The organism is Aquirufa avitistagni (assembly GCF_042715545.1).
GTDB lineage: Bacteria > Bacteroidota > Bacteroidia > Cytophagales > Spirosomataceae > Aquirufa > Aquirufa avitistagni.
In genome coordinates, this window is sequence record NZ_JBBKXZ010000004.1 from 3,355 (window position 1) to 61,025 (window position 57,671).

At 41.7% G+C, this 57,671-nt stretch carries 54 protein-coding genes, 1 rRNA gene and 1 other annotated feature (2 of these 56 only partly in view); of the genes, 38 read left to right on the forward strand and 17 right to left on the reverse strand.

Annotated features, from left to right (window positions below; genetic code table 11):
* Positions 1-1,262, forward strand: a sequence feature (mutual gap in cmsearch alignment for this rRNA model is longer than 100) (it extends 1,669 nt beyond the left edge of the window).
* 67 nt (positions 1,263-1,329) lie between these two features.
* Positions 1,330-1,441: ribosomal RNA gene (gene rrf / locus U0R10_RS10180) — 5S ribosomal RNA — on the forward strand.
* A 264-nt stretch (positions 1,442-1,705) separates the two neighbouring features.
* A complete protein-coding gene (locus tag U0R10_RS10185; protein WP_377983867.1) occupies positions 1,706-2,968 on the forward strand; it encodes a DNA recombination protein RmuC in 1,263 nt (420 codons plus the stop codon).
* A gap of 61 nt (positions 2,969-3,029) precedes the next feature.
* On the opposite strand, the gene U0R10_RS10190 is transcribed toward U0R10_RS10185, so the two are convergent.
* The 4 genes from U0R10_RS10190 to U0R10_RS10205 are packed head-to-tail and all read right to left on the reverse strand — an operon-like array spanning position 3,030 to position 7,897.
* On the reverse strand, positions 3,030-3,572 hold the full coding sequence (locus U0R10_RS10190; protein ID WP_377983868.1) for a hypothetical protein: 543 nt from the start codon (positions 3,570-3,572) through the stop codon (positions 3,030-3,032).
* 55 nt (positions 3,573-3,627) lie between these two features.
* A complete protein-coding gene (locus tag U0R10_RS10195) occupies positions 3,628-3,855 on the reverse strand; it encodes a zinc ribbon domain-containing protein YjdM (protein WP_377983869.1) in 228 nt (75 codons plus the stop codon).
* Between the two features lie 29 nt (positions 3,856-3,884).
* A complete protein-coding gene (locus U0R10_RS10200) occupies positions 3,885-5,744 on the reverse strand; it encodes a YgiQ family radical SAM protein (RefSeq protein ID WP_377983870.1) in 1,860 nt (619 codons plus the stop codon).
* A 32-nt stretch (positions 5,745-5,776) separates the two neighbouring features.
* On the reverse strand, positions 5,777-7,897 hold the full coding sequence (locus U0R10_RS10205) for a S9 family peptidase (protein WP_377983871.1): 2,121 nt from the start codon (positions 7,895-7,897) through the stop codon (positions 5,777-5,779).
* A gap of 106 nt (positions 7,898-8,003) precedes the next feature.
* On the opposite strand from U0R10_RS10205, the gene U0R10_RS10210 reads away from it, so the two are divergent.
* The 11 genes from U0R10_RS10210 (at position 8,004) to U0R10_RS10260 (ending at position 18,554) form a co-directional block, all read left to right on the forward strand.
* Positions 8,004-9,008: a glycosyltransferase family 2 protein gene (locus tag U0R10_RS10210; RefSeq protein ID WP_377983872.1), complete on the forward strand. Its 1,005-nt coding sequence runs from the start codon at positions 8,004-8,006 to the stop codon at positions 9,006-9,008.
* A gap of 48 nt (positions 9,009-9,056) precedes the next feature.
* Positions 9,057-9,809, forward strand: a complete 753-nt coding sequence (locus U0R10_RS10215; protein ID WP_377983873.1) for an EboA domain-containing protein — start codon at positions 9,057-9,059, stop codon at positions 9,807-9,809.
* A gap of 112 nt (positions 9,810-9,921) precedes the next feature.
* Complete coding sequence (locus U0R10_RS10220; protein ID WP_377984087.1) at positions 9,922-10,827, forward strand: TatD family hydrolase; 906 nt, start codon at positions 9,922-9,924, stop codon at positions 10,825-10,827.
* Positions 10,827-11,714 carry a UbiA-like protein EboC gene (gene eboC / locus U0R10_RS10225; protein WP_377983874.1) on the forward strand — a complete coding sequence of 296 codons (888 nt, stop codon included), beginning with the start codon at positions 10,827-10,829 and terminating at the stop codon, positions 11,712-11,714. The genes U0R10_RS10220 and eboC overlap by 1 nt, the downstream gene beginning before the upstream one ends.
* Before the next feature lie 9 nt (positions 11,715-11,723).
* Entirely contained in the window at positions 11,724-12,869 is a 1,146-nt protein-coding gene (locus U0R10_RS10230) for a 3-dehydroquinate synthase (RefSeq protein WP_377983875.1), read from the forward strand.
* Between the two features lies 1 nt (position 12,870).
* On the forward strand, positions 12,871-14,049 hold the full coding sequence (gene eboE, locus U0R10_RS10235; RefSeq protein WP_377983876.1) for a metabolite traffic protein EboE: 1,179 nt from the start codon (positions 12,871-12,873) through the stop codon (positions 14,047-14,049).
* Complete coding sequence (locus U0R10_RS10240; protein WP_377983877.1) at positions 14,034-15,398, forward strand: alkaline phosphatase family protein; 1,365 nt, start codon at positions 14,034-14,036, stop codon at positions 15,396-15,398. Before eboE ends, U0R10_RS10240 begins: the two co-directional genes overlap by 16 nt.
* A 32-nt stretch (positions 15,399-15,430) precedes the next feature.
* A complete protein-coding gene (locus U0R10_RS10245; protein WP_377983878.1) occupies positions 15,431-15,790 on the forward strand; it encodes a hypothetical protein in 360 nt (119 codons plus the stop codon).
* Positions 15,791-15,795: 5 nt separating this feature from the next.
* A complete protein-coding gene (locus U0R10_RS10250; protein ID WP_377983879.1) occupies positions 15,796-16,995 on the forward strand; it encodes a parallel beta-helix domain-containing protein in 1,200 nt (399 codons plus the stop codon).
* A gap of 2 nt (positions 16,996-16,997) precedes the next feature.
* Positions 16,998-18,008, forward strand: coding sequence for an SO2930 family diheme c-type cytochrome (locus tag U0R10_RS10255; protein WP_377983880.1), 1,011 nt, complete (start codon positions 16,998-17,000; stop codon positions 18,006-18,008).
* An 81-nt stretch (positions 18,009-18,089) separates the two neighbouring features.
* Positions 18,090-18,554, forward strand: coding sequence for a hypothetical protein (locus U0R10_RS10260; RefSeq protein WP_377983881.1), 465 nt, complete (start codon positions 18,090-18,092; stop codon positions 18,552-18,554).
* A gap of 28 nt (positions 18,555-18,582) precedes the next feature.
* Here U0R10_RS10260 and leuS read toward each other — a convergent pair whose 3' ends face one another.
* Positions 18,583-21,399 (reverse strand): leucine--tRNA ligase, encoded by a 2,817-nt coding sequence (gene leuS / locus U0R10_RS10265; protein WP_377983882.1) that lies wholly within the window; start codon positions 21,397-21,399, stop codon positions 18,583-18,585.
* A gap of 121 nt (positions 21,400-21,520) precedes the next feature.
* On the opposite strand from leuS, the gene U0R10_RS10270 reads away from it, so the two are divergent.
* On the forward strand, positions 21,521-22,474 hold the full coding sequence (locus U0R10_RS10270; RefSeq protein WP_377983883.1) for a sulfite exporter TauE/SafE family protein: 954 nt from the start codon (positions 21,521-21,523) through the stop codon (positions 22,472-22,474).
* Here the strand turns inward: U0R10_RS10270 and U0R10_RS10275 are convergent.
* Positions 22,471-24,525 (reverse strand): FG-GAP-like repeat-containing protein, encoded by a 2,055-nt coding sequence (locus U0R10_RS10275; RefSeq protein WP_377983884.1) that lies wholly within the window; start codon positions 24,523-24,525, stop codon positions 22,471-22,473. The genes U0R10_RS10270 and U0R10_RS10275 overlap by 4 nt on opposite strands.
* A 46-nt stretch (positions 24,526-24,571) precedes the next feature.
* Between U0R10_RS10275 and U0R10_RS10280 the strand changes: the two genes are divergently transcribed.
* From U0R10_RS10280 to purQ, 3 genes are all read left to right on the forward strand, one after another.
* Positions 24,572-25,867, forward strand: a complete 1,296-nt coding sequence (locus U0R10_RS10280; RefSeq protein WP_377983885.1) for a UDP-N-acetylmuramoyl-tripeptide--D-alanyl-D-alanine ligase — start codon at positions 24,572-24,574, stop codon at positions 25,865-25,867.
* 109 nt (positions 25,868-25,976) lie between these two features.
* Complete coding sequence (gene ahcY, locus U0R10_RS10285) at positions 25,977-27,293, forward strand: adenosylhomocysteinase (RefSeq protein ID WP_377983886.1); 1,317 nt, start codon at positions 25,977-25,979, stop codon at positions 27,291-27,293.
* A 117-nt stretch (positions 27,294-27,410) separates the two neighbouring features.
* Positions 27,411-28,097: a phosphoribosylformylglycinamidine synthase I gene (purQ, locus tag U0R10_RS10290; protein WP_377983887.1), complete on the forward strand. Its 687-nt coding sequence runs from the start codon at positions 27,411-27,413 to the stop codon at positions 28,095-28,097.
* Positions 28,098-28,149: 52 nt separating this feature from the next.
* On the opposite strand, the gene lolA1 is transcribed toward purQ, so the two are convergent.
* The 3 genes from lolA1 to U0R10_RS10305 form a co-directional block, all read right to left on the reverse strand.
* Entirely contained in the window at positions 28,150-28,752 is a 603-nt protein-coding gene (lolA1, locus tag U0R10_RS10295; RefSeq protein WP_377983888.1) for an outer membrane lipoprotein periplasmic chaperone LolA1, read from the reverse strand.
* Between the two features lie 2 nt (positions 28,753-28,754).
* Positions 28,755-31,217, reverse strand: coding sequence for an FtsK/SpoIIIE family DNA translocase (locus U0R10_RS10300; RefSeq protein ID WP_377983889.1), 2,463 nt, complete (start codon positions 31,215-31,217; stop codon positions 28,755-28,757).
* A 64-nt stretch (positions 31,218-31,281) separates the two neighbouring features.
* Positions 31,282-32,313 carry a quinone-dependent dihydroorotate dehydrogenase gene (locus tag U0R10_RS10305; protein WP_377984088.1) on the reverse strand — a complete coding sequence of 344 codons (1,032 nt, stop codon included), beginning with the start codon at positions 32,311-32,313 and terminating at the stop codon, positions 31,282-31,284.
* A 195-nt stretch (positions 32,314-32,508) separates the two neighbouring features.
* Between U0R10_RS10305 and U0R10_RS10310 the strand changes: the two genes are divergently transcribed.
* The 3 genes from U0R10_RS10310 to U0R10_RS10320 are packed head-to-tail and all read left to right on the forward strand — an operon-like array spanning position 32,509 to position 35,105.
* On the forward strand, positions 32,509-33,471 hold the full coding sequence (locus U0R10_RS10310) for an alpha-E domain-containing protein (RefSeq protein ID WP_377983890.1): 963 nt from the start codon (positions 32,509-32,511) through the stop codon (positions 33,469-33,471).
* A 57-nt stretch (positions 33,472-33,528) separates the two neighbouring features.
* The gene (locus tag U0R10_RS10315) at positions 33,529-34,254 is read left to right on the forward strand and encodes a proteasome-type protease (RefSeq protein ID WP_377983891.1); all 726 of its coding nucleotides are present in this window, start codon (positions 33,529-33,531) and stop codon (positions 34,252-34,254) included.
* The gene (locus U0R10_RS10320; protein WP_377983892.1) at positions 34,251-35,105 is read left to right on the forward strand and encodes a transglutaminase family protein; all 855 of its coding nucleotides are present in this window, start codon (positions 34,251-34,253) and stop codon (positions 35,103-35,105) included. The genes U0R10_RS10315 and U0R10_RS10320 overlap by 4 nt, the downstream gene beginning before the upstream one ends.
* On the opposite strand, the gene U0R10_RS10325 is transcribed toward U0R10_RS10320, so the two are convergent.
* Positions 35,102-35,833, reverse strand: coding sequence for an MlaE family ABC transporter permease (locus U0R10_RS10325; protein WP_377983893.1), 732 nt, complete (start codon positions 35,831-35,833; stop codon positions 35,102-35,104). The genes U0R10_RS10320 and U0R10_RS10325 overlap by 4 nt on opposite strands.
* A 30-nt stretch (positions 35,834-35,863) precedes the next feature.
* Here U0R10_RS10325 and U0R10_RS10330 point away from each other — a divergent pair, with 30 nt between their 5' ends.
* Genes U0R10_RS10330 through U0R10_RS10345 form a run of 4 tightly spaced genes read left to right on the forward strand, consistent with a single transcriptional unit; the run spans position 35,864 to position 38,603 of the window.
* A complete protein-coding gene (locus tag U0R10_RS10330) occupies positions 35,864-36,565 on the forward strand; it encodes an SDR family oxidoreductase (RefSeq protein ID WP_377983894.1) in 702 nt (233 codons plus the stop codon).
* Positions 36,562-36,990 carry a tRNA (adenosine(37)-N6)-threonylcarbamoyltransferase complex ATPase subunit type 1 TsaE gene (gene tsaE, locus U0R10_RS10335; protein ID WP_377983895.1) on the forward strand — a complete coding sequence of 143 codons (429 nt, stop codon included), beginning with the start codon at positions 36,562-36,564 and terminating at the stop codon, positions 36,988-36,990. Before U0R10_RS10330 ends, tsaE begins: the two co-directional genes overlap by 4 nt.
* Complete coding sequence (locus U0R10_RS10340; protein WP_377983896.1) at positions 36,977-38,194, forward strand: alanine dehydrogenase; 1,218 nt, start codon at positions 36,977-36,979, stop codon at positions 38,192-38,194. The genes tsaE and U0R10_RS10340 overlap by 14 nt, the downstream gene beginning before the upstream one ends.
* 4 nt (positions 38,195-38,198) lie before the next feature.
* Positions 38,199-38,603, forward strand: coding sequence for a hypothetical protein (locus U0R10_RS10345; protein WP_377983897.1), 405 nt, complete (start codon positions 38,199-38,201; stop codon positions 38,601-38,603).
* Here the strand turns inward: U0R10_RS10345 and xerD are convergent.
* Positions 38,600-39,508: a site-specific tyrosine recombinase XerD gene (gene xerD, locus U0R10_RS10350; protein WP_377984089.1), complete on the reverse strand. Its 909-nt coding sequence runs from the start codon at positions 39,506-39,508 to the stop codon at positions 38,600-38,602. The genes U0R10_RS10345 and xerD overlap by 4 nt on opposite strands.
* A gap of 71 nt (positions 39,509-39,579) precedes the next feature.
* On the opposite strand from xerD, the gene aroQ reads away from it, so the two are divergent.
* From aroQ to mog, 8 genes are read left to right on the forward strand one after another with little or no spacing between them, the layout of a single operon-like run.
* Positions 39,580-40,005: a type II 3-dehydroquinate dehydratase gene (gene aroQ, locus U0R10_RS10355; RefSeq protein WP_377983898.1), complete on the forward strand. Its 426-nt coding sequence runs from the start codon at positions 39,580-39,582 to the stop codon at positions 40,003-40,005.
* Between the two features lie 4 nt (positions 40,006-40,009).
* Positions 40,010-41,056 carry an aminotransferase class V-fold PLP-dependent enzyme gene (locus tag U0R10_RS10360; protein WP_377983899.1) on the forward strand — a complete coding sequence of 349 codons (1,047 nt, stop codon included), beginning with the start codon at positions 40,010-40,012 and terminating at the stop codon, positions 41,054-41,056.
* A complete protein-coding gene (locus U0R10_RS10365) occupies positions 41,053-41,625 on the forward strand; it encodes a MarC family protein (RefSeq protein ID WP_377983900.1) in 573 nt (190 codons plus the stop codon). Before U0R10_RS10360 ends, U0R10_RS10365 begins: the two co-directional genes overlap by 4 nt.
* Before the next feature lies 1 nt (position 41,626).
* Entirely contained in the window at positions 41,627-42,250 is a 624-nt protein-coding gene (locus tag U0R10_RS10370) for a ribonuclease H1 domain-containing protein (protein ID WP_377983901.1), read from the forward strand.
* Positions 42,237-42,941 carry a tRNA1(Val) (adenine(37)-N6)-methyltransferase gene (locus U0R10_RS10375; protein ID WP_377983902.1) on the forward strand — a complete coding sequence of 235 codons (705 nt, stop codon included), beginning with the start codon at positions 42,237-42,239 and terminating at the stop codon, positions 42,939-42,941. The genes U0R10_RS10370 and U0R10_RS10375 overlap by 14 nt, the downstream gene beginning before the upstream one ends.
* Positions 42,942-42,987: 46 nt before the next feature.
* Positions 42,988-43,941, forward strand: a complete 954-nt coding sequence (locus U0R10_RS10380; protein ID WP_377983903.1) for a glycosyltransferase family 2 protein — start codon at positions 42,988-42,990, stop codon at positions 43,939-43,941.
* 2 nt (positions 43,942-43,943) lie between these two features.
* Positions 43,944-44,714 carry a tRNA threonylcarbamoyladenosine dehydratase gene (locus U0R10_RS10385; protein ID WP_377983904.1) on the forward strand — a complete coding sequence of 257 codons (771 nt, stop codon included), beginning with the start codon at positions 43,944-43,946 and terminating at the stop codon, positions 44,712-44,714.
* Entirely contained in the window at positions 44,711-45,226 is a 516-nt protein-coding gene (mog, locus tag U0R10_RS10390) for a molybdopterin adenylyltransferase (RefSeq protein ID WP_377983905.1), read from the forward strand. The genes U0R10_RS10385 and mog overlap by 4 nt, the downstream gene beginning before the upstream one ends.
* 48 nt (positions 45,227-45,274) lie before the next feature.
* Here the strand turns inward: mog and U0R10_RS10395 are convergent, their stop codons facing one another.
* Together U0R10_RS10395 and folP are read right to left on the reverse strand one after the other, a co-directional pair.
* Entirely contained in the window at positions 45,275-46,108 is an 834-nt protein-coding gene (locus U0R10_RS10395; RefSeq protein WP_377983906.1) for an aminotransferase class IV, read from the reverse strand.
* The gene (gene folP, locus U0R10_RS10400) at positions 46,086-46,955 is read right to left on the reverse strand and encodes a dihydropteroate synthase (RefSeq protein WP_377983907.1); all 870 of its coding nucleotides are present in this window, start codon (positions 46,953-46,955) and stop codon (positions 46,086-46,088) included. Before folP ends, U0R10_RS10395 begins: the two co-directional genes overlap by 23 nt.
* 75 nt (positions 46,956-47,030) lie before the next feature.
* Here folP and U0R10_RS10405 point away from each other — a divergent pair, with 75 nt between their 5' ends.
* The 3 genes from U0R10_RS10405 to U0R10_RS10415 are packed head-to-tail and all read left to right on the forward strand — an operon-like array spanning position 47,031 to position 49,235.
* A complete protein-coding gene (locus U0R10_RS10405) occupies positions 47,031-47,612 on the forward strand; it encodes a DUF1599 domain-containing protein (RefSeq protein WP_377983908.1) in 582 nt (193 codons plus the stop codon).
* Between the two features lie 5 nt (positions 47,613-47,617).
* Positions 47,618-48,709, forward strand: coding sequence for a BT_3928 family protein (locus tag U0R10_RS10410; RefSeq protein WP_377983909.1), 1,092 nt, complete (start codon positions 47,618-47,620; stop codon positions 48,707-48,709).
* A 7-nt stretch (positions 48,710-48,716) separates the two neighbouring features.
* Positions 48,717-49,235, forward strand: a complete 519-nt coding sequence (locus tag U0R10_RS10415) for a shikimate kinase (protein WP_377983910.1) — start codon at positions 48,717-48,719, stop codon at positions 49,233-49,235.
* Here the strand turns inward: U0R10_RS10415 and U0R10_RS10420 are convergent.
* Positions 49,232-50,800 carry an OmpP1/FadL family transporter gene (locus U0R10_RS10420; RefSeq protein WP_377983911.1) on the reverse strand — a complete coding sequence of 523 codons (1,569 nt, stop codon included), beginning with the start codon at positions 50,798-50,800 and terminating at the stop codon, positions 49,232-49,234. The genes U0R10_RS10415 and U0R10_RS10420 overlap by 4 nt on opposite strands.
* A 7-nt stretch (positions 50,801-50,807) precedes the next feature.
* On the reverse strand, positions 50,808-51,767 hold the full coding sequence (locus tag U0R10_RS10425) for a hypothetical protein (protein WP_377983912.1): 960 nt from the start codon (positions 51,765-51,767) through the stop codon (positions 50,808-50,810).
* 191 nt (positions 51,768-51,958) lie between these two features.
* On the opposite strand from U0R10_RS10425, the gene proS reads away from it, so the two are divergent.
* A complete protein-coding gene (gene proS / locus U0R10_RS10430; protein ID WP_377983913.1) occupies positions 51,959-53,431 on the forward strand; it encodes a proline--tRNA ligase in 1,473 nt (490 codons plus the stop codon).
* 68 nt (positions 53,432-53,499) lie between these two features.
* Here the strand turns inward: proS and U0R10_RS10435 are convergent, their stop codons facing one another.
* Both U0R10_RS10435 and glmM read right to left on the reverse strand, forming a co-directional pair.
* On the reverse strand, positions 53,500-54,648 hold the full coding sequence (locus tag U0R10_RS10435) for a cysteine desulfurase family protein (protein WP_377983914.1): 1,149 nt from the start codon (positions 54,646-54,648) through the stop codon (positions 53,500-53,502).
* A gap of 7 nt (positions 54,649-54,655) precedes the next feature.
* Positions 54,656-56,044: a phosphoglucosamine mutase gene (glmM, locus tag U0R10_RS10440; protein ID WP_377983915.1), complete on the reverse strand. Its 1,389-nt coding sequence runs from the start codon at positions 56,042-56,044 to the stop codon at positions 54,656-54,658.
* A gap of 218 nt (positions 56,045-56,262) precedes the next feature.
* On the opposite strand from glmM, the gene U0R10_RS10445 reads away from it, so the two are divergent.
* Together U0R10_RS10445 and U0R10_RS10450 are read left to right on the forward strand one after the other, a co-directional pair.
* Positions 56,263-57,231, forward strand: a complete 969-nt coding sequence (locus U0R10_RS10445; RefSeq protein WP_377983916.1) for a bifunctional heptose 7-phosphate kinase/heptose 1-phosphate adenyltransferase — start codon at positions 56,263-56,265, stop codon at positions 57,229-57,231.
* A protein-coding gene (locus tag U0R10_RS10450) for an AGE family epimerase/isomerase (RefSeq protein WP_377983917.1) crosses the window boundary here: on the forward strand, positions 57,212-57,671 show its beginning. The gene runs 785 nt beyond the window's last position; 460 of the gene's 1,245 nt are visible here — the first part of the coding sequence; the start codon lies at positions 57,212-57,214; the stop codon falls past the right edge of the window. Before U0R10_RS10445 ends, U0R10_RS10450 begins: the two co-directional genes overlap by 20 nt.

Below are 57,671 nucleotides of genomic sequence, written 5' to 3' on the forward strand. Positions count from 1 at the left end.
TAATAAGTAACCCGTACCGTAAACCGACACAGGTGGTCGAGAAGAATATTCTAAGGCGCTCGAGTGAATCACGGCTAAGGAACTCGGCAAATTAACCCTGTAACTTCGGGATAAAGGGAGCCACGAGCAATCGTGGCCGCAGAGAAATGGCCCAGGCGACTGTTTAACAAAAACACATGGCTTTGCTAAATCGAAAGATGACGTATAAGGCCTGACACCTGCCCGGTGCTGGAAGGTTAAGGGGGGATGTTAGCCGCAAGGCGAAGCATTGAACTGAAGCCCCAGTAAACGGCGGCCGTAACTATAACGGTCCTAAGGTAGCGAAATTCCTTGTCGGGTAAGTTCCGACCTGCACGAATGGTGTAACGATCTGGGCACTGTCTCAGCCGTGAGCTCGGTGAAATTGTAGTAACGGTGAAGATGCCGTTTACCCGCAACGGGACGGAAAGACCCCATGAACCTTTACTATAGCTTAGCATTGAGTTTTGGTACTGGATGTGTAGGATAGGTGGGAGGCTGTGAGCCGGTGTCGCTAGGCATCGGGGAGCCAACGTTGAAATACCACCCTTCTTGTACTGGAATTCTAATCCCCAAAGGGGAGACATTGCTTGGTGGGTAGTTTGACTGGGGTGGTCGCCTCCAAAAGAGTAACGGAGGCTTTCAAAGGTTCCCTCAGCACGCTTGGTAACCGTGCGTAGAGTGCAATAGCAAAAGGGAGCTTGACTGTGAGACCGACAAGTCGATCAGGTACGAAAGTAGGATATAGTGATCCGGTGGTTTAGTATGGAACAGCCATCGCTCAAAGGATAAAAGGTACTCTGGGGATAACAGGCTGATCTCCCCCAAGAGCTCACATCGACGGGGAGGTTTGGCACCTCGATGTCGGCTCGTCACATCCTGGGGCTGGAGAAGGTCCCAAGGGTTCGGCTGTTCGCCGATTAAAGTGGCACGCGAGCTGGGTTCAGAACGTCGTGAGACAGTTCGGTCCCTATCTGTTGTGGGCGTAGGAATATTGACAGGTTCTGACTTTAGTACGAGAGGACCGAGTTGGACTGACCGCTGGTATATCAGTTGTTCTGCCAAGGGCATAGCTGAGTAGCCACGTCGGGACCAGATAAGCGCTGAAAGCATCTAAGTGCGAAACTGACCTGAAGATGAGTATTCCATGAAGGGTCCGTGTAGACGACACGGTCGATAGGCTACAGATGTAAAGGCAGTAATGTCAAAGTCGAGTAGTACTAATTACCCGAAAGCTTACATTTTATTAATTTACACACTGCTGTTTATTTTATCTCACAATATGGAAAAAGGCTAAGACCTTGTAAAAAGTATGGAGCCGATAGGACGGGTGTTCACCTCTTCCCATCTCGAACAGAGAAGTTAAGCCCCGCACCGCTGATGATACTGGGATCAAACCCGGGAAAGTAAGTAAGCTCCAAGTTATTTAAGAAAGACCGCCTCGAAAGAGAGCGGTTTTTTTGTGCCCAAAAAGTCGCTAGTCGCTAGTCGTCAGTCCGGAGGGAATGAGTCCGAAGGAGATTAGTCCGAAGGGAGATAGTCCGGAGGAAACATAAAGCGCTCACCTCTTACTTCTTACCTCTTACCTCTCCTCCGGACTCATTCCCTCCGGACTATACACTGACTACTTATTACTGACCACTAACCACTGTCTACTACTTCCCACTCTTTTCCCTATATTTGCGACATGACAATTCTCTATATCCTCATCGCCAGTATCGCCGGAGCCGGAGCTACCTACCTCCTACTCCAAGGTAAAATAACGCTATTAACGAGCCAATTGGCGCAATTAAGCAGCATACAAACCAAAGCAGACACACTTGAACAAGAGAATAAATCGATGTTTGGGAAATTATCCCAACTCGAAGGCCAAAATGAGACACTCAAAATAGCAGTGGAAAATCAAAAGGCCGACGAAGACAAATTGAGGAAAATGCTTACCGATATAAGTAATGAGTCCGTGCTCCGACAAGGACGTATGTTGAGCGACCAACAGCAAGTTAAGCTAAACGATGTTTTAAATCCGCTCAAAGAAAAACTTGTGGCATTTGAAACACGCGTAAACGAAGGACAAAAAAATTCAACACATCAAAATACAGTGCTTTTAGAGCAAATCAAGAATTTGACAAGCCTAAATCAAACCGTTACCCAAAAGACTGAAGACCTCACAAATGCCTTAAAAGGATCGAACAAATCTCAAGGAAACTGGGGTGAAATGATTTTAGAACGCGTTTTGGAGAGTTCAGGCTTAAAAAAAGGAATGGAATACGAAACCCAATTCGTGACCAAAAACCAGATCAACGAGACCATCAAACCAGATGCAGTTATCTTTCTGCCGGACAATAAGAACCTAATCATCGACTCAAAAGTGTCTCTAATTGCCTACGAACGCTACACTAGTGCCGAAGAAGGTACCATTGAAAAAGACCAAGCACTCAAAGAACACATCGAGTCACTAAAGACACATATCAAGTTATTATCAGCCAAAGATTATCATACTGGTCTCGATCTAAATAGCCCAGATTTTACTATTCTATTTATCCCCATTGAATCAGGTTTTGTGGCAACTATTAGCCAAGATACCACCTTATTTAATTTCGCATGGGAACGTAAAATCGTCTTAGTCTCCCCTTCTACCCTATTGGCAACCTTGCGTACCATCGCTTCCGTTTGGAAAACAGAATACCAAACCAGAAATGCCATTGAAATTGCCCGACAAGCCGGTGATCTTTACGATAAATTCGTATCCTTTACTCAAGACATGGAAGATGTTGGCAAGCACATTAAACGTGCTGAAGACGCCCATACTGGAGCGCTTAACAAATTGAGCACAGGAAAAGGAAACCTTATTAACCGCGCTGAAAAACTACACAAACTGGGTATTAAATCGACCAAAAAACTAAATCAAGGACTTATTCAGGACGAAGAACCGGAGATCGAGGAGGAATAAATTCAGATTAGAGGTTAAAGAGAAATGAGTAGCGAAAAACAATCTATACTCTCTGCTCTATTTAGCATCCTCCTTTGTTAGGTACGCGCTTATAAATCACTTTACTATTTCTTTCAAGATAGTCGCCTGAAACGATAGCATAGGCATATTTAGGAGCTTTCGAAACACCGCGGCTTTTGATAACAATTTTATCTCTCACCTTCAGACTTTTCAATTGCTCCATTTCGGCTTTGGAAACTGGGCCCATGGAAAGGATATATTCCTCTCCTTCAATTCTAACCATTACTCCAAAACCCAATCTAGAACCTTCTGGAAGAGTAAGTGAGGTTACAACACCCTCCAAATTGGAATTGCTACGAATAAACTTATTGATTTTTACTGCTCCGGCATGCACTTTCTTGCCTTCTGGTGAAGCCTCCCAATTTTTAAATTGAATGCCATCCGAGCTAGCTTCCCACTGCTTTAATGCAGCCTTACTTTCAGCAGCAGTTAATGGCCTATTAGGAGTTTTAGCAACCGATTCATTTTTAGAATCACAATTTGTGAATAATAAGCCGCTTGCGAGTGCAATCGGTAAAATCAAAGCATTGCGATATGTCATCATGATCTTTAAAATTGTTGGACGACTGTCCATTAATTACTGTCTACTGGGTATTGCCTTACGCTTTCTTCAAAAACTCCGTTCTTAAAACCATCACAGACTTCTCCACCTTGCCCTCAATTTCATCTGCATCATCTGTCAGTCGAATATTTTTTACCATCGTACCGCGTTTGATCACACCAGATGATCCGCGTACCTTCAAATCCTTTATCACCGTGACAGCATCTCCTTCCTTAAGTACTGCACCATTGCTATCGCGAACGATTAACTCTTCACTATCTTCCATCAAACACTTGCTTAAATTAAAATTCAGAATTACTTTTTCCAACTCGTTTTATTGTTTCTAAACCCTAATAATCGTTGGGCTAAATCCGGTCGCTTTAAATACGTCAACCGATTACGAATCCAATCCTTATACTCTGCCTTATACCAGAAAAAATATTTATTCTGATTCTGCTTTTCCTCTCTCGTCTTGGCTGTTTTAATCGGCTGTAAGGTATATGGATGAACACCCGAATAATAGATCACCTCAGCCACTGTCATAGGAGTAGGTGTGAAATCCTGAACTTGTTCCAACTGGAATCCTAAATCCTTCGTTTCAGCCGCTAAGTTCGCCATATCCTCTTCCTCACATCCCGGATGCGATGAAATGAAATAAGGAATCAAAGGTTGCTTCAAACCAAATTTGGCAGAAATCTCATCATACTTCTTCTTAAACGCATGAAAATACTTAAACGAAGGTTTACGCATCACACGTAATGTAGCATCAGATGTATGTTCTGGGGCAACTTTCAAACGACCCGATACATGACGCGTAATCAATTGCTCCATGTATTCATCGTGGTTACCATCTTGATTATTTTTATTGAAGTCATCCACCAACAAATCATAACGTACACCCGAGCCAACAAACGCTTTTTTAATTCCTGGATGGGCATCAACTTTGCGGTAAATCTCAGTCAACGGCGTATGGTTTGTATCTAAATTATTACAAATCACGGGGTGAATGCATGATGGACTCACGCATTTGGCACAAATCGACTCATCCTTCCCCTTCATACGATACATGTTCGCTGATGGTCCACCTAAATCCGAAATGTAACCCTTAAATTCTGGATGCTTCGTAATTTCATCCACCTCTTTCATAATCGACTTCTCACTCCGGGAAGCAATAAATTTCCCTTGATGCGCTGAAATCGTACAGAAACTACAACCTCCGAAACAGCCTCGGTGCATATTCACCGAAAATTTAATCATCTCATAAGCCGGAATTGGCCCACGTTTCTTATATTTTGGATGTGGTAAACGCGTATAAGGCAAATCAAATGACTTATCCATCTCCACTTCTTCCATCGTCTTAAACGGTGGATTAATGACTAATAGGTCCGCTCCTACTGCTTGAGTAATCCGATTCGCCTGCCATTTATTGGACTCAACTTCTACTATCTTGAAGTTGGACGCATACTTAATCTTATCCTCCAAACATACTTCATGACTTGCCAACTCAACCGTTTCCCAGTCACCTACTGCCGGCAAAGCATCTGATTGCTTTTGAATAAATGCCACCTGATTAATATCGGTTAATTCCGACAATTGCTTACCAGATTTTACACCACGGATGATTTCGCGCAAGGGTTGTTCTCCCATGCCATATACCAACATATCCGCTTTGGAATCCACTAAAATCGATGGAAATAATTTATCAGCCCAATAATCATAATGTGTTACCCGACGCAATGAAGCTTCGATACCACCAATTAAAACAGGAACATCTGGGTAAATCTCCTTTAAAATATTAGAATAAACCGTCGTCGCATAATCAGGACGAAAGCCCGCTTCACCGCCCGGCGTATAGGAATCATTTGAACGCAACCGCTTATTTGCCGTATAATGATTCACCATGGAATCCATACAACCTGCGGTTACACCAAAAAAGTATTTGGGTTTACCTAATTTCCTAAAATCACGCAAATCATCTTGCCAATTCGGCTGAGCCACAATCCCCACTTTCAACCCTTCACTCTCCATGATACGACCAATCACCGCCGTACCAAACGCGGGATGATCAACATAGGCATCCCCTGAAATCAGGATAACATCGAGTTCATCCCAGCCACGTTTTTCAACTTCCTTTTTTGTCAACGGAAGCCAGTCGGTAATAGGTCTTTCTTGCATGCGGCAAAATTAAGCTAAAATCAACTTGAAACCTACTTTAACAGCTTGGCTTTGAAATAATCTGCAGTCGCTTGAAACACCTTCAACGCATTTGAAAACTTCATCCAATGATGCGTATCATCTACAATAACCATGGTCTCCATCGGCACCTTTTTCTTCTGCAATCGATTAATCAAATCAATGCTTTGGCTAAATGGCACATTGCGATCATCATCCGCATGGATAAATAACACAGGCGACTTCCAAGTATCCACTGATGATATTGGTGAAGAACGAAAGGATAAACTAGTAGCCCAATCAGCATCGGGTGCTTTATGTGGACCAGACAATGATTCCAAAGGAATCTCGCGCTGATGCGCCCAGTCATGAACCCCATGAATATCAACACCAGCGGCAAATAATTTTGAATCCCGAGCCAAACCTAAAGCAGTTAAATATCCTCCATAAGACCCTCCGTAAATCCCAATCTTTTTGCTGTCCACAAAGGATTGTTGGGCCAGCCACTCCCCTGCTGCTTTAATATCTAAATATTCAGATGCACCCCATTGACCTGCAGATTTCGGATTGTGGAAATCATAACCATACCCGATCCCTAATCGATAATTAACAGATAAAACAACAAATCCCAAATTCGCTAAATATTGATTTAAGGCATATGCATTCGCGTAGTAATCGGAATAATGCCAACCCAACAACATTTGACGAGGAGGTCCACCATGGACAAAAATAATCGCTGGCTTTTTCTGCGTTCCATTGGACGAATCGAATACTTGACCATGAATGGTTAATCCATCCAATGATTTAAAAATAACTTGCTTCGGTTGAACCAATAATTTCTCTGGAAATTCAGCTGGAATCAAATTAGATGTTAAGGATCGCGTGGCACCTGATGAGGCCAACATAACTTGTGGAGCCATTTGGGCTCCAGCTCCGATGTAGACGTAACCGCCAACCACAGAAATAGGGGACCATTCAATACCTACTCCGGGAGTCATAACCTTCATGTCAGCTTTATCCACAGATACCTGACAAATATGCCGACGGTCCTTATCGGTGATGTCGGCCCCAGTATTGGCATCAAATAACACCATATTTCCATCTGCACTTGTGCGCACATGTTCAACCATAAAATCACCTGGACTTAGCAATAATATGGGGCCACCCGATGGTGCGATTGAATAAGCATGAGGCCAGCCGTCGTGGTAGGAAGTAAATATTAAACGGTCCATCCGTGGCCAGAATAAATTGGTACCTCCCTGTGTGGTAGGTAAAGAACCACGATACGTATTAGGTGCTTCCCAAACACGAGACGACTTCTCTCCCTCCGACAAACTGACTTTCCGAATAGACCATGGAATACGCTTCCGTTGTGTCAATGAGTCAGTAGATCCACCAGAAGCAGGGGTGCGAATAAATACGATTTGAGTACCATCAGGTGACCAACGTGGACTAAAATCTTTCGCAAAAGCAGGGTCAAGCCAATTGACTTGTGACTTCCCTAATTCAAAATAACCGATGAAGGAATGATCGTAACGGTTCGCAACAAAAGCCAATTTATTACCCTTGGGGGACCAAGCCAACGAGTGCACAGAACCGCGTGTTTTAAATAAGCGTACGGGAGCCTCTAAAAAGTCCTCGTTTTCATTCGTATCTAATTTGCAGACCCACGGTTGGCCTTCTTTGATATAAGATACCACCTTGTTGTCAGGTGAAATTACCGGAAAGTCCCCCTCAGAAATAACACGTATGGGTCCTCCTACAAAAGCAATTTGCATGACACGTACCGTTTGAGGCTCGGCATTTCCAGCAGGATTAACCGCTTTTTCATCATCAAAATTAGCTCCATGATCTCCTCCTCGAACAAATAATACCCACTTGCCATCATCTGAAATGGAAATTGAAGTTATTTCTTGTCCATCGTCTTCTTTGAAATTGGTCAATTTGCGCGCGACAAAACTCGGTGCTTCTGCCACATAAACATTACGAATACCCTTTTCATCAATCGACCAAGCAATTTTATCACCTTGTTTTGACCGAACTAACTCCGTGGGAAAAGCATATGATTTAATAGCCTCAAATGTAAAATTTTGACCCATTACACCCACTTGGATACAAGTGAATAGAATGAAGAAAAACAGGAAACGTAAATTCATTTTGATATATTTTAGAATAGGAAATATAGAGAAATACCGAGACAATGGAAAAGAAATACCCCGCAAGAAGTCTAATTAAAATAAAATCAAACTAATTTTGGGTCGCATGGATGTATCAATTGTATTTGTTAACTATCAAACAGAGGCTCTCTTACAAGATTGCTTGCGTAGCATTTACGATCATACGGAAAATCTAAATTTTGAATGCATTGTTATTGACAATCATTTTATTCCTACTGCCAATCAACAAATTTTGAGTGAATTCCCTAAAACTAAGTGGATTGATGCTGGGCGGAATACAGGTTTTTCAATTGCTAATAACATTGGGTTACATGCCGCTTCAGGTGAATTTATCCTTTTTCTAAATGCTGATACCCTTGTGTTTGACAACAGTATAGGAAATGCTTGGAAACATTTGAAGGCGGACCAAACGCTTGTAGCTATTGGTGGAAATCAGTTAGATACTAACAAAAATCCGTTACCCTATTATCGAACTTTAAATGATGTTCGAAGAGATTTTTACATCGTTCCCAATAAACCAGTTTTCCATCAATTGATCAATGCATTATTACCGAATCAAAAATTTTCTCGTCCTGAGGAAACAAACAATTTGGTGGGAGCTTTTCTCATGGCTTCCAAGGAAAATCTGCTAAAACTAAATGGCTGGGATGAGGATTTCTTCATGTACGCTGAAGATGCTGAACTTAGTTTCCGATTAAGCAAGTTGGGGAAATTAGCTTATTTCGAAGATGTCAACTTTATTCATTTGATCAAGGAAAACGAATTTCGTCGCACGGAGTACTCTTGGGTCAATCGATTTTCAGTCCAAATTCAAGTATCAAATTTACTTTGGATAAGAAAAAGCTATGGGGCAATTGCCTTTCTTCTAATTTATCTTAACTATTCAATTGTTGCCCCTATTTTCTGGATTTGGAAAGTTGGCCTTAATCTAACAACCGGAAAATCATGGAAGTATGACACAAAAAACCAACGTATTTTTGGTCGTAAAGTAGCTGTGTTATATCGTTACTTTTTCCCTATCCTCTTTCGCTTAAATGGCCCTTACCAAATAAAACCAGAGGAGAATATTGATCAAGTCATCAAATCATAAAAATCCTCATTTTTTTTAGTATTTTCGTTGAAAGGAACCTAATTAGCCGTGAAAACGAATTTACAAATAACCGAAACCCTTGCAGCCTTTGCCAGTGAAGCCGAATCTAATTGGCTAATTGAGCAAAAAACCTTATCAGGTAAAGCATTGGTATTAGCTTTTGTAAAAGTTCCCCGATTTATTTCTAAAAAAATCATTGAAAGGGGTGAGTTTTCAGGTTGGACATTAGACCAAGTCGTTCGCTTGGACATATTGATGCAATTAGACGAAGCTCAGATAGATATGTTATTTGAAACAGCTGAAATGCAAGAAGCTGTCGCTTTAACCCGTTCCTTACCCTACTTAAATAACCCTTCATCATTTTTGTTGCGCGCCACGGATGCTGTACGATCTAACATGGGACCGGTATTCGATGCAATCGCTTTTGGAAATACGTATCCAAAAGACTATTTCAGTGAAGCTGCTTGGAACCAATTAGTCCTAAAATGTATTTTCAATGATAAAGCGATACATCAAATCATCGGATTGGATGAGCGCGTAAATCAAGATTTAGCGAATACACTTTCCGATTTTGCACATGAACGGTGGTCTGCCAACCGAAGAGTTCCTTCACAAGTATGGAGGCTTGTTCCTCGATTTATGAACGAAACCTTACGGACTGATATTGAAAAATTAGCTGAATCAGAAAATGCAAGAGACGTCCTTGCGGCATCTTTAGTGAAACAAGAAGTCCAAATTCCAGGCAGTACGCAGGGGCTTTGGCATGAATTAGAGAAACCAGAACCGATTTATACCGCCTAATATGTGTCAAGATCATAAACCCGTTGGTAATCCATCCCATTTTGAGGGAACTGAACAAGAGAAATCCACTGCGCATGCAGTTGATGGAACTTTCGCTCAATATACCCAAGGCATGAAATTCTTTGATCCGCATGTGCACATGACATCACGGACAACGGATGACTACCAGGCATTGGCGGACGCTGGAGTTGTTGCATTGATTGAGCCCGCTTTTTGGTTGGGTCAGCCACGCACCGGTTTGGCGTCATTCAAAGACTATTTCGCCAGCTTAGTGGGTTGGGAGCGCTTTCGTTCTTCTCAGTTTGGCATTAAACATTATTGTACCATCGGGTTAAATTCACGCGAGGCAAATCATGAAGCTTTGGCAGAACAAGTAATGGAAATTTTGCCTTTGTTCTTGCAAAAAGAAGGCGTTGTGGGCGTGGGGGAAATTGGCTTCGATGACCAAACAGCCGCTGAAGAAAAATATTACCGGGCGCAATTAGAACTTGCGAAGGAAATGAATTTGCCCGTTCAGGTTCACACACCCCACCGTGATAAGAAAAAAGGAACGGAACGTAGTATGGCCATTGCTTTAGAGCATGGTATTGCACCGAATATGGTCATCATCGACCATAACAATGAAGAAACAGTGAAATCCGTTTTAGATCAAGGATTTTACGCGGCATTTACGATTTATCCTTTTACCAAAATGGGCAATGAGCGCATGGTGGAAATTGTCAAGCAATACGGACCGGAACGCATTATGGTGAATTCTGCTGCCGACTGGGGAATTTCGGATCCTTTGGCCATTCCAAAAACGGCTGCCTTAATGAAAATCAAAGAGGTTCCTGATGAACATATTCGGTTGGTCACGTATCAAAATGCCTTTGATGCTTTTGCTCAAAGTGGCCAGATTCAAGAAGCTGATTTCATCCATGGACTGGACATAGATCAAACACAAAAATTCAACGGCAATACTATTTTACGTGGAGGACAAGCACCACGCATCAACAAAGATTCCTTAATCATTCGCTAATGCGCATTAAAATTAGAGCCTTTCTTGAACTCATGCGTCCTGCTAATGTCATCACGGCATTAACGGATGTATTGGCGGGTATGGCTATCGTGGGATTTACCTTTGGGACCTTAGATTACCAATTCTGGCCAGTCGTGTTCTTAGGAATTTCCACCATGTGTTTATATGCAGGTGGAGTCGTATTTAATGATGTTTTTGACCACGAATTGGATAATTTAGAACGTCCAGAGCGAGCCTTACCAAGCGGCCGAATCCAAAGAGCTGAAGCGGTATTCGGTGGAATTGTGTTATTATCATTGGGGATATTCTTAGCTTTTTGGCAGAGCCGACTAAGCGGAATCGTTGCCGTGCTTGTTACCCTGCATGCATTATTTTACGATTTCAAGGGCAAGCACATGCGTATTTTTGGCCCAATCAATATGGGATTATGTCGGGCATTCAATTTAATGTTAGGCATGAGTGTTTATGAATTAGGCGTATTGGAACATTTTTATTTGATCCTAATTCCGTTGATTTACATCGCTGCCATTACCTTAGTGAGTCGCGGAGAGGTACACGGCAGCCAGTCGGCACCTTTATGGTTCGCTGCCATTTTATTCGTCATCGTTCATGTAAGCCAATTGGCCGTAGGCTATCAAGCCGGTAAAATGATTTATATGTTACCTTTCGTTCTGGTCCATGTGTATTTAATCTTTGCCAAATTAATCCCGGCCATTAAAAAACCAAGCGGTCCTAATATAGGCCAAACGGTAAAGACTGGGGTTTTGACACTAATCTTAATGAATGCTGCTTGGGTGAGTTTAAGTGAACAATATTACATGGCTTTTGTTACCTTAGCATTATTGCCAATTTCCATGTGGGTGGGCAAAAAATTCGCCGTTTCATAATTTATATTCATGCAAGTATTACAACAGCAATTTCAAGTTCCTTTTCATTATCAAGTGATTTTCACAAAACACTTGTTTGATGTGAGCAATAAAACCTTGTGTGATTTTATTTCGAATTTCGGTCAAAGTAATTTCCGCAAACGCATCTTATTTGTCATTGACAAAGGAGTAGCGGACGCACATCCTTCACTTACAAGCGCAATTGTTTCATATTTTGAATCAAATTCTGTAGCCGATTTAGCACCTGAAATCTTGGTCTTACCTGGTGGCGAAGTATGCAAAAATGATCCAAGATTTTACGAAGAAATAGTTCGAGCTATTGACGAACATCGCATCGATCGACATTCATTTGTTGCGACGATAGGCGGTGGTGCATTCTTAGACATGTCGGGCTACGCCGCAGCCATCTCCCACCGCGGAGTCAAGTTGATTCGTATACCCACTACCGTCCTCTCCCAGAATGATTCAGGGGTAGGCGTTAAAAATGGTGTCAATTACTTAGGAAAGAAGAATTTCTTGGGAACCTTCGCTCCTGCTGTAGCCGTATTTAATGATGTAGCATTTTTAACGACCTTGGAAGATCGTGATTGGCGTTCTGGAATAGCGGAAGCGATAAAGGTTGCTTTGATCAAAGATTTAACTTTTTTCGAATGGCTAGAGGCTAATGTCTCAGCCATGAATGCCCGCAATGAAGAAGTCATGGTGGAACAGATTTATCGCTGTGCCGACTTACATATGAAGCATATTTCGGGCGGAGATCCATTTGAATTGGGTTCTGCTCGTCCATTAGATTTTGGGCACTGGGCAGCACATAAACTGGAATACCTATCAGATTTCAACATACGACATGGCGAGGCAGTTGCTATCGGAATTGCCTTAGATTGCGTGTATTCACATTTAATTGGAGCGATAAGCCTTGCTGATTGTGAACGAATTTTAGCCGTCATTAAAGTCTTGGGCTTTGATTTATATCATCCAGCTTTGGCAGAAAACGAATGCCAAAACCTACACAAAGGCTTACAAGAATTCCAAGAACATTTGGGCGGTCACTTGACCATCACCTTGTTGAAAGCCCTAGGAAAAGGGGAAGAAATGCACGAAATGGACTTCAAAACGATCCAAGCATCCGTTGCTTTACTTGCCACCTACGCATAACATGAAAACAGCCAACGGACACCTCAGTTATTGTAGCAATATCCACCCTGGAGAGATTTGGGAAGAACATTTTGCCAATTTACAGGCGACCGTACCGAAGGTAAAAACTGCCGTTTGCCCTGACCAAGCGATGGGACTGGGTTTGCGCATTGCCAATCAGGCGAGTATAGATTTAATCGAAGATCCCAACAAGCTGGCAGCTTTAAAGAACTGGCTAGCAGAAGAAGATATATACATTTTTACGTTGAATGGATTCCCCTATGGAGGATTCCACAATACGATAGTTAAAGATCAAGTGCATGCGCCCGACTGGACAACTCAGGATCGCGTGAATTATACCCGACGGTTAATCGATTTACTCATAAAATTATTGCCAGCAGATCAGCATGAAGGAGGGATTTCCACTTCTCCCCTTTCTTATAAATATTGGTGGGATCAACGTGGTGCGGCAATCGGTCAAGCTACGATGGAATTACTGAAACTTGTTCCTTATTTGGCACAAACTGAACAAAAGACGGGTAAATGGATTCACATTGACATCGAACCTGAACCGGATGGTTTATTAGAAAATCATCGCGAATTCGTTGATTGGTACACAGATACATTGATTCCTTTTGCGATTACTGCAGGGATTCCAGAGGATTGGGTGCGCCGACATATTCATATCTGTTTCGATGTGTGCCATTATGGAGTTTCATACGATAAACCTGCTGACTGTTTACAAGAATTAGTGGACAAAAACATTTCTATCGGCAAGATTCAAATCAGTTCCGCCTTGCGCGTAGATTTGAGAAAAGATGCCTCAGCACGAATTGAAGCATTAAAACAATACGAAGAGCCGACTTATTTACACCAGGTCAAAGCCTTGAAAAAAGATGGAAGCTTTGTGCAGTTCAAAGATTTAGCCGAAGCACTGGCTCAATTCAAAGAAGGAATTTATGACGAATGGCGCGTGCATTTCCATGTGCCTTTGTTCCTAGATTCGTATGGTTTATTGAATTCCACCCAAGCAGAAATAGGCGAAACATTGGCCTACCACCAGCAGCACTATGTCACACGCATGATGGAAATTGAAACCTATACTTGGGGCGTATTGCCAGCAGAATATCAAGAATCGATTGAAACCTCAATCGCAAGAGAGGTCACATATATTCAAGACTTATTATGCAAAAAACCGTAGTCATTGATATCGTTGGCCTAAGTGAAAGCATATTAGGTCGATATACGCCCTTTTTGGACGCATATATTTCGGGTAAAAAGAAATCGAAAATCAAGCCTCCATTCCCGGCGGTAACAACCACATCTCAAAGTGTATATTTGACTGGAAAGTATCCGAGTTCTCATGGTATCGTAGGTAACGGTTGGTATGATAAAGTCGATTCCGAAGTTAAGTTCTGGAAGCAATCCAATAAGTTGGTGGACGATGAAAAGATCTGGGATGCCGGACATAAAAAAGCCCCAAATTTCACCTGTGCGAACTTATTTTGGTGGTACAACATGTATTCATCGGCGGATTATTCTGTAACACCTCGGCCTCAATATCACTCAGATGGTGTGAAAATGCCTGATTGTTACAGCCATCCGGCTGATTTGCGAGATGAATTACAAGAAGCTTTTGGGACATTTCCTTTGTTTAATTTCTGGGGACCTAATGCGAATATCAAATCGACGAATTGGATAGCGGACGCGTCCATTTATGTAGATAAGAAATTTGATGCGACATTGACATTCATCTATTTGCCTCATTTAGATTATTGCTTACAGAAATTTGGGGTAGATTTTGAAAAAATCAAAGGCGATTTGCAGGAAATCGACCAAGTTGTTGAACGATTGATTTCGCATTTCGAAAGCAAAGGGGCGAAAGTAATTATCCTTTCCGAATATGGAATTAATGATGTGTCAAAACCTGTTCATTTGAACCGTATTTTGCGGAAAGGTGGGTATATCGCTTTGCGGGAGGAACAAGGATTGGAATTATTGGATCCCGGTGCATCACGTGCTTTTGCTGTTTCTGATCATCAAATTGCACATGTATATTGTCCCGATGCATCCGTTTTAAATGAGGTCAAGCAGTTATTTATGCAAACGCAAGGTGTCAAAAAAGTGCTCTCAGGAGATGAATTAGCTGCATTTAACATCAACCACCCACGAGCGGGCGATTTAGTTTTGATTGCAGATTCTGATGCTTGGTTCACCTATTATTACTGGTTGGACGACAACAAGGCCCCCGATTTTGCCCGTTGCGTGGACATCTTCAAGAAACCGGGGTACGATCCAGTTGAGATGTTTATGGACCCTAAAAATCCGTTGATTAAGTTGCGGGCTGCCTATAAATTGGCCCGTAAATTAGCCGGATTCCGCTATCGAATGGATGTCATTCCATTGGACGCGACTTTAGTTAAAGGTTCGCATGGAAGTCCGTTTTGTGATGAAGCTTACTACCCTTTGTATATTGCTGATAATCAGCCAACTGATAACATGGAGCCTACGGAAGTTTATTCATTGATTTGGAACACGGTATTTGAATAAATTAATTAACTTGAAAAACTAAACTATAAAAAATGAAAAAGATCTTAACAACAATCGCCATGGTCGTTGCCCTTTTGGGAGCTGGCGAAGCTGCACACGCGCAAATGCCAAGTCCACAGGAAATGGCTATGAATCAATTGAACCGCATGAGTTCAGAGTTGAAATTGACGAAAGAACAAGAGAATAAAATCGAACCTCTAATTGTTACCCGGATAGAAAAAATGATGGAATTCCGTCAAGCAGGAATGGATCGTGAGGAGATGATGGGCGAAATGAAGAAGATTAATGAGGGCCAACTGGAAACATTGAAGGCTATTTTGACACCTGAGCAATTAGAAAAATACAAGACTATGCAAACGCAAATGCGTGCGGGCGGTCCTCCACGTAACTAATTCGAATGAAATATTTACTGATATTTTTATTATTCATTGGGCTTTCTCCAGTCATGGGGCAAGCCCAATTTGAAAAAGCTCTCCAGACACAATTAATTCTTGCCTCAGATGGTGATGTGATTGAAGTGGAGGAAGGTAATTTTCAAATTTCAGGTAGTCTATCCTTAGAGGGAAAGAAGAAAATCACCATTCGTGGAAAAGGAATGGACAAAACCGTTTTAAGCTTTAAAAATCAAAAAACGGGTGCGGAAGGGATTAAAATCACCAACTGTGAAAATATTATTTTGGAAGATTTGACCGTTCAGGATTCCAAAGGTGATTTAATCAAATCGATGCACGTAAAGGATATTATATTCCGACGCATCAAAGCGGAATGGACTGGAGGCCCAAAACCGCAAAATGGTTCCTATGCCTTATACCCAGTACTTTGCACAAATATTTTAATCGATAGTTGTATCGCAATCGGTGCATCTGATGCGGGCATTTATGTGGGCCAATCCAAACATATCGAGGTGAAAAACTGTACCGCTTACCAGAATGTGGCAGGTATTGAAATTGAAAACTCCCTTTATGCGGATGTCCATCACAATCATGCCTATGGAAATACAGGCGGCATTTTGGTATTTGACTTACCTGATCTAATTCAGAAAAAGGGTGGATTCGTCAAGGTGCATGATAACCTCATCGAAGACAATAACCTGTCTAATTTTGCGCCCAAAGGCAATATTGTTGGCAAAGTTCCCCGCGGAACTGGGATGTTAATTCTTGCGACGAGCCACGTAGACATTTTCGACAATAAAATCTTAAATCATCGCACCGTTGGTGTCGGTATCATCTCTTATTTCATGGCAGAAATAGCCATTAAAGATAAAGAATATGACCCCTACCCGACCGCCATTTCGGTATACAAAAACACCTTTGAGCGTAGGCTTGGACGTGTTCCATTAGAGGGTCGCTTTGCGCAGATCTACCGATTCAAACTACGTTTTGGTCGTGATGTACCACAAATCGTTTATGATGGCGTATTGGATTCAACGCGCTTTGGAAGTGATGGGCAATATTTACCTCAGCATCGGATTTGCGTGCATCAAAATATAAACCAATCTGTAGCCAATATGGATGCGGAACATGATTTCAAGAACGTGCGTCGCAATCCCAAAGAGCTTGATTGTGTACAAGAATATGTCAAATCGAATCAATTTTAGCGATGCGATACTTAGGATTTATCTTGTTATTGGGCTTATTTTCTTATCAACCGGGGCCGAAATTTCCGAGTAAATTATCGGATTATGGCTTGTTTGAAGGAGAATTAAAATATCAATTACCCCATTCCGGTGTGACACCCTATGCATTGATATCTCCTTTATTTTCAGATTACGCACATAAATTACGATTTATACAATTGCCATCGGGTAAATCTGTGGCTTACAATCCCGATTCGGTATTCCAATTTCCTGTTGGGACCCGTATCGCTAAGACCTTTTATTATCCCATGGATGAGCGCAAGCCTAATGGCAGTCGGCGCCTCATGGAAACACGTATACTCAGCCACGAACCAACGGGATGGGTGGCCTTACCCTATATTTGGAATGAGGAGCAAACGGAGGCATATTTAGAGGTGGCTGGAGGAACAAGCTTGGTGGAGTTTAAGAACCAACAAGGCAAAAAGCAGCAAGTAAATTATGTTGTACCTAATGTTAATCAATGTAAAGGATGTCACGAGCGCGATGGCGCAATGACTCCGATAGGTCCTTCAGCGCGGCAGATGAATGCATCGATACAGTATGCGCATGGAAATGAAAATCAATTGGACTATTGGGGACGGACGAACCAAATGAGTGACGTCCCTACATCGCGTCCTAAATTCGTATCTTATATAGACGAAGGTGCATCATTAAATGAACGTGTAAAAGCTTATTTAGATATCAATTGTGCGCATTGCCATAACCCGAAAGGACCCGCAAAAAGTTCTGGCTTGTTTTTAGATCACCGCTATTATGGCACCACTGCATATGGGATAATGAAATCACCTGTAGCGGCGGGCAGAGGATCGGGTGGATTGCAATACGATATTGTTGCAGGAAAACCTGCCGAAAGTATCCTTCATTACCGAATGAATTCGCATGATCCGGGCGTCATGATGCCGGAACTCGGTCGGTCTATTATACATCAAGAAGGCGTTGCACTTATCCGTGAGTGGATTAAATCATTAAACTAATAATCTTTCGATTAGTCATTTATTGAATAGGAAACGGGATTTTATCGTGGGAAATTTGATTTATCAAACCTAGCCCGGATAATGAAAAAGAATACTAAAATTGAGAATCAGCTCCTAGAAATGATTCAGCCTCGAATACAGCAGATTGAGAACAAATTTTCAAATGGAGAAGCATTGTCAGATCAAGATGTCAATACATTTTTATTGAAATCAGCATTCAATCACATCAATCATTTCGAAATGCGATTGGATGAGTTGGCCGCGGATGTGGCCCAGCTACGATTAGACTTTTCTGAACTTGAGGTAAAATTCCATCATCTTGAAAGTAGATTCTATGCCCTTGAAGGCAAATTTCATGCACTTGAAGGTAAGTTTCAAACGCTCGAAGCGAGATTCGAAACCTTAGAGGCGAGTTTCATTTCTTTTGAGTCAAGAATGGAGGCCACCAGTGAAAAGACAATGAAATCAAACATAAAATGGACACTCGGCTTGATGACCTTCTGCCTCACGCTATTTAAAATCATTGATTTAGTCGTCCAAAACTAAAAAGGGCTGATTTCTCAGCCCTTTCAATCTATTTTCCTAAAACAATATTGACAATCCGTTTCGGAACCACAATCACCTTAGAGGGTGCTTTGCCATCCAAATGTTTCTTTACTTGCTCATTAGCCAAAACCGCCGCCTCCACTTCTGCAGGACTTGCTGTGGCTGAAAAGGCTAAGGTCAACTTCACCTTACCATTGAATGAAATGGGATAATTGAATTCGTTTTCCACCAAGAACTCCGGATTGAATACAGGGAATTTGGCATGGGAAATACTTCCAGCCTCTGCTCCTAAAGCCACCCATAATTCCTCAGCCACATGTGGGGCATACGGGGAAAGCAATAAGACTAGTTCACGAAGAACCGATTTCTTATGACATTTCAATTGGCCTAAATCATTCACACAAATCATCAAAGTAGAAACGACCGTATTAAATGAATAACGCTCCAAATCATCTTGCACCTTACGAATTGCCGTATGCAATACTTTTAATTCTTCGGGCGTTGCAGGTGAATCCACCAAAACTGATTTTTGAGCCTGCTCATCAAAGAACAAACGCCACACCTTGCGCAAGAAATTATGCGATCCTGAAATCGAATTCGTATTCCAAGGCTTGAATTGCTCCAACGGCCCCAAAAACATCTCATATACACGTAAGGTATCCGCACCATATTTGGCAATTAAATCATCCGGATTAACAACGTTAAACTTCGATTTGGACATTTTCTCGACTTCCCAACCGCAGATATATTTGCCATCCTCCAAGATGAATTGTGCATCTGCAGGTACATCGTTACGAGAACGCTTAAATTCTTCTACGTTTAAGATGTCATTCTCCACAATATTCACATCCACATGCAGCGCAGCTACATCATATTGATCTTTCAAACCATGAGAAACAAAAGTCACCTTATCTGAATTTTTCAAACGATAAACGAAATTTGACCGACCTTGAATCATTCCTTGGTTGATCAGTTTCTTCGCAAATTCCTCTTCCGCTACATAACCTAAGTCCTTCAAGAACTTATTCCAAAAACGAGAATACAACAAGTGCCCAGTCGCATGCTCTGAACCACCAATATATAAATCGACGGATTTCCAGTAATTGACAGCCTCTTTAGAGGCAAATTCAGAACCATTCTGAGCATCCATGTAACGATACCAGTACCAAGAGGATCCTGCCCAACCTGGCATTGTCGACCACTCGTAATCATACTGACCTTGGTATTTCCATGAATCCGCAGCACGCCCTAAAGGTGGCTCGCCTGTTTCTGTAGGTAAGTACTTGTCAATTTTAGGCAATTCCAAAGGCAACTCAGATTCCTGAATCAAATAAGGTAATAGTTGGCCTGAAGCATTCGGCTTGAAATAAACCGGTACCGGCTCTCCCCAATACCGTTGGCGTGAAAATACCGCATTTCGCATCCGATACTGCACTTTTCCCTTTCCAATTCCTCGTTCCTCCAACCAGTGAATTAATGTATCCGTAGCCTCTTTATACCCCATGCCATTAATGATACCCGAGTTAATGTATTTTCCCTCTTTGGTATTATCGGCTTGCTTATCAATATCTTTTTGTCCGTCCAAAATAGTTGGAATTGGCAAGTCAAAATGTTTGGCAAAATTCCAGTCACGTTGATCACCTGACGGCACACCCATTACCGCACCCGTTCCATAACCAGCTAATACATAATCAGCCAAGAACAATGGCACACGCTCATTATTTAATGGGTTAATCACATACGACCCCGTGAATACACCGGAAACTGTTTTAACCTCCGAAACGCGATCTAATTCAGAACGTGACTTTGTCCAGGTAATGTAAGCATCCACATCGGCTTGTTGGCCTGGCTTCGTTAACTCCGCCACCCACTCGTGCTCAGGTGCCAAAACCATGAACGAAACCCCGTAAATGGTATCCACACGTGTTGTGAAAACTTTAATTTTCTTATCTGAAATACCTTCAATGGCAAATTCAACATCGGTACCAATCGACTTTCCTATCCAGTTACGTTGTTGTTCCTTTAAAGAATCCGACCAATCTACCTCTTCTAAACCACGCAATAAACGATCCGCATAAGCTGTGATGCGCATCGACCATTGACGCATTTTTTTCTGCTCAACAGGATATCCTCCACGCTCAGAAAGGCCATCTTTAACTTCATCATTCGCAAGAACCGTACCTAATTGTGGACACCAGTTGACAACCGAATCATCCAAATAAGCCAAGCGAAAATTCAATAAATAGGCATACTGTTCCTCCTCACCCATCGCATTCCAAACCTCCGCTGAAATACGCTCAATATCATCTTCACAAACTGCTTTCAGGCCAACAGAACCTTTAACAGTCAAAATATCCTTCAAGGATTCAATCGACTCCGCTTTATCCGACTCTTGATTATACCAAGAATTGAATAATTGCATAAATATCCATTGTGTCCATTTATAGTAAGAAGCATCAGATGTACGCACCTCTCGTGACCAATCGAATGAAAAACCCATGTTTTTCAATTGCTCAATATAACGCGTAATGTTTTGTTCAGTCGTTATCGCGGGATGTTGGCCAGTTTGAATCGCATATTGCTCCGCAGGCAAACCAAAGGAATCAAATCCCATTGGGTGCAACACTTCATACCCTTGCAAACGCTTATAACGCGCCATGATATCTGATGCAATGTACCCGAGTGGATGGCCAACATGCAATCCAGCACCCGAAGGATACGGAAACATGTCTAGCACATAATACTTAGGTTTATTGGGATTAACTTGTGCTTTGAATGTTTGGTTTTGCTCCCAAAATCCTTGCCAAGCTTTTTCGATCTCACGAAATTGATACTCTGAACGCATATAACTATTTGTTTTTCAAAAGGGCATGCAATTTACGGGAATTTTTGTGAAAAATATTTACTCTACTTTATTGGTAGATTAAGTAAAGTCTATTAATTTTGTAGGATAATCAATTCACCGTATGTCACTACAAACTGACTCCACGCCCAACAAGCCAAAATTTCCTAGCCTACTAAAAGCGATAAGCATCATTTGGAAACGAGAACGTAGCATTACGGAAGTAATCATTCACATTAGCAATGCTCTAGCCCTCATGATTGTTGGGCATTTAGTTTTCAGTTACCTAACTGCCGAAAACGTAATCGCCGTATTTAGCACTGTCAATTCAGAAATTTTATACTATATCTTAGGTGGATTCATTGCTCAAATGATTGATGGCGCCTTGGGAATGGCTTATGGCGTGACCGCAACCACATTCTTAATGTCGGTGGGCATCACCCCCGCTGCAGCTTCAGCCAGCGTGCACGCATCTGAGGTGTTTACGTCGGGCGTCTCCGGATATATGCATTTGAAATTTGGAAACGTAAATTCTAAACTATTCAAAACCTTGGTCATACCAGGTATCATTGGAGCCATATTAGGTGCGTATGTAATCTCGTCGTTGGAAAATTATGCCGACTACATCAAACCGATCGTATCCATTTATACCTTGTTTTTAGGTGCCATCATTATACGTAAAGCATTAATCAAACGTCAAGAAAAGCGTCAATTAAAACGGGTGGGCTGGTTAGCTCTTTTTGGAGGTTACCTAGATTCAATCGGCGGTGGTGGCTGGGGACCAATCGTTTCATCCACATTAATTGCGTCAGGTCGTCATCCAAAATATACGATTGGCAGCGTTAATTTGACCGAATTTTTCGTCTCACTAGCTTCCTCACTTACCTTTTTCACGGTTATTGGTCTCGGCTATTGGCAAGTGATCGCAGGATTAATTTTAGGTGGAGTTGTTGCTGCACCGATTGCAGCCCGATTAGCCAACAAACTTCCCGTAAAGAGCATGATGATATTAGTTGGCATCGTCATTATCGTCGTCAGCCTGCGTCAAATTGTCTTAGGTGCAGGAAAGTTTTTTTAGTTCAGCACAAACTTTTGCGTTTCTGTTTGGCCAGTATCTGAAACAAATCGGAGTAGATAAACACCCCGACTAAGCCCTTTGGTGTCAAATCGTATTACTTCACTCGGCTTGGTATTTCGTTGCTCAATAATTTTTCCCGACATATCAACCCAATGTATTGTACCTGACACATTGGAGAGGACATAGATAAAATCCGTGGCTGGATTTGGCCAAATTTGAAAAATTGAGGTCTTCAGATTATCCCAAACAGGTGAACTTGATTGATTATCATAGATGAAGACACCACCCGCACCGGTACCAAAAATCAAGTCTTTCTTACCATCAGCATTATAATCTTCGCAGAGAATTTGTGCGTTTCGACCAACAGATACACTACTAAAATCCTGTGATTTCCAAACCAATTCATTTGTTAACGCATCAAAATTCCCAACGTGCACTGCCCCATCTTGATCAAGCCCAATAAATTCAACGGATCCATCGCCATCCAAATCTGCCATCGAAAAATTGCGTAAACGCCAATCCGTTAGCGCACCTAACTTCCCCCAATCTGAATTCCCATGGGTTCTAACTTTACCTACTCGATTAACAATAAGCAAATCAACCTTAGAATCCTGATTCCAATCCGCAAAAATAGGCACCTCATTGAATCCCAAATCAGGAATATCTACCGCTTTTAAACCCGACTTGAATAAGACAAAAACACGTGGTCCTAGACTTGTTTGACCCGATAGAATTAAATCTTTCGTTCCGTCATAATTATAATCAATGGTTTGCAGCATTAAATTGGTGGCATTCAACTGATCTTTTAACTTCAAATAATCCGATGTAATAAATCCAAAAACGCCAGCCTTATTTTCAAAAAAACTAATGGAAGCTTTCACCTCGTTCCCTTCCCTAATACCAGCATTAGCCACCAGTAAATCCAAATCACCGTCTTGATCAGCATCCCAGAAACATGGACTTGCTCGCTCCCCTACATCTATCATTTCAGCTTGCAAAAAGGTCTTGGAAGATGCCACCCACGTACCATTTGCCTTCGAAAAAAGAACATTTGATTGTTGGAAGTCCTGCATATACCCATTGTTATCCGTTGAAAACAAGGAGGCAATTAGTTCAGGTTGTGCATCACCCGTCACATCTACCACGGATGCGTGTAGAAATGTCCCAAGATTTACTGATTTAGGAAAGCCAACGGTAACTTTGGTAAACTTGGGGGAATTTCGAGTCCCCTCATTTGTTAGAAAAATAAGATCTCGACAGCCAATATGCCCATAGACCAAATCAGGAATTCCATTGCGAAATAGCACACTGAGCGAATTACCCGCATGAAAGGTACGATTGGGCTGTTGGACAGACTCCAAGGCTATATCTGCAGAACATGGCGTACCTAAAACAATATCTCCACACGAACGAACGACAAAGTCACCCCAACAATCCCCTATTTTCTTAAAATCTAGCAACTTACCTGATTGTTTAGATTGGTTTTGGTGAAACTCCACATAGTGTCCACTGGGATCAAAAGCCAGTACATCCACATCCCCATCGCCATCGATATCAGCAATGGCTGGAATATCCACATTAGAAACATAGAGATTTATCCGACCAGAAAAACCTTCCGTATATAAAGGATTTGCGATAGATTGAAATGAAAGATTACTGCTAGTACTTGTATTTTTAAATACTTGAATACCAGCAGGAGCTGCACAAAACAAATCTTTTCTACCATCATTGTCGTAATCAACAAAACGCATCCAATGGGTGAATTTAGGCAACTGACTTGACAAAACTGGATCAAACACAAAGCCTGATGGTTGATTCACAAAAACAGCCCGTTGCTCAGTCGTACGATCAAAAGTAACGATATCCTCCCGACCATCTTGCGTCAAATCGACCGATTCAAACTGGGTCGCATTCATGCCTCCTGCTAATGCATTCAACAAATTTTGGCCCGATTTCTGAACAGCTAATCGTGAATTTTGCGTCAATTTGATCCCTTGCCCCATGAATTGCAGAGGAATCAGCGCTAAATAAAGGATTAAAAGATTTTTCATTCGATATTTGTAGTCGCAATATGCAAAATGGCAGACGATTATCCATATGAAGATATCAAACTCATCTTTATTAGCACATTTCCAATCCGCGACTGGCGTTTGTACGGATACCCGAAAAATACAAAAAGGAAATATGTTTTTTGCCTTAAAAGGGCCAAATTTCAATGCCAATGCATTAGCAGAAGAAGCTTTAGCCAAAGGAGCTTCTTGCGCGGTCATTGACGACCCAGCCTTTGAAACAGGTGAAAACACATTACTTGTTTCAGATGGACTGAAGGCACTTCAAGACCTAGCCACTGCTTACCGTAATACCTTAACCATACCGATTATTGGCCTAACAGGATCCAATGGAAAAACAACTACGAAGGAATTGATTTTTTCCGTATTATCTCAACAATTCCATTGTTTCGCCACTTCGGGTAATTTGAATAATCACATTGGCGTACCACTTTCCATCCTTTCCATTTTACCTGCACATGAAATCGCAGTCATTGAAATGGGCGCAAATAAGCAAGGAGATATCAAGGAACTTGTAGATATAGCTCAACCTACACATAGCTTAATAACCAATATAGGTAAAGCACATTTAGAGGGGTTCGGCGGTGAATCAGGTGTCATTAAAGGCAAAGGTGAATTATTTGACTATGTCTCCGCACACGGTGGAATCGTCTTTTTACCCAAAGAAAAAAACATCGTACATCAAATGTCTGAAGAGCGTCAAATCACGGAAGTGGTTTTAGCTAATTCAGCGATGCCCACTGATTTACTTGAAGCGAAACCTTACATTCGATTTTCATGTGCAGACAAAACAGTTGTTCAGTCACACTTACCCGGTATATACAACTTTGAAAATATTCAAATGGCGATTGCGGTGGGCAAGCATTTTGGCTTAAGTGATGCACAATGCAAGGAGGGAATAGCTACGTATCAGCCAACTAATCATCGATCTCAGTACATTAAAATTGGATCCAACCAAGTTTTAATGGATGCATACAATGCCAATCCATCCTCGATGCAGGCTGCTATCACCCATTTTGCAGAAACTGATAACGAACCCAAAATTCTGATTTTAGGGGACATGTTTGAATTAGGTGACTTGTCCGCAGCCGAACATGAAGCTCTTGGCAAACTAATTGCCTCGTTTTCGTTTGAAAAAGTTCTTTTAATCGGCGAACACATGCAACACGCCCTAACTCATTTACCTAAAGCATTTTACTTTCCTGATAAGTTTGGACTTCATAACTGGTTACAAGATCATCCCATCAAGTCAAGTTATTTATTAGTCAAAGGATCGCGAGGTATTCAATTAGAAAGCGTATTGCCGTTTTTGGCAAATGACTAGTAACCAATAAATAAGAAATAGCCTATTGGGCCAAACAAAAATTTGTTGGTATAATAGAAAGCAGTAAATTTGCACTTTAATAAGATTTAGAAATAAAATTAAACACATAATGGCATCACAAGCTGGTACGTATGTACCCTACAAAGTAAAAGACATTGCATTGGCCGATTGGGGTCGTAAAGAAATTCAATTAGCGGAAGCAGAGATGCCGGGCTTAATGGCATTGCGTACAGAATTCGGCGCCGCACAACCTTTGAAGGGAGCGCGTATCGCAGGATGTTTGCACATGACAATCCAAACAGCCGTTTTGATTGAGACATTAACTGCCTTAGGAGCAGAAGTTACTTGGTCATCTTGTAACATTTTCTCTACACAAGATCACGCTGCAGCAGCGATTGCAGCAGCAGGAATTCCAGTTTATGCTTGGAAAGGCATGAACGAAGAAGAATTCAACTGGTGTATTGAGCAAACATTATTCTTCGGTGAAGGAAAGCAACCATTGAACATGATCTTGGATGATGGTGGTGACTTAACGAATATGGTTTTTGACGAATACCCTGAGTTAATCGAAGGCATCAAAGGCTTATCAGAAGAAACTACGACTGGTGTTCATCGTCTATATGAGCGTATGAAAAATGGCACGTTATTCTTGCCAGCGATCAACGTAAACGATTCAGTTACCAAATCGAAATTCGATAATAAATATGGTTGCAAAGAGTCATTAGTGGATGCGATTCGTCGCGCAACCGACTTAATGTTGGCAGGTAAAGTAGCCGTAGTAGCAGGTTATGGTGACGTAGGAAAAGGTTCTGCAGATTCATTACGTGGTGCGGGTTGCCGTGTGTTAGTAACTGAAATCGATCCTATTTGTGCATTACAAGCAGCGATGGATGGTTACGAAGTAGTTCCAATGGACGAAGCAGCGACACGTGCCAACATCTTTGTCACAGCAACGGGTAACGTGAAAATCATCCGTGATCGCCACTTCAAAGCGATGAAAGACAAAGCGATCGTTTGTAACATCGGTCACTTCGATAACGAAATCGACATGGAATGGTTGAACAACAATTACGGTTCAACTAAGGATCAAATCAAGCCACAAGTGGACATGTACACCATCGATGGCAAAAACGTAATCGTTTTAGCTGAAGGTCGTTTAGTAAACTTAGGTTGCGCAATGGGTCACCCTTCATTCGTGATGTCAAACTCATTCTGTAATCAAACATTGGCTCAATTAGAATTGTGGGCTAATTCTAAGAATTACGAAAACAAAGTATACATCTTACCAAAGCACTTGGATGAGAAAGTAGCGTTCTTACACTTAGCACACATCGGAGCTAAGTTGGAGAAACTAGAAAAAGAGCAAGCGGAATACATCGGCGTACCTCAAGCAGGTCCATTTAAGCCAGAGCATTACCGTTACTAGGATTTAGTAAATCAAAGAAAAAGCTGCACCGCTAACGTGCAGCTTTTTTTATGCAATTTTTGCTAAAATAAATCAGCGAAAAGCCCTAAATTTGCAGCAAATTAAGACAAAAAAGATATGAAATTTGGTGTGATTGTATTCCCGGGTTCAAACTGCGATGATGATACCGTAGGTGTTATTCAAAGTTTAGGCCATGAAGCTATTAAGTTATGGCATAAAGACACGGATTTACAGGGCTGCGATTTTCTTATTGTTCCAGGTGGCTTCTCTTATGGAGATTACCTTCGTTCAGGTGCTATCGCACGCTTTTCACCGATTATGGAACATGTCATCGAATTTGCTAAAAACGGAGGCTATTTAATGGGAATTTGCAATGGATTCCAGGTCTTAGTAGAAGCGCACTTACTTCCTGGTGTATTATTACGCAACAACTCGCAGAAATTCATCTCAAAGAATATTTTCCTAAAAGCGGCTACAAACAATGCCCTTTTAACCCAAGAATTAGATTTAAACAAAGCCTATAAAGTACCAATTGCACACGCAGAGGGTCGCTATTTTGCTGATGAAGCTACCTTAGCTTCCTTGCAGGCAAATGATCAAATATTGTTTTACTATTGTGACGAGGCAGGCCAAGTGACTGATGCTGCTAATCCCAATGGCAGCTTACTAAACATTGCCGGAATCTGTAATGAAGGACGGAATGTATTTGGGTTAATGCCGCACCCCGAGCGTGCTGCCGATCCAGATTTGAATAATACAGATGGCTTGGAAATCATGAAGCAATTGGTGCTTCAATTGGTTTAAAAACATCAACGCATAAAAAAGACGCGAAGTATCGCGTCTCTACAATTGTTTTCTATCTTAAATCATTCACCTCTACTCCGGGGAATGCCTTTTTACTAAACGTAAAATAAGCATCATCTACACCGGCTTTGGGATTTAATTTAGTCACCTTGAATACCTGTTTTTTACCTGCCTTATTGACAATCGTCCATTCTTTGACGGTATTATCTGCTGTATTTATCTTGAGCGTAATCTGTTTAACTTGAGTCGATTTAGCACCAGGTGCCATGTCTACCGTCGCGATACCACCAGCTTGGGACACTAATTTAAACTTGTACCCTTTCTTGTCAAATGTGTAAATTTTTGCGGGATTTAAATCACCGTCCGCAGGATCAAACGAGGAAAGATTGACTTCGTTAATTTCCTTAATGTACGTAGCAACTTCTTTTCCATTATTAAAGATCTCTTGTCCGGCTGTCTTCAATCTAAACTTAGTCCCCTTCACTGTGATTGACCCAGTCATCGCAGCACTCCCATCCGTTTGATAACTGAAGTTGGCCGAAAATGAGCCCATCCCCTTATACTTCTGCTGCATCTTGTCAATCAAACTAACCGCTGGATTCGATTGAGCAAAGGCGGATAAGCTAAGGAAAACGAATACAATTACCTGTTTCATACTTATAGATTTTTCAAAATTTCTTCCAATTCAGTTTCGGACTTGACTAATACCTCCCGCGCCTTTGAACCACCGAATGATCCCACAATACCAGCAACCTCCAACTGATCAATCAAACGGCCCGCTCGATTATACCCTAATTTTAACTTGCGCTGAATCAATGAGGTACTTCCTTGCTGATGCATCACCACCAAACGAGCAGCCTCATCGAAATAAGCATCGCGATCGCCTAAATCGATATCTCCACGATCTTGACCTCCCATCTCTTCCGAATCCGCCTCAGGCAATAAATAAGCCGTCGTATAGCCTTGTTGGTTCCCAATAAAATCACAAATCTCTTCTACCTCAGGGGTATCCACAAACGCGCATTGCAAACGGATTACTTCCGAACCCATCGATAATAGCATGTCGCCCATGCCAACCAATTGATCCGCACCACCAGCATCCAAAATCGTTCGCGAGTCTATTTTAGACATAACCTTAAACGATAAACGCGCTGGAAAGTTTGCCTTGATCGTACCTGTAATGACATTGACGGAAGGACGTTGCGTGGCAACCACTAAGTGAATACCGATTGCACGGGCCAACTGTGCTAAACGGGCAATTGGATGTTCTACTTCTTTTCCGGCGGTCAACATTAAGTCGGCAAGCTCATCAATCACCAACACAATATAAGGCATGAAATCATGCTCATTCGGATTCAACCGACGGTTAATGAATTTTTGATTATACTCTTTGATATTCCGACAACCCGCTATTTTCAACTTGTCATAGCGCATATCCATCTCCTTACACAGGGAATTCAAGGTAGCAACAACCTTTTTGGTGTCAGTAATAATAGCCTCCGCGGAATCTGGCAAACATGCTAAAAAGTGGCGTTCCAATTTATTAAATAAAGAAAGCTCTACCTTTTTAGGATCCACCAAAACAAACTTCAATGTTGCTGGGTGCTTCTTGTAAATTAACGAAGTCAATAACATATTTAGACCCACCGACTTACCCTGACCAGTGGCACCTGCCATCAACAAGTGAGGCATTTTGGCTAAATCAGCTACAAATATTTCGTTGGAAATAGTCTTACCTAATGTAATTGGCAAATCAAATGTAGACTTTTGGAATTTCTCGGAACCGATTACCGCACGGACTGGAACCATCTCGCGGTTCTTGTTGGCAACTTCAATACCAATCGTTCCCTTACCTGGCATTTGACCAATAATACGTACACCCATAGCGGCTAACGAAAGCGACAAATCATCTTCTAATGAAGTGATTTTGCTCACACGAACACCTGCTTTTGGAACAATCTCATACAACGTAACGGTGGGCCCAATCGTCGCCTCAATCTTCTGAATACCGATTCCGTAATTCAAAAGCGTCTCCACAATCTTTTCCTTATTCTCCTTCAACTCATCCATGGTCACCTGAGTTGTTTGATTCTTTTGATCGTATTCCTTCAATAAATCTAAGGTAGGATACACATATTTAGGTAGATCTGCAGTAGGATCGTATAAACCAAACTGAGCTACTAAATCATTCGCCTGCACAGCCGAGTTCATCGGAGCCTCTTCTACTTCCTCAATGGCTGCATCATCTTCATCTGCCACCTTAAAAGTAAATGGTGTTTCATCCACCTCCTCCAACGCATTTTCAGCTAGTTGCTCCTCAATAACAGGTAAATCTGCAGGCAGCACGTCAGCTAATTCATCCTCTAATTTAACGGGAGGAACATGTGGACGATACGTTTCTAAATCCTCATTATCGACATGAAATGTCTCATCATCATCGATAAACGATTCCTCTAATTCTGCAGCAACACCACCCTCAACATCTGTAATTCCTGGGACAACTGACGCTACTTTAGGTTTTGCAGGATTCCATTGGTAAAAAAGTACGAAGAATACCAAGCCTAAAAATAGCACTAGGAAAATAGATAGGTAGCCGATTAACTGTGTCAACTTCTCCGTGATGAAAAAGCCTACACCACCTCCAAAAGAATGTGGAAGTTCTAATTGAAATACTAGAAAACCGGAAATTAAACTACCCCAGATAATGTAAAATAATACTTGCCAAGATAAGCGATCAACCGGGTAGATCTCACGCTTGTAAGCTAGCTTAAGTCCTGACAAAAAGAATAAGGGAATCAAGAGCAATGAAGACCAACCGAACGTTCGGAAGATAAAAAAATGGGCAATTTTGGCTCCTAACAAACCAGCCCAGTTTTTTACGGGAATATCTGAACCCGCAATCACATCGGCAGCGCCTAATTCAACCTCACTTTGATCAGCCACCCCCACCACAAAATTCGAGACAAAAGCAAGCGTCAATAAAGTTCCTATGAAAAACAAAAACCAGCCTAGAATCAATCGAATGCGGTAAGAAACCTCACCCGGAACACGGTCTTTTTTCGATTCTTTATCAAAATTAATTTGAAGCGTACTGGTTGGATTAACAATCTTTTTGGCCATCTAATGCAGAAGTAATAATAACGTATAAATTTCGACTTTTTGATTTGATTTACAAAATCAAATATTAAAGTCCTTCAGAAACAATGGCACGATTAATCTCTTGAATTAACCCTGGCCCTTCATAAATAAAACCGGTGTAAATTTGAACTAAGGATGCCCCAGCGCGTAACTTTTCAATCGCATCATTTGCTGAATGAATCCCCCCAACCCCAATCATCGGAATCTTTCCCTTTGATTTTTTATGGATATACGCAATAACCTCCGTAGACCTATCTCCTACCGGCTTTCCACTTAGTCCCCCAGCTTCTGCCGTTACGGCAGGATCAGCAAGTAAACCCTCCCGGGAAAGTGTCGTATTGGTAGCGATCAAACCCGCAATACCTGTCTCTAATACAATGTCAACGACATCATCCAATTGCTCATTCGTTAAATCAGGCGCAATTTTCAATAAGATAGGTTTCAATTTAGGTTTGCGTTGATTCAAATCCTGTAAGCGGGATAGCAATTGCTTCAATGGTTCTTTTTCCTGCAACGCGCGCAGATTAGGCGTATTGGGCGAACTTACATTGACCACAAAATAATCCACCACGGGATACAAGGTTTCGAATCCTTGGCAATAATCATCATCTGCTAATTCATTAGGCGTCACTTTATTTTTACCCAAATTACCCCCTATAATCACGGGAGCTTGCCTAGCTTCTAAACGTTTCTTCATTTGAGCCAACCCATCATTATTGAATCCCATGCGATTGATAATGGCCGAATCTTCCGGCAAACGAAATAAACGTGGTTTCTCATTTCCATCTTGTGGCTTAGGCGTAACCGTTCCAACCTCTATAAATCCAAAACCTAAGGTGGCCAACTCATCCACCAAAACAGCATTTTTATCAAAGCCTGCAGCTAAACCAACCGGATTCGGAAATTCAATACCAAAAACAGTCCGACGAAGGCTAGGGTGCTCGTACCCGTAAATGGCACGAAAAAGGCTAGAAACACCTGGGATTTTCATTGAAAATGTAAGCAAATCAGCCAGCAAATAATGCGCACGTTCTGCGTCAAACAAAAAGAAGAATGGCTTAATTAGCTTTTGATAAATCATAACAGGTATGCAATTTTAACGAAGCAACAAAAATACAAAATGCCCCCTAGATAATGGGAATAAATCAAGGATAATCTGAAGATTCCTGAGACATTTTAAAAAAATCATTTAGACGTGATGACACTTTACTGAAAAAGGCTAATTTTAAAACAACCTTTGTGGTAATCAAGCATTTAATAAATTAGTAAGCCTATGTTAAGTCGTGTTGCCAATTCCATTTATTGGATGAATCGCTACATTGAGAGAGCCGACAACTATGCGCGCTTTATCTCAGTGAATTTTAATTTAGCCCTTGATTTACCTCCGAATGTGCCCGAACAATGGGAACCACTTATTGTCGCCACGGCAGATCATTACAATTTCTTCGAACATTATCCCAAAGCCAATCGCGAAAATGTCTTGTATTTCATGACGTTTGATGAACTAAACCCCAACTCGATACTTTCTTGCCTGTACAGTGCACGCGAAAATGCTCGTACCATTCGCGAAAGTATTTCTAGGGAGATGTGGGAGTATGTCAACCAAGTTTACTGGAAAGTAAAAGACCGCGTTGAAGGAAGTAAACAATGGGAAATTTCGCGCTATCAAGGATTCCTGGAAGAAATTAAATCAGGTAGTCAATTATTCTACGGGATTGTGGATTCGACGATAACACGTGGAGAAGGTTGGCATTTTGGCCAACTGGGCAAATTGCTTGAACGGGCAGATAAAACGACCCGATTTTTAGATGTCAAATACTTTACGCTGTTGCCTGATGTAGAGGCCATCGGATCGCCGTTGGACTTACTTATGTGGTCAGCCGTATTAAAGTCGAATTCCGCATACAATATGTTTCGCCAACAGTACAAAGTCATTAACCCGCGTAACATCGTGGAATTCTTGATTTTAGAAAAAAGCTTTCCAAGATCCGTGGTGCATTGTTTGCAAGAATCTGAATTGTCACTTTATGCTATTTCTGGAACTTCTTTTGAACATGGCTATTCAAATTTGGCCGAAAAAAAGGTTTCCAAATTGCTTTCAGAAGTTCAATTCACTGAAATTGACGATATCTTATTGACTGGCTTACACCAATTTCTAGATAATTTCCAAACGAAAAACAACGAAATAGGCCAAACCATTTTCAATACCTATTTTGACCTGAAGCCTGTCAACTAACCGTGGCATACCAGAAAAATTTGTAATATTGCGCTCCCTTTTGCCACCATTGAATATATGACTTATTGCTTAGGAATCACCGTTAAAGAAGGACTCATTGCCATTGCGGATACACGTATCACGGCTGGAAATGAGATGTATTCCAATAAAAAAATCTCCATTCACGAGATTAAAAATCACAGCCTCTTCATTATGACCGCCGGCTTGCGCTCCGTACGAGATAAAGCTGTGACGTACTTTAATCAGACTGTCGACGAAGATGAAGCGAGTTATGATTATATGTTTCAAGCAGCCACAGCGTTTGGCCAAATGCTTAAAAAAGTAGCTCAAGAAGATCGAGAAGCATTAGAAAAAGAAGGTTACCAGTTTAACCTCCATGCCATCGTAGGCGGCCAAATGCCCAAAGACGACACCCATAAGCTGTTCCTCATTTTCCCGGAAGGCAATTGGATCGAGATAAACGATGGACTGAAATACCAGATTATAGGTAATTCAAACTATGGTAAACCACTATTAAATCGTAACCTACATTTTGATACTCCACTAAAGGATGCGTTAAAAATGGGATTTCTTTCTTTTGATGCCACGCAAGTCAGTACCAATGATGTCGATTTTCCTATCGACGTAGTCGTATACGAAAAAGGCACCTTTAAGGCCAAAGAAGTGCGTTTATACAAAGAAGACATGCAGAAAATTTCAGATGACTGGAATCAAGCCTTGCGCAATTCACTGGAAGGCATTGAGGAAAGCTGGATGAAAGACCTAATTTCGCTCCCGAAATGATCGCTAACATCCACCACAGTTTAGCTTATACGTACAGCGAACCTGTTTATTTGGAGCCGCATGTGTTATATGTTCATCCCCGAAAAAGTTCATTATTAACGGTCAAATCATTTGACCTAAGTATTTCCCCTACACCCGTCCAAATTTCAAAAAATTTAGATCCCGAGGGGAATATCCAAAATATCTTATTCTTTAAGGAGCCTACCAGCAGCTTAGCCATTAAAATAAATGCTGTTGTGGAGACCACAGAATTCAATCCGTTTGATTTTGTGTATTTCCCATTTGAAAGCAAACGCCTTCCCATGCGTTATTCAGACGCTTATGTGAAGACACTTGCTCCCTATTTAGGTTTAGACGGTGTCACACCTGTGATTGAGCAAACAGCGCGTCACCTAGCTTCTCAAGTGCAGTGGAGTACCTCTGAATTCCTAAGTGATGTCAATGCGTTTATCTACAAACAATTTGCCTACGAAATTCGCGAAGAAGGAGCACCTAATACTCCTGAATTTACATTAATGAACCGCAAAGGTTCATGTCGGGATTATGCGGTACTATTTTCAGCACTTTGCCGCGCCATGGGATTAGCCACCAGATTCGTTTCCGGATATTACACAGGGATTGCTCCGGTCGATGTTCCGAATCAAACGCATCATTTACATGCTTGGGTAGAGGTTTATTTGCCAGGTGGCGGTTGGCGTGGATATGACCCAACGCAGCACGAAGTCGTAGCAGGTAATCACATTCCTTTGGCAGCTTCCTGCCTTCCTGAGGAAATCACACCGGTATATGGAACGTATCGAGGAGCGGCGACATCGACATTAACGACTGAAGTCTTTATTCAACGCGTTTAGCCTACGAGTAATTGGGCCAATAGATAATCTGCAACCAAGATAGCAATACACGCATTCGTCACTGCGGCGGTTCCGGCTTTGCCCACTTCATACGCACCGCCTTTGGTGTAGAACCCTTGGAAAGCTGAAATAGAGACAACTAAAAAGCCAAAAACCAACGATTTGATCAAGGCAAAAAGTACATAGTTGGGCTTGAAATCAAATTGCAATCCGTGGATATAATCTTGTGGCGTCACTGATCCTGTTAACCATCCCGCCAAATAACCTCCGTAGATTCCCAGAAAACAAGCCATGGTCACGAGCATCGGAAAGGTCAACATGGCCGCAATCATTTTAGGTAGTACTAAATAAGATGAAGAATTAATTCCCATGACCTCAAGGGCATCAATTTGCTCTGTAATCCGCATGGTGCCTAGTTGGCCCGCAATATTAGACCCCACCTTACCCGCTAAAACCACACACGTAATCGTAGGTCCCAATTCCAGAATGGTCGAATCACGTACAATTAAACTGATGATGTATCTGGGCACAAATGGATTTTCCATATTGGCAGCTGTTTGAACACAGGTTACGGCTCCTAAAAAACTGGCAACGATCGTGACGATCAACATGGAATCAATGCCGATATCCTTTGATTCCTGCATAATCAATTTCCAATTCACCCGAAATTTTTCAGGATTTGTAAAAAGCTTACCTAGGAAGAGTAAATATTTGCCTAATTTTGACATGTGCTGCACAAACAATGAGCACCAAAGATAATGGATAAATCGATAGTAATTAGTGGCGGAAGTCAGGGAATTGGCAAGGCATTAGTAAAAAAATTCCTTCAAGAAGGTTTCCAAGTTTTTACTTGTTCTCGGAGTCAGGAGAAGTTAAATGCCTTAGCACACGAATACAATAATCCACGCTTGCACACCTATGCAGCAGATTTGAGTGATAAAAAACAAGTACAAGCCTTTGCGGCCTGGGTACTTAACAAAGCTACATCCATCGACATTTTAGTAAATAACACAGGCGTTTTTCTTCCAGGTCAAATTCAAAATGAAGAAGATGGCGTATTGGAAAAGCAAATAGAGACAAATTTATATAGCGCATATCATTTGTCACGTGCCTTATTGCCTACGTTTCAGGCTAAAAAATCAGGGCATATTTTCAATATGTGTTCAACGGCCTCGATAACGGCATACACCTTAGGTGGCTCTTATTGCATTAGCAAATTTGCCTTATTGGGTATGACTAAAGTCCTGCGCGAGGAGACTAAAACTCAAGGAATTCGCGTGACAGCTATATTACCAGGCGCTACATTAACCCCGTCTTGGGATGGTGTGGAATTACCCGCGGAAAGATTTATACCGGCGGATGATATTGCTTCCACGATTTGGGCAGCTTATCAAATGAACCCGTCGACTGTTTTGGAAGAAATTCTCATTAGACCACAATTGGGCGATATTGATTTATGAGAACTTGGCAAGCGTATGCATTAACAGATTTGGCTCAGGTGGCATCGGAATTAATTCCTGTTGCCTTAGCCCATAGTTCTATCTGGTTATTTAGAGGCCAAATGGGAGCTGGAAAGACAACGCTTGTTAAAGAAATCACACGTCAATTAGGCGTTACTGGTCATGTGCAAAGCCCCACGTTTGCATTGGTCAACGAATATGCGCGAGCAAATGATTCGGACATCTACCATTTCGATTTATACCGATTGAAAAATGCACAAGAGGCTTTAGACATTGGCATCGAAGATTATTTAGATTCAGGAAAAATTTGCCTGATCGAATGGCCTGAGCAAGCAGAAGAACTTTGGAATATTCCACATGTGGAATTTGACATAACACCCATTGACGAAAATACACGAAGTCTAACACTCCATGAGCACCATTAATCCTTTTCACGAACTACTTGCGCAACAGGGTATTATGCCCATGGAGGCGATGTCTTGGACGAAGCAGAATGCAAAAAGCATTCAAATAGGTCTACCAAAAGAAAGCTCCACCTACGAAAATCGCATTAGTCTAAGTCCACAGGCGGTTCAATTACTAGTGGCCAATGGACACGAGCTCATCATGGAACGCGGAGCGGCGGATCGGGCAGGATTCAGTGATGCGGATTATTTATTGGCAGGGGCCTCGGTGACGGATCAAATTCAAGAAGTTTGGCAATGTGGCCTCGTGTTAAAAATTAATGCGCCGACCATCGAAGAGATTAGTCACATGAAACCCGGTCAAGCTTTTGTGGCGAGTGCAGCCAAGTACCAGCTAAGCGGAGAGTCTATTGATCAAATCAATGCCAAAAAAATCATGGCCATCGGGTTGGAATATGTGGAAGATAATGGTGGAGGATTGCCTTTTGTCAAAAGCATGGCAGAAATCGCTGGCCAAATGGTCATGCCCATAGCCAGTCAAATACTAAGTGCCTCACAGGGTGGTGGCATTTTATTAGGAAATGTTACCGGCGTTTCACCTTGTCGGATCGTCTTATTAGGCTCCGGAAATGTCGTAGAGCAAGTCGCTCGTGCAGCCTGGCATGCAGGCATTCAAGTTCAAGTTTTTGATAAAGATATTTACAAGCTGCAACGCTTGAAACAAAGCCTCGGGTTCCCATTGGTCACGCAAGTAATTGATTCCGAAAACCTCCCGAATGCCCTTCAGGAGTCTAATTTGATCGTTGGCGCCCTCCGTTCCGATTCAGGAGTTACCCCTTGCATCATCACAGAAGAAATGGTTAGCAAATTAAAGCCAGGAACGTTGATTATGGACGTTTGTATCGACCAAGGAGGCTGTTTTGAGACATCCGAATTAAGCCATTTGGGCAAACCTACATTTACCAAATATGGCATCACGCACTATTGCGTTCCCAACATCCCTTCCTTAGTTGCCCAGACTGCTAGCTTAGCCATGAGTAATTTATTGACCTCATTTATTTTAAAAGCGGGGAAAACAGGAGGAATTGAGGAGATGCTTTGGCAAGGAAAATCCTTTATGAAGGGAATCTATTGCTATCAAGGCCATGTGACCAACGGCCACATGGGTAAGTTATTTAAAAAAGCAGTGAAAGACATTCAGTTATTATTACTAAGTAGAAGCTAATTCCATGATCGAAGACTACACCGCCCTATCCAACGCGCCCAATTCACCTGAGTTAAACGGTAAATATTTGGGACTTATATCGAGTGACTTTATCAAAGTAGCCGATGCCTTGAAGGAAGCTGCATACCAAATTAAAAAACGGGGATTCTCTGATTTTCCTATTTTTGTTTGTTCTCAACGGCCGATTGAAATAGGCCAAAAGTTGATCGGCGTCTCCGAATTAGGAGAGAATAAATGGAATTACCATGCATCATTACTGGAAGAATTTATTCAGCGCAAACTAATCGCGGAGGAAAATCGCGAACTATTTGAGCAGAATTATAAGGATATCGAGGAGTTCGCGTGCTTATTCGTGGTGGATGGTCAATTCACCAATTTTATATTTATTCCTTATCCCGACGAGGCTTAATTTTTTCGATTCATTGGATGAAAATCCTGAACCATTTGACTTAGATATGCCCGATCTAAATGGGTATAAATTTCAGTTGTCAAAATGGACTCGTGCCCGAGCAGTTCCTGTACCGCACGTAAATCAGCGCCCCCCTCAATTAAGTGTGTTGCAAATGAATGCCTAAAGGTATGCGGACTAATGGATTTTTGAATTCCCGCTTTAGCTGCCAAATCCTTACAAATCAGAAAGACCATCACCCGACTCAGCATGGCGCCGCGCCGATTTAAAAATAGGACATTGTGCGCATCCTTTTTCAACGATATACTCGGCCTAACTTGCTCACGGTATAAAGTTAAATAATAAAATGCCTCACGTCCGATGGGGACCAAACGCTCCTTATCACCCTTTCCGCGTACTTTCAACAAACCTAAATCAGCATAAATATCCGTTAACTTAAGGCCCACTAATTCCGATACCCGAAGTCCAGATCCATAGAGTAATTCAATCATTGCCCGATTGCGCACACCTTCGTTTGTTGACAAATCATTTGCCTGCAAAATCAATTCAATTTCATCATACGATAAGGTATCAGGAAGGTGTCGTCCCTTTTGAGGAGATTTCATGTGGGTAGTTGGGTCCGAAATCAAAGGATTCTCCGTGGCTAAAAATTGAAAAAAACTCCTGAGTCCTGACAAGCAGCGCGCTTGTGAACTTGCCTCAATTCCTAAACCGTGCAAGACGTTGAAAAAATCAAGTATATGATCTTCTGTTACTCGATCGATTGAAAAATCCTTCCCCACAACGGGGACTAAATAGAGGGCAAATTTGCGCACATCTCGCAAATAGGCCTCATGTGAATGTCCGGAAAGGCCACGTTCAATTTTCAGATAATTACCAAACAATTGGATTTCCTTTTCCCACATGGACATAATATTCAAACTATCCCGTAAATTTAGGGGAAATTTGAAAACTGTTTCGCTTTTATTTGAAGACCATGGTACGTAAAAAAATACTCATCCTGAATGGGCCCAACTTAAATTTACTAGGCACCCGTGAGCCAGAAATTTATGGACATCAAACATTTGAACAGTTCTTGGATATCCTGAGAGAGAAATTCGAAAAACAATTGGACATCGAATATTTTCAGTCCAATGAAGAAGGTGCAATCATCAATAAACTACATGAAGTGGGCTTCACGTATGAAGGCATTTTATTAAATGCGGGCGGATACACGCATACCTCTATCGCAATTGCTGACGCCGTTTCATCGATTAAAACGCCGGTCATTGAAGTACATATTTCAAATGTACATGCTCGAGAATCATTTAGAGGACACAGTTATTTAAGCCCAAATTGCAAAGGTATCATCGTGGGTTTTGGCTTACGTGGATATGAGTTAGGTTTATACTCTTTCGTATAAAAAGATGCTTTCATTTTACCCGGGTCCATCTAAGGTTTATCCTCAGGCGCTTGATTTCATTCAAGAGGCCTTTGACCAAGGTATTGTTAGCATCAATCACCGAAGCAAACGCTTTGAAATCTTATTAAAAGAAACCATGGAAGCTATGACTGCTTCCTGGAATATACCGCCAGATTACACCATCTATTTTGTTTCCTCTGCCACGGAAGCTTGGGAAATTGTCGCTCAATCGCTGGTTGGCTCAAAAAGTGCTCATTTCTACAATGGCGCTTTTGGGAAAAAATGGGGCCAATATGCCTCGCAAATCAATCCGAATACCCAATTGATTTCCTTTGGCTTACATGAATCGTTGGCTGAAAACGCTAGTCAATTAGCGTCAGATGTCGACACAGTTTGTTTAGTCCAAAGTGAAACATCGAATGGGACGGGCCAACAAATTTGTCGGTCAGATTACCCAACCAATGTACTCATTGCGGTGGATGCTACTTCTTCTATGGGAGGAATAGTGCTGCCTTGGGAAGAGGCCGATGTATGGTTTGCCTCAGTACAGAAATGTCTTGGGATTCCGGCTGGACTTGGTATCATGATTTGTTCGCCGAAAGCCTTGCAACGCGCACATAGCTTGAACCATCGCAAACATTACAATGATATTTTGCTCATGGAAGACAATCGAAAAAGCTTCCAAACGCATTATACACCCAATGTGTTGAGCATATATTTAATGTGCCGACTCACCCAAACACTGCCTGATTTACATGAAATCGAACAGGAGACCCAACGAAAATTAGCTATCTGGGAGCAATTTTGGGAGACCCAAAAGCATTGGGATCTTCAATTTTTAATTCCGGAAAAAGCACGCCGACTACCCACTGTTTTGGCATTAACAGGTCCAGCAGCGGAAATCGAACGTATCCAACGTGTTTGTTTAGCACATGGCATTGAATTAGGAAAAGGATATGGGGAATGGAAATCCAATACCGTTCGAATAGCCAATTTTCCTAGCCATACGGAAGCAGATATTCAACAACTCATCAACATATTAACCTTATGAAATTCGACCTCAAAGAAATCCTTTCCTCGTCTTTGATTTTATTTTCAGTAATCGATATTTTGGGATCTATTCCAATCATCATTGATTTGCGGAAGAAAAATGGTAACATTCACGCAGAGCAAGCAACCTTGGTTTCAGGCCTCATTATGATTGGCTTTTTCTTTGCAGGTAAATTAATTTTACGTTTTCTGGGAGTTGACACGAATTCATTTGCCATGGCAGGTGCATTAATCATCTTCTTAATCGGCCTTGAAATGACCTTAGGGCGCAATATTTTCAAATCAGAAGAACTTCAAGAAGGTGCATCGCATAGTATTGTCCCATTAGCATTTCCAATTATTGCCGGCGCAGGGACGATGACAACGCTTATTTCATTGAAATCTCAATTTGAGGAAGAAAATATCATGGTCAGTATATTCATCAACTTGATATTTATTTACCTCGTTTTACGTTCCAGCGTTTGGATTGAGAAGAAACTAGGCAATGCAGGCACACAGGTTTTACGCAAGGTTTTTGGTGTTATCTTAATTGCCATTGCAATCAAGATATTCAAGACACGAATGTTCTAACATGGCAAAAAAGCAAAAATATTATGTGATTTGGGAAGGCCATCAAAAAGGTATTTTTGATTCATGGGCTGAGACAGAAAAGCATATTAAAGGTTTTGCCGGGGCACAATATAAATCCTTCGATACGCGGGATGAAGCCTATGCCGCTTCAAAAAAGAATTATTGGGCGAGTGTAAACCCGAAAGCTAAATCTGTTTTGCGTACGGTAAACGCTGCTCCTTGCATTAAACCAAGCATATCGGTAGACGCTGCTTGTGCGGGAAATCCAGGCGTTTTGGAGTATCAAGGTGTCAATACAGAAACCAAAGAAGTGTTATTTAAACGTGGGCCATTCCCAGTGGGTACTGTAAACCTTGGTGAATTCCTTGCCATCGTTCACGGCCTTTCCTATTTGAAAAAAATCAATTGTCCATACCCACTCTATTCCGATTCAAGAACAGCTATTGCCTGGGTTCGAAATAAAGCGATAAAGACTAATCTAGAGCGAAACGCACAAACAGAGGAGCTATTCGATTTAGTTGACAAGGCGATTTCTTGGCTAAAAAACAACCCAACGACCACACAAATCCTAAAATGGGAAACGGAAGATTGGGGTGAAAATCCAGCGGATTATGGCCGAAAGTAGATCGATCTTTCAATTCAAACAATTCCAACTGGCACATGGAAGTCCAGGTCTTAAAATTACAACGGAGGCCTGTTTGTTCGGCGCGTGGGCCCAGCAATTTGCCTCTGGAAATGTGCTCGATATAGGAACTGGATGTGGATTATTAGCTTGTATGATTGCACAGGGAAACCCATCTTGTACCATCACAGGTCTAGAAATCCAAGCAGATGTGGGGGTACTCGCACGTGAAAATGTGCTCATTTTGCCTTATTCCATCGAAATTATCACCGAATCCATTCAAAGGTTCGCAGATCACTTCGACTTTATTATCAGTAACCCACCCTTTTTCATGGATCACTTGGCGAACCCAAATGCAAGCAAGCAAATTGCCATGCACACGGACCACCTAAGTCCTGCAGAACTTGCGGAGGGAATTTCAAAAAACCTAAATCCGGATGGTCAATTTGCTGTATTGTATCCGCCATTTGGCATGAAACAATTCGAAGTTGAGGCGAAAAAACTAGGGCTTTTTATCAATCATTTGTTAGAAGTAAAACATCAAAAAGACCGAGAAACTTTACGCGTCATGGCTTTAGGTTCACGCCTTACTGGCGTGCAAAAAAGAGAAATGATTTGCATCAAAAATTCCGACCAAAGCTATACTGCTGAATTCATCCACCTGCTGAAACCTTACTATTTAATTTTCGACTAAACAATATCCACGAGAATTCGTATTTTTGTCCGTTTGACACCACAATATGTTGCAGATATCCATCGTAGTGCCCCTTTATAACGAAGCCGAATCCTTGCCCGAGCTATGCGCATGGATCGACCGCGTGATGCAGGCAAATTCATTTCAATACGAAATGATCTTTGTGAATGATGGAAGTCGGGACACATCGTGGTCTGTCCTTCAATCCTTATCCAAAGAATATAAGTCCCTAAAAGGAATATCGTTTGCCAGAAATTATGGTAAATCGGCAGCTTTACACGAAGGTTTCCAATTAGCCAGTGGCGAAGTAGTTATTACCATGGATGCGGATTTGCAGGATTCTCCAGATGAAATCCCGGAATTATATCGAATGATCAAGGAGGATGGGTTGGATTTAGTATCAGGTTGGAAGCAAAAACGTTTTGATCCAATTTCGAAAACAATTCCCACCAAATTATACAATGCCGCGACCCGCGCACTTTCAGGGGTAAAATTGAATGATTTCAATTGCGGCTTGAAGGCTTATAAACTTGAAGTTGTCAAGACTATTAAATTATACGGTGAAATGCATCGCTATATTCCGGTTCAAGCCAAATGGAATGGGTTTACACAGATTGGTGAGAAAGTAGTCCAACATCAATCTCGGAAATATGGCGTAACGAAATTTGGTTTAGAACGCTTTCTATATGGCTTCTTAGACCTTTTATCTATCACGTTTGTCCAAACATTTGGCAAAAGACCGATGCACCTTTTTGGTAGCTTGGGGATCTTATCGTTCTTTTCTGGTTCCCTGATTACCATCTGGTTAATCGGCGAGAAATTATATAACATTGCAAACCAGCTAAAATACCGGAACGTCACGGATAATCCGCTATTCTTTTTAGCCTTGGTGGCCATCATTCTAGGCGTGCAATTGTTTGTTGCTGGATTCTTAGGCGAATTGCTCATTACGAATTCAGATAAGACGACTCAATACCAAATCAAGGAAGAAATTGCCTAAGTATGCAAACGAATGATCTTAGCTGGCTCAGTCGCTCTGAGCTATTAATTGGTTCAACAGGAATTCAAATATTACAAAAAGCACACGTATTGGTTGTAGGCCTCGGTGGTGTCGGTTCATTTGCGGCAGAATTTATCGCGCGAGCTGGCGTAGGAACCATGACCATTGTGGATGGTGATGTGGTGGATCCAACCAATCGAAATAGACAATTACCGGCCTTGTCAACCAATCATGGTGTATCAAAAGCTCAGATTATGGCGGAACGGTTATTGGCCATCAACCCTGCCCTACACTTAACTACGCATGAAACATTTCTAAGTCCAGATGCGGCAAAGGAAATTCTGGAGAACACGAAGTTTGATTATGTCATGGATTGCATTGATTCGGTTACGCCAAAAGTCACGCTTTTGAAAACGGCATATGATTTGGGTTACCGCATTGCTAGTTCGATGGGAGCAGGTGGAAAGATGGACCCTACTCAATTGCGCACGGCAGACTTATTTGATACGCGGCAGTGCTATTTAGCCTCATTAGTCCGCAAACGGATTCGAAAAATGGGCGTCGGGAAAGGCATCAAAACCGTATTTTCACTTGAAAAAGTAAAAGACGAATCCCTAATTTTAACCGATGGCAGCAACTTTAAGAAGTCGGCCTACGGCACCATCTCCTACTTACCTGCCGCATTTGGTGGCGTGGTCGCATCCATCGTGATTCGAGATTTACTCGACGAGCCTATTCCGATGGAGAAAAAACTTAAAGCATACAAAAAATGATCAAAATAGGAGTCATCAATGTGTCTGACCGAGCGAGTGCGGGTATCTATGAAGATATCCCGGGCAAGGCAGTCGTTGAATTGTTGAACGAATATTTAATCTCAACATTCGAAGTCGTTTATGCCGTTATTCCAGATGAGCAAGCACTACTGGAGGCCAAAATGATTGAAATGAGTGAAGAGGTTTGCCTATTGGTAACCACTGGAGGTACAGGTCCAGCCTTACGCGATGTAACTCCAGAAGCGACTGAGGCTGTTTGCCAAAAAATGCTCCCTGGTTTTGGTGAATTAATGCGGTCAGTAAGTCTGCAATATGTGCCCACGGCGATACTAAGCCGACAAACCGCTGGGATTCTAAACCAAACATTAATTATTAATTTACCGGGTAAGCCAAAGGCTATTCGCCAGTGCTTAGAAGTCGTTTTCCCTGCCATCCCCTATTGCATTGATCTGATAGGCGGACCTTTTTTGGAATGCAATGAGGAAAATATGAAGGCGTTTAGACCCAAATGAGGTAAGAGGTGAGAGGTGAGAGGTAAGAGGTGAGAAGTGAGAGGTTTGTTACTCTTCGTTCTTAGTTCTTAGTTCTAAACTCAATAATTGATCATAGAGTTGCTTCGTCACAGATCCACGTGCTCCGTTGCCTATTTCTTTGCCATCAATGGCTACAATGGGAACAACACGTTTCGTGCTTCCAGTCGTAAATACCTCATCTGCTTGCATAAAATCTACCAATGAACAAGGCCCAATGTTGACTTGATACTTTTCAGAAGCCAAATCAATCACATGCTTACGCGTAATCCCTTCCAAAATATGGACATCAGGCGTATGAATAACACCATCTTTGACATAGAACAAATTACTCCGCGATGATTCTGAAACACCGTGTTCCAAGGTATGATATATTAAATCATCCGCCGCGGAGGCTTTTACTTGCGCCCAATTCCGTATCGCAAACGCATAATTCAACGACTTGATTTCAGCCATTTCCCGTACATACACCTGACTCATCAAACGCATGCCTTTGATTGGATCCGCAAATTGAAAAACACCAGGTAATATCCACAAATTAGAAGTTTCAGCAGGTTCAAAACCATTACTACTTTCTCCGCCGGTCAGCACCATTTTTACACCCAAACAAGCATCCGTTGACATGGCCGCTAATTCATGTATCAATGAAGCTAGCTCGGATTTGGAGTAGCCTAATGGCAATCCCATCAATGTCGCTGAGCGCATAAATCGATCGAGGTGATCAGACAAAAACACCGGTTTCCCATCCATAATTCGGAAAAAATCAAAAATGCCATAACCCCTTAAAAAGCCAACATCCTTAACCGAGACATGTACCTCGGAGGCCTTTTTCCAAGAACCATTAAACCAAATTGGATATTCCATATTGTTTTATTTTTTCAACCAAATGAATGACTTCAGCAGCCTCCGCAACGTCATGTACCCGCAATATAGATGCCCCCTTCTGCAAGGCGATCGTATGTAACACACTGGTTCCATTTAAAGATTGAGCAGCTGTAATGCCTAATTCTTTATAAATCATGGTTTTGCGCGATAAGCCAACTAGTACCGGAGCACCCAAATTTGTAAAGTTTTCTAAGTGGGCTAATAACTCATAATTGTGTTCTAACGATTTAGAGAAGCCAAAACCGGGATCTATACATATATCCACAGCGCCCAATTGGCGTAATTCCTGTAATTTCAAAGCCAAATTTGACCAGACATCTTCAACAACTTGCTGGTAATTTGGCACCTCATGTACCTCTGCGAACTTCCCAACACTGTGGGTCAAGACATAAGGAATTTTATGTGCTGCCACCCATTCGAAAATACCATCGTCCATTTGACCGGCACCTATATCATTGAATAAATCAGCTCCTGCCATAAACGCGGCTTGGGCAACAGCCAAACGATAAGTATCTATGGAAATGATTACATCCGGGAAAGCCTCTTTTAACATGCGAATCACAGGAACCACGCGATCAATTTCTTCTTGTGTAGAAACTGAAGCAGCACCAGGCCGCGTTGAATGACCGCCAACATCCAAAATATTTGCCCCGAGCGCAATCATGCCAGCTGCACGTTCCCGACAAATTTCTACATCTGCTACGCGACTTCCTTCATAAAAAGAATCGGGCGTAATATTTAAAATCCCCATGATCAGAGGTCGTTCAAACGACATGAGCCGACCTTGAAATCGAATTGTTTGAAAAGATGGAAAAAGAGATTTCAAATGAGCTGAAATTTAGGATAATTTAAATATTTTTGTAGGCTAAAAGAAAACGAGCATCGTAAAAATCAAGACCGTATGAATAGGGACTCATCGCCTTCCCAAACCGAAATCGAATATCGCCAAGTAATTGCACACTGCAAAGCCTTGTTCGATAAAAAGAACAAAGATTACGGTACATCCTGGCGAATTTTACGCTTGCCAAGCCTAACAGACCAGATTTTCATTAAAGCCCAACGCATTCGTAGTATCCAAGATAAGGGTCTTCAAAAAATCGAGGACGGCATCGAAGGTGAATTCATTGGCATCATCAATTATTGCATCATTGCCTTAATCCAAAAATCGCTTGAAAACTCAGATCAAATGGAGTTTAGTCCGGCGGAAATTGGCAAGCATTATGACCAACAAGTCGAAATTACGCTGGAATTATTGCGAAATAAAAATCATGATTACGGTGAAGCGTGGCGAGATATGCGCATCAGCAGCATGACCGATTTGATCCTCATGAAAATTTTCCGGACCAAGCAAATTGAAAACAATCAAGGAGTTACACTCGTTTCAGAGGGAGTGGAGGCCAACTACCAAGATATGTTGAATTATGCTGTATTCTGCCTCATCCAACTAAAACAAGGGCAAATTCAGATGGCCCAACAACAATAGGTCACATGAAACTAACCCGTCAAATTGCCACATTCCTACTGGCAGGACTATTTCTTTTTTCGGGGCTCATTAAACTAAATGACCCAATCGGAACTCAACTTAAGTTGGAGGAATATTTTGATGTGTTTTCGGTAGATTTTCCGTGGATCTCTGGCTTTTGGAAATTACTTATTCCGCAAGCCTTACTCCTTTCTATCTTGTTAAGCAGCGCCGAAGTAGTACTTGCAATCGCTTTATGGCTTAATTTTCAAACCAAAAAAATCCTCTACAGCTTTATAGGATTAATTCTATTTTTTAGCTTTCTGACGTTTTATTCGGCTTATTTTAATAAAGTCACCGACTGTGGGTGTTTTGGGGAAGCCATCAAATTAACTCCTTGGACGTCATTTGGGAAAGATATCTTTTTACTAGTCCTGACCGGTTTACTGTTTTTGACAGATAAACCAACACTTCGCTCAAAAAGTGGCAAATGGGTTTTATTAAGTGCGGTACTCAGTGTTGGATTTGGCACATATTCTTACTTTTTCCTACCTATCTGGGATAGTTTACCCTATGCCGTTGGGGAAAACATTCCTGCGAACATGAAAAATCGGGAGGAACTAAAATTCAGTTATATCTACAAGATTAATGGCAAAGAAACTGAATTAACAGAGATGCCTACGGATCCAAAAGCTGAGTATGTTTCCATGCAAGCCATTAATGAGAAGGAAGCGCGGCCATTGATTACGGATTATCAATTGTGGGTAGATGGAGATACGACAAACTACACGCAACTATTATTCAAAGGAAATCATGCATTGGTCATCGTCCCAAATGTACACCATACGCACGAAAGCGCGTTTTCAGCGATTGCAAAACTAGCGAGCGAATTAAAGATACCTATATGGCTAGTCAGCGCGTCTACGGATGAAGAGGTTAATGCATTGAGACATCAATATCAATTGGCCTACCCTGCTTTGTCTGCAGATACCAAAGTATTAAAAACAATCATTCGCTCAAGTCCAGGTCTTTGGCTTATTAGCCAAGGCACCGTTAAAGGAAAATGGTCGGCCTATAGCCTGCCATCCGCGGATGAAATTCATCAAAGTTTAAAATAGTTCAGGAATGAAAAACATTTATTTAGTGGGCATGCCCTCTTCGGGAAAAAGTACATTAGGCAAAGAATTAGCACGGAATTTAGGGTACAGCTTTACCGATATGGACAAGTTGATTGAAACAAGAGAACAAAAGACCGTATCTGAAATATTCTCAAATTATGGAGAAGCGCACTTCAGAGAATTAGAAAAGAAAACATTACATGGCTTCCAGCCGGATCAATCGATGGTGATTGCAACTGGAGGTGGTGTTCCATGCTTTAACGATAACATGGATTTTATTAAGGCGAATGGAGTGAGTATCTTTTTGAATGTGGATGTGAATGACTTGGCCAAGCGATTATATAAGGCGCAGGGCAATAATCGCCCCTTATTAGACAAAACTCAAAGTGAAGAGGTCGTTATTGAATCAATCAAGAAAACATTTCAAGAGCGCCTACCCGAATACCAAAAAGCTGATATTCAAGTAGACGGTGAAATTACTGTAAGTCAAATTCTTTGGCTTTTAGAACAATACATTCCAGTCTAAAAATAGACTCCTCCCCCAAGCACAATCTGGGTATTTGTAATTTGTAATGCGGCTGAACTGAAATCGGCCGCATTTTTTAATGTATATGGTGTATAGGCATCTTTACCCGTCCGCTGCCAAACACCCAAATCGATGTAAAAAGCATTTGTCCGATACCCTACTCCAGCTGAGATTTGAAACTGTGTCCGATCGATGGAGTCATAACTTGGAGCAAAAATTTGACCATACGAGGCAACGCCACCACGCACGCTCCAAGATGAGCTTACGCGAATCTCAGCACCCGCTTTGATGTTAAGTACGGACTTAAAGGTCGACTGAATTTGTCCGTTATATCGATCTTTAAACTGCTGATTGGCAAACGCCCCTAATTCCGTAGCTCCAACACGCATACCGTCATAATTCATATATTCCGCATCAAAACTCAGCAATGCGCGCTTACCAAAAAAGTAGGCTGCTCCTGCTGAAAATTTAAAGGGTGTTAGTAGTTGATATGCAAATTCATTGGGCAATAAACGTACAGGATTAACCTTGGTAATCGTAATTGGCTTCCCATCTAACTCGGATGGCACACCAAAAATACGTGGATACGTAATACCAGTCAGGCGTTCGGCCATTTGATCATAATACATAGGTGTCTCCGCGGCAACCGAAACGCGCAAACTAGGTGACACTTTGTAAATTAATCCTAAGGTAGCTGAGACGCCAGAGCCCGTTGTTTCGAGCTTTTCAACAGATTCAAAACCGGCTACATAATTGGCACCAATAAAATCTTCGGTCCAACTGAAATCGCTTATTGATTTTAATCTAGAAAAATGAAGACCGATACCTAAAAATAAGCGCTCTTGATAATTCGCTCCGTAACTAATATTCCATTGTGAAACCAAACCTGTGTTGGTAGCTGAACCCATCTGATAGGTAGGTAAATTGGGCTCAAATCGACTAAATGGTGCGCCACCCGAATTGGAATTGTTAATTAAAAAGGTTTGATAGGCCACTCCCTCAGGTGTATTGGCTGCTTTAAAGTCAGGGTCATATTCATCGTCAATAAAATTTCCATCGATATCCCTGCCACCAGCGTAGTTGTACCGACTATCAGCTTTCTCAATTAATTTATCCAAATATGAACTCCGGTTGTTGGTGCCTTCCATTTTCAAAGGCTGCGAAAATATGACCCGCTGTGAATATCCAATACCAAACGTACCACGCCAATCCGAACGATTCATATAATCCCCCGTGATGACGACACCAAAATTGGGGATACGCAAACTCGAATTTGATTCTTGGGTAGATTGGTCTAAGTAGGTTGCCTTCGTTTGAGCATCATGCGTAGCGAGCGTAATCCCTACTTCAGAACGGGTGTAAAAACCTAGACCGGCTGGATTACCTGCAATAGCACTTAAATCAGCTCCAAGCACCCCGTAATTACCTCCTAGTCCTTGCATACGCGCGGAACCAGTTGCATAGCTTGTGCTAAATTGTCGCGCTAAATTTGGATAAGAATAAATCTGCGCGTGTACATGCGCCGCTGTGAACACACATACACAGAGTAAAATTAGCTTTTTCATGAACAAATTATCTTGGACCACGTGATGAACCACCTCCACCACCACCCGAGTAAGATCCTCCTGAGCTGTAGTTTGAAGAGGGTGCTGAATAATTCTGCTGACTTTGGCCGTAATTTGTTTGAGGCTGAGCAGATCGATATTCAAAATTGGTATTCCGTCGTGGCGCCGCCTGAACAGGTGATCTATATTCTTGATTGCTATTCACACGCGGCTGATTCGTTCCTTGCGTATTGAACGAATTATTATTACCACGAGGCGAATTATTCATATTTCCATCGCGATATTGATTCGTTGCGCTGGCATCACGAGGACCACGATTAGGACGTGCTACAGGTTCGCGGCGGTTTACATTTCCTACGGAAGGAGCTATGTAATTATTCCCACCATACACGTTGATCATATTAAAATTGCCCATGTATCGAACCCCTCCCATACCAAAACCTGCATATCCGAACGGATTACGAAATCCATTATAGGCATTATATCCAAAAAATGGATCATAAAAGCTATTTAGCGAGTTGAAGGCATACGGATTAAAAAACGGATCATACATTCCCCAGGCGTTGATCGGCGCAATAATGCGCGAACCATAAAATCCTCCCATACCAAATGTAATGAAGGGATTAGTATACCAATTGTTCCAGGGATTAGCCGAAAATACACCGGAACGAAAGCCGGAATCAAAACCATCAGCGAAAGAATTCGCATAAACACTGCGTGAATTTAAAAAATTGGTTTCATCCTCACGAATCATCACACCTTCTTCTTCTTGAATTAAGGTTGCATCTTCATCTGGATTAAGGTAATGAGAACTCTTTTTAGGGGTATATGCAGAAGCTGGTTTTTGAAAAGAATCATATAAATCATCAGCTACTAAAGACTGCTGTGTTCCGGGTTGCGAGAGCGAACATGCGGAAAAAATCAATAAACTGGCCACAACTACGAAGGCATTCCAATAATTTTTCATGGCTAAAGTGATTAAATTATAAGCTAAAACTACCGACAATAACGTATCTTTGGCGTTCAAAGTTCGATAAAGTTACATGTAATAACGATAGGTTTTGCAATTTTAGTCTAAGTTATAGAACAAAAATATTAGAACCTACAGACTCGATTATAGAACGATGAGACTAGAAAATAAAACTGCAAAAAAAACAGATGAGTAAATCCCTTCCAAGTCGGTCTGAAAATTATTCAGAATGGTATAATGAGTTAGTCAAACGGGCTGATTTAGCCGAAAATTCTGCAGTTCGTGGATGTATGATTATTAAACCTTATGGGTATTCCATTTGGGAAAAAATGCAACGCGCACTCGATGATATGTTCAAAGAAACGGGCCACACGAATGCCTATTTTCCGTTATTTATCCCCAAATCATTTCTTTCAAAAGAAGCTTCGCACGTAGAAGGTTTTGCCAAAGAATGTGCGGTTGTAACACATTACCGACTAAAAAATGACCCCAATGGTGGCGGAGTGATTGTGGATCCGGATGCCAAATTGGAAGAAGAGTTAATTGTAAGGCCAACATCAGAAACGGTAATTTGGTCGACCTATAAAAACTGGATTCAATCTTACCGCGATTTGCCCTTGTTAATTAATCAGTGGGCCAATGTTGTTCGCTGGGAAATGCGTACACGTTTATTTCTTCGTACGGCTGAATTTCTTTGGCAAGAAGGACATACGGCGCATGCGACTAAGCAAGAAGCCATCGAAGAAACCGAGCAAATGCTAGAAGTCTACGCTGATTTCGCAGAGAATTTTATGGCCATGCCGGTTGTTAAAGGTATTAAAACGGCTAATGAGCGTTTTGCAGGCGCAGATGAAACCTATTGTATTGAAGCTTTGATGCAAGATGGAAAAGCCTTGCAGGCTGGAACATCACACTTCTTGGGTCAAAATTTTGCCAAAGCATTTGATGTTAAATTCTTAAGTAAGGAAAACCAATTGGACTATGTTTGGGGAACCTCATGGGGAGTTTCTACCCGCTTGATGGGTGCTTTAATTATGGCGCACTCGGATGATCAAGGTTTGGTTTTGCCTCCTAAACTAGCTCCGATCCAAGTGGTTATTGTACCAATTTATAAGGGAGAAGACCAACTGAATGCGATTAAAGAAAAAGTGAATCCATTAGTCAAGTCATTGCGTAAGCAAGGCGTATCTGTCAAGTTTGATGTATCGGAGAATCAAAGCCCTGGTTTCAAATTTGCCGAATATGAATTAAAGGGTGTACCTATTCGCTTGGCGATTGGAAACCGTGATATGGAAAATGGGACTATTGAATTAGCGCGTCGTGATACACGTGAAAAAACATCGATGGCTTTCGAAGGTATTGAGCAAGTGGTGGTTGACACCTTAACAGATATTCAAGAGAAAATCTATGCGAAGGCTTTGGCATTCCGTACCGAAAATACACACGTTGTAAATACCTGGGATGAATTCAATGCCAAACTAGATGCGGGAGGTTTCGTTTCAGCCCACTGGGATGGTACATCTGAAACGGAAGACAAAATAAAGGATTTAACCAAAGCAACAATTCGTTGCATTCCTTTAGATGCCAAAGAGGAAGCTGGACAATGTATTTTGACAGGTAATCCGTCTAACAAACGTGTGATGTTTGCGCGTGCTTATTAAAATATTGGACGTTAGACGCTGGACGACGAAAAACAAAAAAAGACGCGAGGTTCGCGTCTTTTTTTATGCTATTTTACCAATCTTTCTAGCACCTCAAGTACCCGATCAATCTCCTCTTTGGTATTATTCTTCGAAAATGAAAAACGAACAGCTGCTCCTGTGGCCGTTGGATTTAAAGATGTCAACACGTGTGAACCCACCGACGTTCCGCTAGAACACGCGCTACCACCAGACGCAGAAATTTTCTCGATATCTAATTGAAACAAGAGCATATCTCCATCTGGAACGCTTGGAAAGCGAACATTCAAAACAGTGTATAAACTATTGTCTACTTCGCCTGACCGACCATTAAATTCGACTCCAGGAAAACGAGCTTTCAGCCCTTCAATAAAATAGGATTTAATGGACTTAATGTGGGACATATGCGCATCCATGGATTCATAGGCCATCGTTAACGCCTTAGCTAAACCCACCATACCATAAACATTTTCTGTTCCGCCGCGCTGATTTCGCTCTTGCGCACCACCGTGCATCAACGGATGAAAACCTACCCCAGCACGTGCATACAAGAATCCAATGCCTTTGGGTCCATGAAATTTATGGGCGGCGCCTACGATAAAGTCAACAGGCAATACTTGTAAATCGTGCGGAAAATGCCCCATCGTTTGAACTGTATCGGAATGAAAAAGAGCTCCGTACTTTTGGCATAATGAACCTACTGCATGCAGATCCAATAGATTTCCAATTTCATTATTACCCTGCATCAGACTCACCAAAGCCTTGGAACTTCCAGCCAGTAATTCCTCCAAATGAGCTAAATCAATGTCTCCTTGCGCATTAATCTGTACCAATTTAACCTCGGCTACACCTAATTTACCCCAAGCTTCAGCCGTATGTAAAACCGCATGATGCTCGAGTGGAGATGTAATGATCGTTTTCACTCCACCGTATAAAACGGCCGATTGAATCACGGTATTATCTGCCTCCGTCCCACCCGAGGTGAAAAATATCTCGGCAGGTGACGTGTTTAACAAAGCCGCTACGGCCTTCCGTGCTTTTTCAACAACAACTTTGGCTTGTCGGCCATGTGAGTGAATCGACGAAGGGTTCGCTGTAAATTGCTCAAACAATGGTTGCATTTCCGACCAAACAGCCGGATCCACCGGAGTGGTTGCCGCGTTATCGAGGTAAATAGGTGTTTTTGTTGTTGATGTCATGTGATGCTTATTTGCCAGCAATCGCTGTGATTACCTGCATAATTTGTTGGGCCAACCCACTCGCTTCTGCCTCGGTAGGTGCTTCGGAATAAATACGAATAATTGGCTCCGTATTGGATTTACGTAAATGGACCCAGCGATCAGCGAAATCTATTTTCACCCCATCAATGGTATTCACCCGTTCATCTTTGAATTGTTCAGCTACCGTTGCCAGGATTAAATCCACGTTCAAATCGGCCGAAAGTTCGATTTTATTTTTTGACATAATATACGCTGGATAATCTGCACGTAGCGCACTCACTTTTTTATTCTTACGGGCTAAATGCGTTAAAAACAAACCAATGCCCACTAAAGCATCCCGACCATAATGTGATTCTGGGAAAATTACACCGCCATTTCCTTCTCCGCCAATAATGGCATGTTCGGCTTTCATTTTAGCGACCACATTTACTTCGCCAACGGCCGCAGCGAAATAGGTACCGGCATGTTGATGCGTCACATCAGCAAGCGCTCGTGTCGATGAAAGGTTAGACACAGTATTTCCTTTTTCGATTGACAAGATATAATCTGCAATCGCCACTAAGGTATATTCTTCGCCGAAAGGCGTACCATCTTCGGAGATAAAGCATAGGCGATCTACATCTGGATCGACTACGATACCCAAATCATATGAACCTGCCTTCATTTTGGCAATCATATCCGTTAAATTCTCAGGTAAAGGTTCGGGGTTATGACCAAAATGTCCATTAGGCTCACCAAAAATCACATCCACATCGTTCACACCCAAGGCATGTAGCAATTGAGGTACGACAATTCCTCCCGTCGAATTAACGGCATCGACTAATACCTTAAAATTCTTTGCTTGAATGGCTGATTTATCCACCCAACGAAGTCCTAAAACATGATCTATATGTTGCTGCAAAAACGTATCATCTTGGGTAATTTTACCTAATTGAGTTACTTCTGCAAAGTTGAAATCTAAATTTTCAGCAAGTTCGAGCATGGCTTTACCATCTGAATCGGAAATAAATTCCCCTGCATCGTTTAATAGTTTTAACGCATTCCATTGTGCAGGATTATGACTAGCAGTAATGATAATTCCTCCAGCAGATTTTGTCCAAGGGACGGCTAGTTCAACAGTGGGTGTAGTAGACAATCCAATATCCAATACATCCCAGCCAAGCCCGATCAGGGTATTTGCAACTAAAGAGGATACCATCGATCCGGAGATACGTGCATCACGGCCGAGCACAATTTGATTGGAAGCAGGATTTGTTCCTTTTAACCAGGCCCCGTAGGCAGCTGCAAAAGTTACAATATCAATGGGACTAAGGCCATCACCGGGTTTCCCGCCAATCGTACCTCGTATGCCTGAAATAGATTTAATTAATGCCAAAACAGAATAAGATAAGGGTAAAAAGAAGGTCAAAATTAAGGAATTCTAGGGATATAATTATCAAGTTAGTGATTGCGAATTATCAGTATTTCCTATTGGAAAAAAAATCCACCCCCGTACCTTTGGCAAACCTTGGAGGATTGCCAAAGGTAAGTAGGGGGTATTTAATTGCCTTCAAACCATATTTTGTGTAATTTCAAACACACAAACCTATAATCATGAATTCCAAGCGATTAGACGCACTTCTAGCGCAGATCAGCCAACTAAACATGGCTGTCATCGGTGACTTCGCCTTGGATTTCTATTTCGACATCAACCCAACTAGCTCCGAATTTTCCGTTGAAACAGGACAAGAAGTACACATTTGTCAGCAACCAAAATCATATTTAGGAGGAGCCGGAAATGTAGCCAAAAATTTGGCTAATCTAGGAGTTAATGTGGACGCATACGGGATCAAAGGCGATGATGTCTTTGGGAGAGAAATGGCACACCAAGCAGATAAATGGCACATTTCAACGGAACACCTTCTAACCATACCGGGACTTGATACCCCCACATACACCAAACCCATGCGAGATCAGATGGAACAAAATCGATTGGATTTTGGGACACGAAATTTGGATTTCCAACAGCATGCGAATTCATTATTGAGCCAACTACAAAGCTCAATCAATTCTTATCAATGGGTCATCATCAATGAACAATTCAGATTACCACTTTTGAATAAAGAAACGCTTGGCCAACTGCAAACATTCTTGGGCACCAATGCCATCGCTGATCTTCGGAGTTTGGGCAATGAAGCAAAAAGTACACTTCTTAAAGTCAATGAAGCTGAATTAACCAAGATCATAGGAACACTAACTGACATAGAAACCCAACTCAAACAATGGGTTAACCAACGCAACAAACCTGTACTCGCCACATTGGGAGAAAAGGGCATGATTTATGCAAGTCCTACTGAATTCCATTGGCAAAAAGCAATCCCAGTTCATTGCCCAATTGATACTGTTGGCGCAGGAGATATGGTCGTTGCCGCGTTCAGTGCTGCCAAAGCAGCAGGAGCTACCCATCAGGAAGCATGCGAATTTGCGAGTTTAGCGGTACACATTAGCATACAAAAAATAGGAGAAACAGGCAGTGCCAATCCACAAGAAATAAAAAATGTACATGATGCAATCGGAAATTAAAACCTACACGGAAAATCAATTACTTCCGTTTTGGACGGCAAGGACCATCGACAAAAGTCAAGGTGGGTTCATTACGCATTTTGACGAATTTGGAAATGACGCGGGCGATGATGAAAAATCATTAATTGCACAAACGAGATCCGTATTTACTTATTCACAAGCCTATCGTCACGGATTTGGTGGACCCATCATGAAAGAAATGGCGGAACATGGCGTCAAATTTCTTCTCGAAAAAATGTGGGATGACACGCATGGTGGGTTTTATTGGATGACCGATCGAGCGGGAAGGCCAACAAACAAGCAAAAAATTGGGTACGGACATAGCTTTGCCATTTATTCCTTGAGCGAATACACGTTGGCAACTGGAGATCCCATTGGACTTGAATATGCCGAAAAGGTTTTTGATTTACTGCAAAAACATGCCGTAGATACAAACTATG

Coding starts and splice junctions, on each gene's coding strand:
- U0R10_RS10425 (WP_377983912.1), bottom strand. CDS start 51,767: ATGAAAAATTATTGGAATGCCTTCGTAGTTGTGGCCAGTTTATTGATT.
- purQ (WP_377983887.1), top strand. CDS start 27,411: ATGAAATTTGGTGTGATTGTATTCCCGGGTTCAAACTGCGATGATGAT.
- U0R10_RS10415 (WP_377983910.1), top strand. CDS start 48,717: ATGAAAAACATTTATTTAGTGGGCATGCCCTCTTCGGGAAAAAGTACA.
- U0R10_RS10270 (WP_377983883.1), top strand. CDS start 21,521: ATGTCACTACAAACTGACTCCACGCCCAACAAGCCAAAATTTCCTAGC.
- eboC (WP_377983874.1), top strand. CDS start 10,827: ATGCGCATTAAAATTAGAGCCTTTCTTGAACTCATGCGTCCTGCTAAT.
- U0R10_RS10255 (WP_377983880.1), top strand. CDS start 16,998: ATGCGATACTTAGGATTTATCTTGTTATTGGGCTTATTTTCTTATCAA.
- U0R10_RS10370 (WP_377983901.1), top strand. CDS start 41,627: ATGGCAAAAAAGCAAAAATATTATGTGATTTGGGAAGGCCATCAAAAA.
- U0R10_RS10230 (WP_377983875.1), top strand. CDS start 11,724: ATGCAAGTATTACAACAGCAATTTCAAGTTCCTTTTCATTATCAAGTG.
- ahcY (WP_377983886.1), top strand. CDS start 25,977: ATGGCATCACAAGCTGGTACGTATGTACCCTACAAAGTAAAAGACATT.
- U0R10_RS10340 (WP_377983896.1), top strand. CDS start 36,977: ATGAGCACCATTAATCCTTTTCACGAACTACTTGCGCAACAGGGTATT.
- U0R10_RS10380 (WP_377983903.1), top strand. CDS start 42,988: ATGTTGCAGATATCCATCGTAGTGCCCCTTTATAACGAAGCCGAATCC.
- U0R10_RS10195 (WP_377983869.1), bottom strand. CDS start 3,855: ATGGAAGATAGTGAAGAGTTAATCGTTCGCGATAGCAATGGTGCAGTA.
- U0R10_RS10275 (WP_377983884.1), bottom strand. CDS start 24,525: ATGAAAAATCTTTTAATCCTTTATTTAGCGCTGATTCCTCTGCAATTC.
- U0R10_RS10420 (WP_377983911.1), bottom strand. CDS start 50,800: ATGAAAAAGCTAATTTTACTCTGTGTATGTGTGTTCACAGCGGCGCAT.
- U0R10_RS10405 (WP_377983908.1), top strand. CDS start 47,031: ATGAATAGGGACTCATCGCCTTCCCAAACCGAAATCGAATATCGCCAA.
- U0R10_RS10300 (WP_377983889.1), bottom strand. CDS start 31,217: ATGGCCAAAAAGATTGTTAATCCAACCAGTACGCTTCAAATTAATTTT.
- U0R10_RS10320 (WP_377983892.1), top strand. CDS start 34,251: ATGATCGCTAACATCCACCACAGTTTAGCTTATACGTACAGCGAACCT.
- U0R10_RS10385 (WP_377983904.1), top strand. CDS start 43,944: ATGCAAACGAATGATCTTAGCTGGCTCAGTCGCTCTGAGCTATTAATT.
- U0R10_RS10260 (WP_377983881.1), top strand. CDS start 18,090: ATGAAAAAGAATACTAAAATTGAGAATCAGCTCCTAGAAATGATTCAG.
- U0R10_RS10200 (WP_377983870.1), bottom strand. CDS start 5,744: ATGCAAGAAAGACCTATTACCGACTGGCTTCCGTTGACAAAAAAGGAA.
- aroQ (WP_377983898.1), top strand. CDS start 39,580: ATGGTACGTAAAAAAATACTCATCCTGAATGGGCCCAACTTAAATTTA.
- U0R10_RS10315 (WP_377983891.1), top strand. CDS start 33,529: ATGACTTATTGCTTAGGAATCACCGTTAAAGAAGGACTCATTGCCATT.
- U0R10_RS10185 (WP_377983867.1), top strand. CDS start 1,706: ATGACAATTCTCTATATCCTCATCGCCAGTATCGCCGGAGCCGGAGCT.
- eboE (WP_377983876.1), top strand. CDS start 12,871: ATGAAAACAGCCAACGGACACCTCAGTTATTGTAGCAATATCCACCCT.
- U0R10_RS10410 (WP_377983909.1), top strand. CDS start 47,618: ATGAAACTAACCCGTCAAATTGCCACATTCCTACTGGCAGGACTATTT.
- U0R10_RS10245 (WP_377983878.1), top strand. CDS start 15,431: ATGAAAAAGATCTTAACAACAATCGCCATGGTCGTTGCCCTTTTGGGA.
- U0R10_RS10375 (WP_377983902.1), top strand. CDS start 42,237: ATGGCCGAAAGTAGATCGATCTTTCAATTCAAACAATTCCAACTGGCA.
- U0R10_RS10345 (WP_377983897.1), top strand. CDS start 38,199: ATGATCGAAGACTACACCGCCCTATCCAACGCGCCCAATTCACCTGAG.
- U0R10_RS10210 (WP_377983872.1), top strand. CDS start 8,004: ATGGATGTATCAATTGTATTTGTTAACTATCAAACAGAGGCTCTCTTA.
- proS (WP_377983913.1), top strand. CDS start 51,959: ATGAGTAAATCCCTTCCAAGTCGGTCTGAAAATTATTCAGAATGGTAT.
- leuS (WP_377983882.1), bottom strand. CDS start 21,399: ATGCGTTCAGAGTATCAATTTCGTGAGATCGAAAAAGCTTGGCAAGGA.
- U0R10_RS10435 (WP_377983914.1), bottom strand. CDS start 54,648: ATGACATCAACAACAAAAACACCTATTTACCTCGATAACGCGGCAACC.
- U0R10_RS10240 (WP_377983877.1), top strand. CDS start 14,034: ATGCAAAAAACCGTAGTCATTGATATCGTTGGCCTAAGTGAAAGCATA.
- U0R10_RS10280 (WP_377983885.1), top strand. CDS start 24,572: ATGAAGATATCAAACTCATCTTTATTAGCACATTTCCAATCCGCGACT.
- U0R10_RS10330 (WP_377983894.1), top strand. CDS start 35,864: ATGGATAAATCGATAGTAATTAGTGGCGGAAGTCAGGGAATTGGCAAG.
- U0R10_RS10360 (WP_377983899.1), top strand. CDS start 40,010: ATGCTTTCATTTTACCCGGGTCCATCTAAGGTTTATCCTCAGGCGCTT.
- U0R10_RS10310 (WP_377983890.1), top strand. CDS start 32,509: ATGTTAAGTCGTGTTGCCAATTCCATTTATTGGATGAATCGCTACATT.
- mog (WP_377983905.1), top strand. CDS start 44,711: ATGATCAAAATAGGAGTCATCAATGTGTCTGACCGAGCGAGTGCGGGT.
- U0R10_RS10205 (WP_377983871.1), bottom strand. CDS start 7,897: ATGAATTTACGTTTCCTGTTTTTCTTCATTCTATTCACTTGTATCCAA.
- tsaE (WP_377983895.1), top strand. CDS start 36,562: ATGAGAACTTGGCAAGCGTATGCATTAACAGATTTGGCTCAGGTGGCA.
- U0R10_RS10365 (WP_377983900.1), top strand. CDS start 41,053: ATGAAATTCGACCTCAAAGAAATCCTTTCCTCGTCTTTGATTTTATTT.
- U0R10_RS10325 (WP_377983893.1), bottom strand. CDS start 35,833: ATGTCAAAATTAGGCAAATATTTACTCTTCCTAGGTAAGCTTTTTACA.
- xerD (WP_377984089.1), bottom strand. CDS start 39,508: ATGTGGGAAAAGGAAATCCAATTGTTTGGTAATTATCTGAAAATTGAA.
- U0R10_RS10250 (WP_377983879.1), top strand. CDS start 15,796: ATGAAATATTTACTGATATTTTTATTATTCATTGGGCTTTCTCCAGTC.
- U0R10_RS10220 (WP_377984087.1), top strand. CDS start 9,922: ATGAAATTCTTTGATCCGCATGTGCACATGACATCACGGACAACGGAT.
- U0R10_RS10445 (WP_377983916.1), top strand. CDS start 56,263: ATGAATTCCAAGCGATTAGACGCACTTCTAGCGCAGATCAGCCAACTA.
- U0R10_RS10395 (WP_377983906.1), bottom strand. CDS start 46,108: ATGGAATATCCAATTTGGTTTAATGGTTCTTGGAAAAAGGCCTCCGAG.
- lolA1 (WP_377983888.1), bottom strand. CDS start 28,752: ATGAAACAGGTAATTGTATTCGTTTTCCTTAGCTTATCCGCCTTTGCT.
- U0R10_RS10190 (WP_377983868.1), bottom strand. CDS start 3,572: ATGATGACATATCGCAATGCTTTGATTTTACCGATTGCACTCGCAAGC.